The following is a 52,740-nucleotide window of genomic DNA, read 5'->3' on the forward strand; positions in this document are numbered from 1 at the left end:
AAATGAAGAAATTGTTTATTTGGTAAGACGACGCTATTTTGATGAAGAGCCTATGACAATTGAAAATTTATATATCTTAAAGCGCTATCTAGGGGATTGTACAAAAGAACAATTACGCGCTTCTTTGTATCAAGTGATTGAACAACATATCGAAATTGGCTATTCTCATCAAGAAGTCGAAGCGGTAAAAGTCACACCGGATTTAGCAAAATTATTGGAAGTGGCAACAGATGAACCTTTACTGCTCGTTCATTCGATGACATATTCTCCTTCTGCAAAGCCAATCTTGTATGATACTTCTTTTTATCGTGCCGATAAATATACTTTTAAGAATACTTTAGTAAGACAAAAATAGTATTTAAATAATTTTGAAAAAGGAGATTAAAAAGATGGATGAAGTTAATAAACTCATTGAGGAAAACTGGCCTGATTTGTTAAAAGTTTTGCAACAAGTCATGCAAGTTCCCAGTGTTAAAGGAAAACCTGAATTAAATGCACCTTATGGGATTGAACCGCGGCGTGTCGTTGATTTGGTTTTGGATTTAGGCAAATCATATGGGTTTAAAACAGGTATAGTAAATAATGCTGTGGGGTATGTTCAGTGGGGAGAAGATGAAGACTATATCGGAGTGTTAGGACATCTAGATGTCGTTCCAGCTGGAAATGGTTGGGACTTTCCACCTTTTGATTTAAGTGAAAAAGACGGACGCTTTTATGGTCGCGGTATTTTGGATAATAAGGGGCCTATCATGAGTTGTTTTTATGCGCTAAAACTGCTAAAAGATGCCGGTTTTAAACCACAAAAAACGATTCGAATTATGTTTGGAACCGATGAAGAAAGTGGGATGTCTGATATTCCCCAATACTTAGCCAAAGAAAAACCACCTGTTTTTGGTTTTACTCCCGATTGTAAATATCCGGTGGTTTACGGCGAGCGTGGAATTGTAAATATCCAAATAGCAACAAATTTTAAAGCTGAAGAATTAAAGGTATTAGGGGAGTTTAAAGGCGATCAAGCCAGAGATCACGTTCCAGATGAATTGAGCGTTACTGTAAACCAAAATGAAGTGACTGTAAAAGGAAAACGTGCGCCTTCAAATGCGCCTGAATTAGGCGTGAATGCCATTGTTTTATTAGCAGAAAAACTCACAAAAGAAAATGACTTAAGTGTCGCGTTAAAGCAATACTTTACTTGGTTAACCAAGGTATTAAAAGACCAACATTATGGTGAAGGTCTTGGTTTAGCACTGTCCGATGAAGATTCGGGAAAATTAATTTTAACCCCAGTTATTTTACAAAAAAATAGCGAAGGTTTGTCATTGGAAATTGCTTTTCGCTATCCTGTTTCGTCTACTCAAGAAGAAGTCGTAGCCGGTGTGTTAAAACAAGTACCAAAAAATTCCACTGTAAATATTGTTCGCAGTTTACCCGGAATTCGTCACAAAAAAGATTCACCTGAAATTGAAAAGTTATCCGCTATTTATGCGAAAGTAACCGGTAATGATAGCCGTCCTGTAACGACTACCGGGGCTACTTATGCGCGGAAAATGCCTAATATCTTAGCTTTTGGTCCTTCATTTCCCGGGCAAAAAGGAATCGCCCATAATGCCAATGAGTACATGGATGTCAGTGATTTAAAAATGAACTTGGAAATTTATCTTCGCAGTATTCAAGCGCTGTTAAGCAAATAGGTAAAGAAAAGACTAGGGAGGATTTTTTCCTAGTTTTTTTTGGGGAAAAATAAGCAGCAAGAAATTGAAAACGCTTTTAAAAAATGATAAAAGGATAAAAAAATTGAGATAAATTAAAAAACAGTATAGACATACTGGTATATACTATATAGAATATACACAAGTAAGAAAACGCTATACTGATTATATAGGAGGAAAAGAGTATGTGGGGAATTATCGCAACATGGCGAATGGCGCATGATGGAATTGTGGCAGCAAAAGAAATGTTAACAAAAAAAGCCACTGCCGGTGACGCTTTAGAAACAACAATTAAAACCGTAGAAAATTATCCGTTTTATAAATCTGTTGGCTATGGTGGCTTGCCAAACGAACAAGGAATTTTAGAAATGGATGCAGCCTTTATGGACGGCGATACATACAAAATTGGTGCAGTGGCTGGAATTGTAGATGTGGCAAATCCGATTTCCGTTGCTCGTAAATTGAGTGAGGAAAAATTTAACAGTTTTCGAATTGGTCAAGGTGCCACAGAGTATGCCATGTTAAATGGTTTTGAAATCAAGAATATGCTGACACCACGCGCACGAAAAATCTGGGAAAAACGAGTAGAAGAAATTGCCAAGTCAAATTTGAGTCCTTATGATGGTCACGATACAGTGGGGGTTGTGGCTTTAGATGAACACAACAGCATGGCGGCTGGCACATCAAGTTCGGGTTTATTCATGAAAAAAAGAGGTCGTGTTGGCGATTCACCATTATCAGGTTCTGGCTTTTATGTAGATAGTGAAATTGGTGGTGCTGCGGCTACGGGACTAGGGGAAGATTTAATGAAAGGCTGTCTTTCTTATGAAATCGTCCGTTTGATGAAAGAAGGAATGTCCCCGCAAGCTGCTTGTGATTATGCAGTCTATGAATTTAGTGATCGTCTGACAAAACGCTATGGTAAAGCAGGGGCTTTTTCACTTGTCGCTCTTGATAAAAAAGGACGTTGGGGCGTTGCGACAAATGTAGAATTTACCTTCAGTGTTGCAACAAAAGATGAAGAGCCAGCGATTTATATTGCCAACCCTGGCCCAAATCAAACAACGGTAATCGAACCTATCACACAAGAATGGTTAGATGCATACGAAAAACGGATTAAAGCACCGGTATAAACAACGTGTTTTTTTAACAGGTTGCTGTAAATAAAAATAGGTAAAAATTAGGAGGAAATAACATGTCAACAAAGAAAATTTATTTATTCTGTGAAGCAGGAATGTCAACAAGTATTATGGTGAATAAAATGATGACAGTGGCAAAAGAACACAATATGCCAATTGAAATTGAAGCTTTTCCAGCAATTCGAGCAGAAGAAAAAGTGGCTGAAGAAAAACCAATTGCTATTTTATTAGGCCCACAAGTACGCCATTTGGACGACAAAATGAAATCCACTTTTGAACCACAAGGAATCCCTGTGGGCACGATTGCCACTGAAGCTTATGGCATGATGGATGGTGAGCGTGCGCTAAAAGATGCGTTGAAGTTAATCAAAGAAAATAAAAATAAATAAAAACTAAACAGGAGGCGTTAAAATGCAAAAGTTTCTGAACTGGTTGGAAAAAGTTTTGACACCAATGGCAAAAGCAATCGGGGAAAATAAATATTTAATTGCTATTCGAGATGGTTTCTTGCTTTCTACTCCTTTGTTAATTGTTGGTTCACTATTCTTAGTTTTAACTAATTTCCCAATTCCAAACTGGAATGAAATGATGAGTTCTTTCTTGGGGGATAACTGGGCTTCAATGTTAAATATGCCGGCAACTGCCAGCTTTGATATTATGACAATCTTAGCTGTAGCCGGTATTGGGTATAGCTTAGGTAGACAGTTCCATGTGGATGCGATGCAATCAGCTATTATTTCATTGGTTTCTTTTTTCATCGTAACGCCATTTTCCACTCCTTTTACTCCAGAAGGTGCGACAGAAGTTTATGATGTTGCCAGCTTACCTTTACGTTGGATGGGATCAAGTGGTTTGTTCTTAGGCATGGTTGTGGCATTGGTTGCAACGCGGATGTTTGTAGCCCTGTTAAATAAAGGCTGGACGATTAAAATGCCAGATGGCGTGCCGCCAACTGTTGTTAAATCTTTTGAAGCATTAATTCCAAGTTTTGTAATCGTAACAGTTATGATGATTGCTAATTGGATTGCACATGCAACACCTTATGGGAACTTACAAGAAATTCTATTTAAATTTTTACAAACACCATTGTTAAGTTTAGGAAATACATTAGGTGCAATGATTATTGCTTATTTGTTCTTACATTTCTTCTGGTTTTTTGGTATCAACGGTTCTTCTGTTGTGGGTGCAGTTTTTAACCCAGTGTTGCGCGCATTATCTGTAGAAAACATGGATGCCTTTAAAGCTGGAAAAGAAATTCCTAATATCATTACCGGTCAGTTTCAGGATATGTTTGCAACCTTTGGTGGCGGTGGATCGACGTTGTCCTTGATTATCGTAATGATTATCTTTTGTAAGAGTCAACGTATTAAGAAATTATCCCAGTTATCATTAGTACCAAGTATCTTTGGGATTAATGAACCGATCATCTTTGGTTTACCAATTGTGTTAAATCCGATTATTTTAGTACCGTTTGTGTTGGTACCAACGATTAATATCATTATTTCTTATTTTTGTATGGATTTAGGCTTAGTAAATTATACCAATGGGATTCAATTGCCATGGACTACACCACCGATTATTTCCGGATTTTTAGTGAGTGGCTGGCAAGCTGCAATTTTACAGGCTATTTTAATCGTGTTGGGAATGTTCATTTATTACCCGTTTATTAAAGTAATGGATGATCAATATCTAAGAGAAGAAAAAGAAGCTGGCGAGAAAAAAGAAGACGATGACATCAGTTTTGATGATTTTGACTTCGACGACTTATAAGAATCAGGTGATGTAATTGAAAAAAATTATTTTAATTTTAAATCATGTGCAAGCAGGCATGGGTAGTGATGAAAATGCACAATTGGCACCCAGTGGAAAAAAAACTGCTTTAGGTCCGGGACAAACCTTGAATCCACTCTTTAAAGAACATGACGCAGAGATTATTGCGACGCTGTTTTGCGGGGATCAATATTATGAAGGACATCAAGCGGAAGTGCAGAAGAAATTTATTGGATTTGCTAAAAAATTCGGGGCTGATGCTGTTTTATGCGGGCCTGCAATGCACTATCCTTATTTTGGCGAAATGGCAGCCAGCCTTGCAGAAGCTTTGAATAAACATGGTATTCCTGCAGCAGCTGCAATGTCAGAAGAGAATCCAGCAGTTGAAAAGTATGAAAAACGAGTGGCAATTATAAAAATGCCTAAAAAGGGCGGAATTGGGTTAAATGATTCCTTCAAAAATATGGCGGCCTACGTTTCAGCTTTGGCTAATGGAAAAGAGACTCAAGAAATGCAAAAAATGCTGTTTTAAATCACGAATACGAGCGCACCACGACAAGAGCCGTGGTGCGCTTTGTCACGAATTGTGTAAAGGAAAAGTTGGCATGGAAAATGGTTAAGTACGACAAAAGCAAGTGGTAAATAGAGAAACAGTTTCAAGAAAAACGCGATTTTGTGATATTTCCCGCAACTTTAACGTATTTGACAGCATTTGTGCTATAATGTGTTCGTTGAACTACTTTGCTATGGAATTGATAAATAAAAAAAGCAGTGCTTCTTGATTACTGCCTTTTCTATAGTGGGAATTTTTCAAGGAGGAAGCAATATGGAACTGAAAAAGTTAGAGGTGCCGACGACTTCTATTACCGAAGTGAAAAAATCTCCAATGGATGTTTTTAATCAGGCCCGAGAAGCAGGGACAGCTGTTTACGTTTTTAATCGTGAAAAAGTGGCAGGTGTGATGCTGACTCAAGAACAATATGAAAATTTACTAATGGAACTTCATAATCGCCCTGAAGTAGAAGAAGATGCTTTACAAACAGCTGACGGATTAGAAGAATTTCTAGGTAAAATGCGCAGTGCCTTGATTACCGGAGCTACTATTTCAGCTAAAAATTTAGATGAGCGGATGGTAGCATTAGGCTTTATCACGCGTAAAACCGGGTTTGGTGGTGTAGTTGATATGATTTCTGAACTCAAAGAGAGTGGAAAAATTGTCTATCAATTACGGAAAAAACATGAAGGCAAAACAATTGTTGCTGAAGTTATTGGGGAGCAAGATAGTACTTCTAGTTTATTTGACAAATTGATTATAAAAAAAATTCATTTAAAAGAATTATAAAAAACTTCGCGATCTTAAAAAAGATCGCGAAGTTTTTTTATTTGGAAAGATGAATTTGTAAACTCGTAGCCCAAATAATGCCAATCACTTGAGGAATCAAATACAATAAAGATAAAAATAAGACCAAAAATGCAGGATTAAAAGGTTGATAAAAGAAATGCCACTCAGGATGCTGCGCTTGTAAAATAACGGAAATTACTGTAGAAAGAATATTGCCTAATAACCATAAAATTAAATGATCGCACGCTTTGAAATAAAACCCCACAGCCAAAGAAAAAAGTAAGGTAAATAAAAAACCAAACATGGAATGAAAATATGTATCAAGAAGCAAGGATAAATAAACAAAAGGAATTGCAAAAAACATTACGGGGAGTTTTAAAAATGTTTTTGACATCATGTACCTCCTGATTTAATATGAATGAGCAGTCATGCTGGAAGATGACTACTTTAGTCAATCTATAAATTCATTCTAGGCACTAAAAATGATAAAAACAACGTTATTTAATAGGATTGTTCTAAAATTAATAAAATTCTTATTCATTTCTTTTATAAATGAAATACAACGCTTTTTATTTTTTCGATATTTTGGTGCGGATAAGATTAAATTAAGGTTGTTGGGGTAATTAATTATGATCCGATTACATTCGCTATAAAAAAGAGTAGTTGGTATAAAACCTGCAGCCTTTTTGAAATATCTGTTATTTAGAGAGTAAGGAGATAAGTTGATGATTGAAGCAGATCAAATTTTAGATAAAATGAAAAATCAAAAAATTAATTATGATTATGTTTTACGAAAAATGATTACAGTGTGGGAAAAAGAAGAAAAACGCCCTAATATTTTAATTCATAGTTGTTGTGCTCCTTGTAGTACGTATACATTAGAGTTTTTAACGCAATATGCCGATGTGACCATCTATTTTGCTAATTCAAATATTCATCCCAAAAGTGAATATGAGCGTCGTTTAATCGTTCAAAAGAAATTTGTGCAAGATTTTAACGAAAAAACAGGTGCCGCTGTGGGGTTTATTGCAGCAGAATACAAGCCTAATGAATTTTTGGCAATTATTAAAGAAAATCACTTGCAAGATGAACCTGAAGGTGGCAAAAGATGTACTGCTTGTTTCCAGATGCGCTTAGATTTAGTTGCTGAAGAAGCGTTAAAAAGAGGATATGATTATTTTGGCAGTGCATTGACGATTTCACCAAAGAAAAATGCGCAATTAATTAATCAAATTGGCATGGATATTCAAAAAATCTACAGCGTCAATTACTTGCCCAGTGACTTTAAAAAGAACAAAGGCTACGAGCGTTCCATTCAAATGTGCAAAGAATATGATGTTTATCGCCAGTGTTACTGTGGTTGTGTTTTTGCAGCAAAGCAACAAGGGGTAGATTTGAAAGCTGTAAATAAAGAAGCGAAAGCTTTCTTAGCTAAAGAATCAGAATTAACAAAGTAATGTCGCAATCGATTTTTACGTTTATTTTACTTAAAATGAAGAAGTTGTTCTAAAAAGCTAGGCCAAGACCCCGCTTTAAAGGCAACTTTTTTCTTTTTGTGTGACACGCGGGCAGCAGATAAATGAAAATTTCATTGCCGCTTCTTTTTATTTTGTGGTAGGATAAAACATAAAATGTAAAACATCGTCAAAAGCTACTATCTAAAAGGAGTGAAGCAGATGGATTTAACCCAGCGTTTTAATAAACAAGTTTATCAAATTGCAGTATCTTTAATTCGTCAATTTGATGAAAAAGTTTCGGGCATCGAAGATATTTTAAAATTGACTTTGGGAGAACCGGATTTTAATACACCGGATCATGTAAAAAAAGCTGGTAAAGATGCGATTGAGCAAAACTATAGTCACTATACAGGGATGTCTGGTTTAGCAGATGTTAGAGAAGCCGCTGCCCTTTTTTTAAAACAAAAGTATCAACTTTCATATGATTATACTAGCGAAGTTTTAGTCACTATTGGCGCAACTGAAGCCATTTCTGCTTCATTATTGGCTATTTTAAATCCGGGGGATAAAGTTCTATTACCAGCGCCCATTTACCCTGGTTATGAACCTGTAATCACTTTAGCGGATGCGCAACCAATTTATATGGATACTACTGCTGATGATTTTGTCCTTACGCCGACAGTGTTGGAAAAACATTTACGTGAACACAAAGACGCAGTTAAAGCGGTAATTTTAAACTACCCAAGTAATCCAACCGGCGTCACTTATTCCAAAGAGCAAGTCAAAGCATTAGCAACTGTTTTAAAAAAATATCCTGTCTTTGTGATTAGCGATGAAATTTATAGTGAGCTTTCCTATGATGAAGAACATGTCTCCATTGCTGAATTTTTACGGGAGCAAACAATTCTAATTAATGGTTTATCAAAATCACATGCGATGACGGGTTGGCGAGTAGGGTTTATTTTTGCTCCCCAAGAGCTGACACGTGAAATTATTAAAGTCCATCAGTATTTGGTGACAGCAGCATCGACAATTTCACAAAGAGCGGCAGTCCACGCCTTAATTGAAGGTATCGATGATGGCTTGATTATGAAAGAAGAATATCGCGTACGGCGGGATTTCTTATATGAAAAAATGACAGAATTAGGGTTTAAGGTGGCAAAACCAGCGGGAGCCTTTTATCTGTTTGCGAAAATTCCCGAGCAAATGGAACAAGATTCGATGAAGTTTTGTGTAGATTTAGCACAAAAAGCGAAACTGGCAGTTATTCCGGGGATTGCTTTTGGTAAAGAAGCAGAAGGGTATATTCGCTTAAGCTATGCTGCAAGCATGGAACAACTCGAAGAAGCTATGAAACGTCTAACAAAATATTTTTCACAAAAATAATGAAAATGATGGTAGCCCTGTTTTACATTTCAATTTCCAGACTGAGATGTAAAAAGCTACCATCATTTTTTTATTTGCTTATGGAGATAAAAAAGTACGGTATTTAAGCGAAAGTGTCGTTTTATAATTCCACTTTTTTTGCCAGGCGGCGTGTAGCCCAATACTCCAAATCATTTAACAAAGTACTGATTTTCAATAAGATTTCTTCTGTTAATTCTTGCCGGATACTAATGCTTGATAAAAAGCGGCTGTGATAATTTTGATCGCCATTTAAAAAAGAGGTCACAAAAGCATTCAGTTCTTCTTCTAAATCAACACTTGTATCTTCACCAGAATAGTGAAGCCAAAAATCGACGGCATAACCATAATTTGTCAGTTCATAATCAGGACTTAAGTAGCAGACAGGATGATTTTCAACTAATAATACGAGCTGATTATAATAATCTGCAATCTCAAAGTGGTGAACACAAAAGTTCTCAAACTGCGTATTCTTTAATTGCATGAGTTCTCTTAAAATAGGTGAGCTGTGTCTTTTCTTATCTTGGAGGTCGTGGGCTCTTTTTTCAGCCCATAATTCTAAATCCCGCAGTAGTGGTTCTAGTAAAAAGAAACGATACTTTGCGCCCAATTCTATGTCTTTTACCAACGCATCATAATTTTTGGAAAGATGACTATTTTGATCAAAAAAAGCTTTTACGTGGCGTGCGACAAAATCTTCTTTGTCAACGGGTGCAAATTGTTCCCATAATGTACTTGCATAGCCCATGACATAACGTTTACCAATTCCTTCGTTTGTTTCCAAATAAGCAGATTTCGGAGTGGTAGCTAAAACAGAACCATTTTTACGATTTTTAATGTAATAGACGTTAAAATCTACTTCTTCCCCATCAAAATATTCTATTACTTTTTCCTGAAAAGTAATGAAATCCATTTGTTCTAACAGGCGGGTTGTTTGCTCTTTACTTAATTGCATGGCCAGCACCTACTTTTCAACGTAATTGTAGTCTCATTTTAAATTAATTATAATTTAATTATACCGAGAAACCTAAAGGATGTAAACTACGGTAAAATAGAGGAGAAAGAGACTATAGGCTTATTGATAAAGGAGGAGAGAAATCGATGAAATACACAGTGCTGGAAATTTTTCGTCGTTATCGGCAGGGTATCATCTTTTTTGAACAATTACTCTTTATTCCTACTATGGTAATGATCTTGGCAACGAGGTTGCAACATTTTGTGTGCTTTTTTGTGGTGTTTGTTGTTGCAGGCATCTTTTATACCTTCATTCACTTTTTAAGACATAAAGACCAAAGTCGAGAAGAACGCTTGTATGCTTTGATTCATCCTAACCATGATCAGCGAGAAACAGTTTTATTTTTAGGATTAACTGCTTTTTTACTCTATGCTTTTGTGCTTTTTAATTTTAGAGCGTAAAACACGCATGAAACATTTGTTTCATGCGTGTTTTAAACTATTCAAAATGCACAGTTCCTACTTGTTTAAGTAATTGAATAAGCCGCCAATAGTTTTGTCGTCTAACTCAATTTCTTTGCCATCTAACAATACTTTTGTTACTTGATAGTTATCTTGTAAATCCGGTACTTCTTTATATTGAGCGCCGACGAAGTCACTGGCTTTATCATATTTTTTTACTTCTTCTGCACCGGCTACACTGTAATGAATTTCTAACATCATAATCAATTCCTTTCTAATTGGAACACTTTTTTACTGACTTTAGTATAGTCCTTTTTTTCATATTCAGGGTGAGATAAGCTCACGTATTTTTGCATTTACATAATCTTTACATAATTTGATAGAATCTTTACAAGCTCCTTAAGGCAAGTTTACAAAGCTTGTGTAAACTAAAATTGTACTAAAGAAAAGGAGTGACAAATGTGAAAAAAGTTTATTTAGTGGCTACGGCTGCTGTCGCAACGCTTTTGTTAGCGGCGTGTGGAAATGGAAATACAGGAAGTGCAAAGGAAGCAGACAAAGATAGTGGTGCAAAGATAACAGCAGTAGGTTCGACTGCCTTACAACCACTGGTAGATGCCGCTAAAGAAAGTTTTGAAAGTCAAAATCCCACTTATCAAATTACAGTCCAAGGGGGCGGTAGTGGAACTGGTTTAAGCCAAGTATCTGCCGGAGCAGTAACAATTGGAAATTCAGATGTTTTTGCCGAAGAAAAAGAGGGTGTTGATGCCAAAGCATTAGTTGATCATAAAGTCGCAGTCGTTGGAATGGCACCGGTTGTGAATAAAGAAGTTGGCGTAAAAAATATTTCCAAAGAACAGTTAATTGCGATCTTTACTGGTAAAGTAACCAATTGGAAGGAAATTGGCGGAAAAGATGAAAAAATTGCCGTTGTTAATCGCGCTTCTGGTAGTGGTACAAGAGCAACTTTTGAAAAATGGGGGCTGGAGGGTGCAACCGCTATCCAATCTCAAGAACAAGACTCATCTGGTACCGTAAAGAAAATTGTCGCCCAAACACCAGGAGCAATCAGTTATTTGGCACTTTCTTATATTGATGAAAGTTTGCAGGAACTTTCACTTGATAATATTGCACCCACAGCTGAAAATATTGCCACCAACAAATGGCCAATCTGGTCTTATGAACATATGTATACTAAAGGTGAACCGGATAAAGAGGTGAAAAAATTTTTAGATTATCTTTTAACCGCGGATATTCAAGATGGGCCAGTGAAAGAATTAGGTTATTTACCAATTACATCAATGAAAATTGAGCGTTCTGTTGACGGAAAAGTCACACAAAATAAATAGCAATTAAAACTTTCCCCAATGTAGAGTAAAATCCCCGCAGCAAATGAAATTTTGCTGCGGGGATTTTAATTTATCAGTTATTACTCTTGAAAAATATTTTTAGAGGGCGGGTAAGGTAACGGTGAAAGTTGAACCCACACCGGGGTGACTTTGTACTTCAATTTTTCCCCCCAATTTTTCCACCGATTCTTTCACGATAGCAAGTCCTAAACCTGTGCCGCCTGATTGACGATCCCGTGCTTTGTCGACGCGATAAAAACGTTCAAAAATGCGTTGTTGGTCATCACTGTCAATGCCAACACCTTCATCGGAGACGACTAAAGTCAAAACGTCTGTGGCAGCATAATGAATGGTAATTTTTTTACCTTCTGGCGAATATTTGATGGCATTTTCAATTAGATTTTTGGCAATCGGATAAAAGAGAGCCACTTTGGTAGACCAAGTAGAGTCCACATCTCCTATTAGCTCTAACGTTAAATCTTTTGCCTTGGATTGGGCAGCGTAATTTTCTGTAATTTGATTTAAAATTTCGAAAATCGCAACCGGTTGAACAGGATAATCTAATGCTTGTTGGCCTTTTGAAAGTTGGATAATATCTTGAATCAAAGCTTGTAATCGTTTTGCATCTTTTTCCATAATTTGTAAAAAAGCGGTGGTAGTATCAGGATCTTCTTTGGCTCCATCTAGCAGAGTTTCAGTAAAACCAATGAGGGAAGTAACCGGAGTCTTCAACTCATGAGAAACATTGCTGACAAAATCCTGCTGCATTTTTTCTAATTGCCGAACTTGGGTCATGTCATAAGACATAACTAAAATTTGACGTTCGTCATTAAAAAGTCTGGCGTCAATGTCTAAAACACGATCACTTTCTCCATGCAAGCGAATTTCTTCATGCAAAAAAGGATTTTTTAAAGAAATGCGATAAACCAGCTGAATTAATTGGGGTTCTTTAATGACTTCAGCAAAGTTCACATTTGCAGGTAAATGATGAAATAAATTCAATTGACGCTTCATTTCGGGATTTATCATCACCAATTTGTTTTCACTATCTACAATAAAGATACCAATCATTAAATCGTTTAAAAGAGTATGGAGTTGTTGCTCGGTAGCCGAATAGGCGTTATACGTATCTGCCATCTGTTCACTTAATTGATTTAAAGCTTGATACAATTCTTCCCATTGCGGTGTGGTTTGCATAATAATTTCCGTCCGACTAGGATCTGCCACCATTTTTTTTATTGCCGGCAGGAGCGTTTCAAGTGGACGATTTTTTTGACGCAAAAAATAGAAAACTACTACTGCAATCAAGCCACATAAAACGAGATATACAGTTAAAATTGAGTTTCGTACACTTCTTGCTTGGACCATAAAATTATGGGTACTTTCCGCGATTCGTAAGATGCCAACTAAGTGATTTTCGGCTTTAACGGGGATTGCAACATACAGTAATTCTTTTTTTAATGTGGCGCTTTTTCGTAATGCCGTGCCAATTTTACCACCAGCTAAAACTGTTTTTACCTCAGGACGGTTAGAACGTGTGCCAGAAAGGGTATTATCAAAAGTATCAAAAATAATTTCTCCAGTGGGAGATAAAAAAGTGATTCGTTCATCTGCATGCTCAATATAATGCTGACTTAATATCCGTAACTTTTTTTCATCATAGTCATCTTCAGAGGCAATGCGTAAAAGTAAATTTCCTTTTTTTTCTAAATAGGTTTGCTGTTGGCTCAAGACTTGATGCTCAAAAAAGCCGCTAATGAGTTGCCAAGCGCTAAAAAAGACAATCAATAGGAGAAAAAACCAAAGAAAGTATTCCAGTAAACGCTTTTTCTTCATAGTTTCGGTTCCTGAAATTTATAACCAAAGCCACGAACAGTCAGTAAATAACGAGGATTTTTAGGATCTTCTTCAATTTTTTCACGTAAATGGGAAACATGTACGTCGACAATGCGACTTTGACCAGCAAAGTCAAAATTCCAAATACGATCTAATAGTGTATCACGATCAATAACCCGATCCTTTCTTTTCATAAAGTACACCAATAATTCAAATTCTTTGGGGGTTAAAAATATTTTTTCATCATTAACAGTCACTTCATAATTATCAAGGTCAGCTTTAATAGTGCCAATCTGTAAGGTTTCACCTGTTAATTCATCATCGGTATTTTCAATTTCTGAATTTTTCTGTTTTTCTGCCGGACGCATACGTCTGAAAATGGCTTTCATGCGTGCTAAGACTTCTCTTGGACTAAAGGGTTTTGTTAAATAATCATCAGCACCAATTTCCAGTCCTAAGATGCGGTCGATAGTGTCGTCTTTTGCAGTTAATAATAAGATGGGCGTTTCTTTTTTTTCTTGCCGTAATCTTTTGGTAATTTCAATGCCATCAATACCTGGTAACATAATATCTAAAATAATAAAGTCAAAATCTTTGGTTAAGGCTAGCTCTAACCCCGTATTTCCATCTGTTGCGGCGGTCACGACATAACCTTCTTTTTCTAAGTTAAAAGCTAGCAGCGTAACGATAGAAGGTTCATCGTCCACGATTAACACTTTTTTCATAGTAAACTCCTTTATGCTCTGTTTTACCTTTTAAGTAAAATTTTCAGGTAATTTTATTTTAGCATAGAAACGGGGTGGGGACTATTTTAGGGACAGAAATAATGCTATAATAAAGGGCGTTAAATCAACTTTTAGTACAACTCTACTTTCTTTTAAGAATAAGTAAAAAAGAGGAAACGAAAACTAATGACTCGTTTCGGGTTAAAATGATAAATTTTACAAACAAGGAGAAGTGTATGCTGGGGATTAGCGCCTGCTTAGGTGGCATCTTTTGCCGCTACGATGGAAAGACACAAAAAATTGCCGAATTGGCCAAGCTAGTATCAGAAAATAAAGCAGTGCTGGTCTGCCCAGAAGTAATGGGAGGTTTAAGTACGCCTAGAGATCCTGCTGAAATTATCGGTGGCGATGGTTTTGATGTTTGGAATGGAAAAGCACGAGTTGTTTCTTGTCAGCAAGTAGACGTGACGACTGCTTATAAGACAGGAGCGATTGTGGCTTATGAGAAATTAAAAGCTGCTGGAATTAGCCGATTAATCTTAAAAGAGCGTAGCCCATCTTGTGGGAGTAGACAAATTTATGATGGAACTTTTAGCGGCAATCAGCAAAAGGGTGTAGGTGTTGCAACCGCCTATTTTATTAATCAGGGGTTAGAAGTTTATTCAGAAAATAATTATCACCTGCTATCAATTATAGCGGCAGATTAAATTTTTCATGATAGGAGGGATTTCATGGAAATTGAAAAAACGAATCGGATGAATGCACTATTTGAATTTTATTCCACACTTTTGACCGAAAAACAAATGAATTACATGGAGCTATACTATGCAGATGATTTTTCACTAGGGGAAATTGCCGAAGAATTTCAGGTGAGTCGTCAAGCAGTTTATGATAATATAAAACGGACAGAAAAAATTTTGGAAGATTATGAGCGCAAATTACATCTATTTTCCGATTATATTGTGCGCGGCGAAGTTTTGGACCGGGCCGAGAGTTATATTAAAGCCCACTATCCTAAAGATGAAGAGCTGCCGAAATTTTTGCAGGAACTTCAAGAAATCGATGAATAGTTTTTAGTTGAAAGGAACGAAGACAATGGCATTTGAAAATCTAACAGAACGCCTGCAACAAGCCATGAGCAAGTTGCGTAAAAAAGGGAAAATCACAGAGGCTGATGTCACGGAAATGATGCGGGAAATTCGTCTAGCATTATTAGAAGCCGATGTAAATTTAAAAGTAGTAAAAGAGTTTGTTAAAAATGTACGCGAAAGAGCGATTGGAACAGAAGTCTTAGACAGCCTATCGCCAGCCCAACAAATCGTTAAAATTGTTGACGAAGAATTGACCAAAACTTTGGGAAGTGAAACAGCCACTTTAATTAAATCCCCAAAAATCCCAACAGTTATTATGATGGTTGGTTTGCAAGGTGCGGGTAAAACGACCTTCGCCGGTAAACTAGCAAATCATTTAATTAAGACGGAAAAAGCACGTCCATTGATGATTGCCGGAGACGTTTATCGACCAGCGGCGATTGATCAATTAAAAGTCTTAGGCCAACAATTAAGTGTACCTGTATTTGATATGGGGACTGATGTTAGTCCGGTAGAAATTGTGCGTCAAGGGATGGAATTAGCCCGGGAAAAGAAAAATGATTATGTTTTAATCGATACGGCGGGTCGTCTGCATATTGATGAAAAGCTGATGGACGAGTTAAAACAAATCAAAGAAATTGCGCAACCAAATGAAATTCTGTTAGTTGTCGATGCTATGACCGGTCAAGATGCAGTTACGGTAGCAGATAGTTTTAATCAACAACTGGGTATTACTGGGGTCGTAATTACCAAATTAGATGGTGATACTCGTGGTGGTGCGGCGCTATCTATTCGTCAAGTGACAGGAGCACCGATTAAATTTACCGGTACTGGTGAAAAATTAACCGATTTAGAAGTTTTCCATCCAGATCGTATGGCAAGCCGTATTTTAGGTATGGGGGATATGCTGACGTTAATTGAAAAAGCGCAGCAAGATTACGACGAGAAAAAAGCTGAAGAATTAGCGAAAAAAATGAAGGAAAATACCTTTGACTTTAATGATTTTATTGAGCAAATGGATCAAGTCATGGGAATGGGACCACTAGAAGATTTACTAAAAATGATTCCTGGAATGAATCAAGTGCCCGGAATTGAAAATGTCAAAGTTGATCCAAAACAAATAGCACGTCAAAAAGCGATGGTCATGTCGATGACACCGGCAGAACGGGAAAATCCCGATTTGCTAAATCCTAGCCGACGTCGGCGGATTGCAGCGGGTTCTGGCAATTCAGTCGTTGAAGTAAACCGGATGATTAAACAGTTTAAAGAAGCGCGTAAAATGATGCAGCAGATGACAAAAGGTCAAATGCCAGCTGGGATGGATCAAATGTTTGGTTCTGGTATCAAAGGGAAAATGGGTAAAATGGCCATGAATCGGATGATGAAAAAACAAAAGAAAAAGAAAAAGCGTAAATAAGACGAAGCGCTCCGTAAAAAATTAGCATGAAACCCGAATAAATATATACAGTTTTGTTTATCAAAATGATGAGCAACAGAGCAAGGCTTTTGCTGGTATATAGTCTATTCGGATTTTTATTGCTGCTAAATTTTAAAAGAATAGGAGAAAGAAGATGGAAATTGAAACAAAGCGCCTGATTTTACGGCCGTGGCAAGCTGGAGAAGAAGCATTTTTAGCGCAATTTTTGCAAGATGAACGCGTGATGTATGCCTATGAGGGGGCTTTTTCAAATGAAGAGGTAACCAATTGGCTGCAGTGGAACTTGCGTTTATACCAAGAAAAAGGATACGGCCTTTTGGCTATCGTGCGGAAATATGACAATAAAATAATTGGTGAATGTGGTTTAACCGATCAAATGGTACAAGATAAAATGTATCTGGAAATCGGCTATCATTTAATTTATGATGTATGGAAAAAAGGCTATGCCATAGAAGCCGCTAAGGCGGTAAAAGAATATGCCTTTATGCAGTTAGGTGCTAAGGAGGTTGTGTCAACGATACGAGACACTAATTTGGCCTCCATGAATGTGGCCATTCGTAATGGCATGTTCGTAAAAGAACGATTTATAAAAAATTATCGCAATGTGGTGATGCCCCACTACCTATTTTCTACCTGTGCATCCGAAATAAGACAGAAGTAAAAGGTGCTACACCTTTTACTTCTGTCTTATTTTGCTAAGAAAAATTTATAAAAGCAAGAAGATAACAAGTTTGTCGCCTGAGACTTCATTGTATTATTTGCCGCAAGTAACATTTTAAATAAATTATTCTTTTGCTTGCAGTGGGAGTAATTGCTTTATCGTCAATAAAACCCCATTTTCATCATTACTGCCACAAATATATTTGGCAGCCGCTTTTGTTGGTTCAAAAGCATTTCCCATGGCAAAGCTAAAGGAACCGGCTTGCATCAATTCTAAATCGTTATGACCATCACCAAAGACCATGGTTTCTTCTGGTGTGATGTTTAAAATCTGTTGTAATTGGGCCACGGTGTGACGTTTGTGTACGCCAAAATTGGTAATATCAATCCAAGCAGCTTCAGAAGCCACAATGTAGGCTTGTTTTTCAAATTCGGCTAGTTGCGGTGCGACTTCATAACTTCTTAATTTGTCATCATAAACTGTAATTTTTACAAAATCTGCTGTAAGACTTTGATAATCTGCTGTTTTTTCTACAACTTCATAAGACCCCCGCACCATTCTTTCGTTTTGATCAGATGTATCTTCATGAATGATTGCGGCTTGCTGGGTGCAAGCGATAATCGTCATATCATCATGAATACTTTGCAGTTTCGCAATGATTTCTTTGCCCACTTTGTTTGGCAGTAAAGATTCGTAAATATATTGGCCATCATGTTTAATTCGAGTAGCGCTATCGCCTAAAATCCACAAATCTTTTGTTCCAACGTTTTGAAATAAGGCTTCTACGCGTTCACATTGTTTACCAGTGCAAGGAGCAAATACCACATTTTGTTGGTCCATGTGTTGGCGAACTTCTTGATACAATTTTTCATCAAAGGTACTCTGACTGTTCAAAAAGGTACCATCTAAATCGCTGATAATTAGTTTAATCATTGCTTCCTCCTGTAATCGTTTTTTTTAGTATAACAAGAAATTGCGGCAAAAAATAAAACGCCAGGAAAGATTCCATGACGTTTTACAATTTATAATCTAAATTCTTTATTTTTTGTAAATTTTAATGCGAAAAATCATTCATTCTTAAGTCCTGCTTTTTCGTCCGATATATTTCCCACTTCGTTTTGATAGAAGAAAAGAAGACTAAAAGAAAGAGCAGAATTCCTATTATTGCGATCGTAACCAGTGTACTTAAGATTGTTTGGGTAAAAGATACTGCTTCTTGGCTATCTTTTAAGATGAAATAAAGTTGCCAAGTATTTGTAAAAGCATTTAGGATAATAAAACTCATAAATACCCACATCAAGCTCCAAATAGGCCAGCGAGCATTTTGATGTAAGAGATAATCGCCATCATTTTCTAGCGAGAGGGTAAGATATTTGCGGGCAGTCCAGCCCAAAAATAAAAAGATCAGCACAAGAAAAATCGGTATCATCCACCAATAACCACCAGTTTTTCCTAAGGTGTAAATAAATAGATTTTCTGGATTGAAAGAAAATGGGTTAGCATTCTGGCGATTAAAGAGATTTAAAAAACTATTCCACGCAGAAGGTAAAAAGCTGGCAAAAAAGACAAACCCTACCCAAGTCAGCGGACCAAAAACCAAATTACCTACCATTGAGCCAATGAACATGCTGCAAGTAAATAAAAGAACATTTAATGTAAAACTACTTGCCGCTGATTGGAGTAACTGTCCCCACGTAACATTCAAATAAGGAGCGGGAATACCCATTTTTAAATAGCAAATATAAAAAAGTTGGCTCAACAGTAGACTTCCTAAAATGGGGAGTGCCACATAGACTAATTTTTCCGAGAAAAGCTGGCTCCGCTTTTGTGGCAATGAAAATAAGAAACGATTAAAAGCTGTTTTTTCGTCAATGAAAAAGATGAGAAAACCTGATAGCCCCACTAATAATAAGCTCAATAAAGCATAGCCTTGTCCAGTCTGGCCAAAATAAGTGGCGTTGGGATTATAGCTTTGATATCTTTTATTTGAAATTTGTTGGGCTTGATAGTTGTCCCGATAAAAGTAAAGTTGATCAGTAATATAATCTTGTCGTGAAGCGTAAGGAATATCTTGATTTTTCTCACTATTCCAATAAGTAAAACCTTCCGAGTGATTGTCATATTCTGCTTTAAATTCTTTTGAGTGAAGATAATTGTTCTGGGATTGCCAACTTGAAACAGCGCTAAAAGCATTCAAAAAGTGAATACCAAAAATTACTAAAGCAAAGGCAATGAGTGCTTTTCCGTAACGTTTTAAATAGATTTGTTTTAACATAGTAAACTCCTTTCCTAAGCCAGCAACTGCTCATTTTTTAAGTTTGCTTCAAAAAGATCTTCAAGCGATAATGGCAGTTCTTCAAAGACTAAAGGATCATAGCTTTTAATGATAGCTGCTAATTCAGCTGTATAATTTTCAAATACAGCTACAATAACTCGCCCTTGAATGGTAATAAGTTTTGAATTTTCTTTAATAATCGGTGGTACTTGTTTTGCACGAAAGACCAATTGAATTTTACGGGCATTTTCCCGCATGTTTTCTAACGTATAGTCTTTGGTAATCGTTTGTCCCTTTAGTAATAAGGCACGATCAATCAATCCTTCTAATTCCTGTAAATTATGGGATGCAATGAGTGCGCAACGCTTATTTGTCGTTAAATGGGTTAACAAAAGTCCGATAACTTTTTTACGGACGATGATATCCAAGCCGTCAAATGGTTCATCTAATAATAAATATTTTGCATTTGAGGCAATCGCTAAGATCATTTGATATAAACCTTGTATTCCTTTAGAAGCTTTCCGATAAAGCATTTTAGAATTTAATCCATGTTCTTTTAACAATTGTAAATAAAGGTCTTGATCAAATTTAGGATAAGCGGCGCGATAAAATTCATTAATGGCTTGAAATGAATAGTATTTTAAAAAATTGTCTAATTCATCAATATAAAAAATTTCACTTTTTAACTGACTATTTCGCGCAATGTTTTGCCCATTAATGGTAATTTCACCTGCATCTGGTAGATAATTACCCGCAATAGTACGAAATAAAGTGGTCTTACCTGATCCATTGCGACCAATCAAACCAATAATTTCATTTTCATTCAAGCTAAAATCAATATCAGTTAATACTGTTTTCGTTCCAATAATTTTTTTTAATTGCGAGATTTTCATTGTGAATCTTCTCCTTTAAATTGAGGATCTTGAAGCCAGCTAAACAGTTCATCTTTTGAAACTTGTAGTTGCAATGCTTCAATCACGAGTTCTTGGAAATGTTGCTTTAATTGGCTAATGCGCATTTCGTCACGGGGGATATTTTCCTGACTTTTTACAAAAGTTCCTTTACCTTTTACTGTAATTAAAACATTTTCAGTTTCTAAAACTTTATACGCCTTGCTGATAGTATTCGGATTCATTAAAAGGTCTTTGGCCAATTCACGGACAGAAGGTAATCGATCCCCGGGTTGTAATAAACCTGTGACCACCTGATGTTTAATATTTAAAATCAGTTGTTCGTAATAAGGCTTGCTACTATTTTTATCAATCGTAAACATGAGGCACTCCTTTCTGGATAAGAATTTTTATACAGAGCAGCATTATGTCTATGTGTACTAATATACGTAGTACACTTTGAAAATGCAATAGTTTTTCTTAAAAATTTGGTGAAATACCTTTTTTTTGCAAGACAGCTATTAAGAATAAGCACTATCAACTATTTTTAGGAGTATCCTTTCGTTATTGACGCAGCAGGATTTCCTTCGATTTTTTTTATCTGGTAAAATGAAAAGAAAAGATAAACAGGGGAGAAAAAAATGCAGCGATGTGAATGGGCACAACAAGGAAACGCAGCGATGAAAAACTATCACGATACAGTTTGGGGAGTTCCAGAATATCGGGATCAATATTTATTTCGCAAATTAATTTTAGATATTAATCAGGCCGGACTGAGTTGGCAGACAATTTTAAATAAAAGTGAGGCTTTTGATAAAGCCTATGATAATTTTGTGATTGAAAAAGTTGCCGCTTTTGATGATAAAAAAGTGACAGAATTAATGGAAGATGCCGGTATTGTAAGAAATCGCAGGAAAATTGAAGCGGCTATTCACAATGCAAAATGTGTGTTAGCCATTCAACAAGAATGGGGGAGCTTTGCCAATTACTTATGGCATTTTGTGGCGGGAAAACCCATTATTTCAGAATTTCAAAAAGCAAGAGAAGTTCCTGCGACAACAGCGCTCTCTGATGAAATTACAAAAGATTTAAAAAAGCGCGGTTTTAAATTTATTGGCAGCACGATTATTTATGCCTTTTTACAAGCAATAGGAATTGTAAATGATCATCTGACGACTTGTTTTCGTTATCAAGAAATTATAGAAAAAGGTAAGCATAAAAAAAGCTGAACGGACTTCACTCAGCTATCAAGATTATAGTTTATTGCCATAGAGAGTTTTTTTATGAAGCTAGACAGCGACAGCTTTGGTATACCGTCTTTATTTTTTGTGGAAATTTGCCTATAAAAAATACCAAAACGACCGTACGGTCGTTTTGGTATTTTAACTGTCCCATTAAGCAGTTAATTTATTGAAAAATGTTATATATTTGTCAACGATCAATTGGAAGAATTTCGCTGTATCTTCAACAATTGTGCCATCTTCTTTAACTAAGTTATGAATGCCGCCAATATATGCTTCTGGTTGTTGCAAGGTTGGCATATCTAAAAAGACTAATGATTGACGTAGATGATGGTTGGCACCAAAACCGCCAATACCACCAGGAGACGCCGTAACAACAAGTGCTGGTTTACCTCCCCAAACACTTGCCCCCATTGGACGTGAGCCAACATCTAAGGCGTTTTTTAATGCGGCCGGTACAGAGCGATTATATTCTGGGGAGAAGAAGAAGACGCCATCTATGCCTGAAACTTCGGAACGAAATCTTTTCCAAGCTGCTGGCATGTTGTCATTTTCTAAATCTTCGTTGTAAAATGGTAAATCGGCAATCTCGATGAATTTGGCCTCAAAGCCAGCCGGTAATAATTTTGCAAATTCTTTGGCGACAGCTAAGTTGTATGAATCTTTGCGTAAACTTCCTACGATAAAACCAATAGTTTTCATAAGTACAATTCCTCCTAAAATTTTATAAGTTACCAACTTTCGTTACCATAATCATAACAAGAAAAGTATGCAGAAAACAAAAGATATGTCTTGTTAAAAAACGAGCGATATTTTTTACGGGAAATACTGGTTCATGCTCACAAAAATAAGAGCGCAAAAAAATTATTTTGCCTGTAAAGAAAAAACTCTTTACACCAAAGAAAAAACCTGTTAAACTACCTCTTGTGATTAAATTATATGGAGGTGGAATTGTAATGGCAGTAAAAATCCGTTTAAAACGTATGGGTTCTAAAAAGAAACCTTTTTATCGTATCGTAGTAGCAGACTCTCGTTCTCCTCGTGATGGACGTTTCATCGAAACTGTAGGTACTTACAATCCTTTGATTGACCCTGCAGAAGTAACAATCAAAGAAGACTTAGTACTTGATTGGTTGCAAAAAGGTGCACAACCTTCTGATACTGTTCGTAACATCCTTTCAAAACAAGGCGTTATGAAAAAACACCACGAAGCAAAATATACGAAATAAGGTGACTGATGATGACTGATTTAACTGATTTAGTCTTGACGATTGTTCGTCCGTTAGTTACTCAGCCTGATCTTGTGAAACTTGATGTTGAAGAGTCAGCTGACTTTTATGAGTATAATTTGAGCGTGGCACCAGAAGATATCGGTCGTATTATCGGCAAACAAGGTCGGGTTGCAAAAGCAATTCGCACAATTGTTTACGGGGTACGAACTGAAGGTACCAAAAAAATCCGGCTAAATATTTTAGACGGCAAATAGCCAAAGATTAAGACAGTTCCTTTTAAGGAGCTGTCTTTTTTCATACTTCAGACTGAGGAAAAATTTACTGCTATAGGCGATAATAAAAGAAAAAGAGGAGGAAAAAAAGATGACAGAATGGCTCGTAATTTTAGTAATTATCCTTATCTTGTTTATTATTTTTAAACTTGGTTCTTTTTTATGGCGCTTTTTAGGTTTAGCAATGGCAATCTTTTTGATTTGGGTTTTTAAAGACGATATTAGTAATTGGTTTAATCAAACGGTGACACAAATTAATGCTGACGGCGTTGAATCTGTTTTAAATAGCAGCGTCGACTTTGTTAAAGAATCGTTTACCAGCATTAGTACTTGGGTTTCAGATAAGATTGGCTAGCCATATAAGTCGTATTAATTGTCAACTGCCTTCAAATTGAGTACGCTTAATTTTAATCAATAAGTCTTTTTTTATTGATGCAAAAAGATAAAATTTTAGGTCATATATTTGGAGGGTAAAGATGAAAAAGATAATCGTAATGAGCGTGTTGCTTTTAACACTGGTCGGTTGTGGACAAAAAGCAGCAGATACAAAAACGAAAACAACAGACAATCCAAAAACTACAGCGACAACCTCAAATAAGCAGTCTGCTAACACCAGTACAACTACCAAAAGTAGTGCTAAAACAACCCAAACGGACGCATTAGCTGAATTAAAAAAAGAAAATTCTAAGACATTATTACCTACCAATATCCCCCGCGATGAAAATCGTGCTTTAAATATTGCAATGGATAAACAAAGTGACAGTTTAGCGGTGTTGTACTACATCATGGATACACCACTTGTTTTAAATGATCAAAGCTTAAATCATCAAGCAGCTTTTGCTCGCTATAAAATGGAACAATTTGACACAAAAGCAGCCGCTCAAAAAGCGGTCGCTTATCAGTTTGATGATGGCGGCAAAAAAGTTGATTTAGGCCATGATATTTCCGCTTATAGTCAAGGTGCTGCTGGTTCCACTTATTTAAATTGGCAAGAAGGCAACTGGTCAATTTTACTGCGTGCCAGCAATGTGACCGGCCAGGATGGAACGGAGTTGGCAAAAGAAGTCGTAAATTATTTAGAAGAAGCGGCATTGCCGGCACCAAAAGATGTGGGACAAATTACAATTGATATGTCTCAAAGCGGCTATGAAGGCAATCAGGTAGTTTGGCAAGAGGGCACAACAGTTTACACTGTGGCACATGAAGATACCATTCCAGCGTTAGAGATGGCCGTCTCTATGAACAAATAGGCAGAAAATATCCGCCCGAAAATTAAATTGAGTGCTTCACAAACAAATGCCTAACCTTTAATTATCAATTAAAAGGCTAAAGTACAAAATGTTTGTGAAGTTTTTTTTATGGAAACATTAACTTATCATCCATAATCTTGGAAAATGTTATAATAAAAACTACACTAAAAAAGTGAAAAGCAAAATGGTGAGAAAAGTGGTGCTGTCGGTGAAGATTTATCGCAAATTGAATTTACTAGAAGATAAAAAAGTTATTCAAAATTTGAATATTGCTGCTATAGTGGTCATGGTTTTTTGTTATATTTTACTACTTCCATTATTTAACCACGATTCTGTTAAAACGCTGCCTCTTTTAGGAGAATTGGGTGCACTTATTGTCAGTTTAGTAGTGGTAGTGATAATTCATGAAGGTATACATGGCGTCTTTTTCAAAATTTTTAATTTCAAAGGAAAAGTAAAATTTGGCTTTAAAAATGGCATGGCATATGCAACTAGCCCTGGATCCATGTATCGAAAATGGCAGTTTTTTATCATCAGTATCGCACCCTTTATAATTATAACTATACTATTGCTAGTCATAATGAATGGGTGGCCCTATGCTTGGTTGCGGTTACTAATTGCCGCTCATAGTGGCGCTTGTGCGGGGGATTTTTATTGGTGCTATTTACTTTTGACAACGCCTAAAAACTTGTTGGTCGAAGATACTGAGGTTGGCTTAACCTTTCATGAAGTAGACTAGAAAATAGCTGTTTTGCATGATAAAATGAATCAGAAAATTTACATGAGTTTAAGAAAAGAAAGAGGCTATTAAATGGACTATTTAAATGTAGGAAAAATTGTTAATACCCATGGCATTCGTGGAGAAGTTCGGGTTGTTTCACAAACGGATTTTCCGGAAGAACGGTATCAAAAAGGGGCAACCTTAATCTTATTTCGGGAGGGGATGCCTCCTTTAGAATTAACTGTGGCAAGCCACCGTCAGCACAAAAATTTTGATTTATTAACATTTGAAGGGTATCCCAATATCAATGATGTTGAAAAATTTCGTGATGGTATTTTAAAGGTAGCAAAAGACAACTTGGCTGCCTTAGGAGAAGACGAATATTACTATCACCAAATTATTGGTTTAACTGTTTTAGACGAAAACAAACACGAAATTGGTAAGATCAAAGAAATTTTATCGCCTGGTGCAAATGATGTCTGGGTTGTCCAACGAAAAGGCAAAAAGGATGCTTTGATCCCTTATATTGCTTCGGTGGTTAAAGCGATTGATTTAACCGCTGGTGTGGTAGAAGTTGAATTACCAGAAGGGTTGATTGACGATGAGAATTGATGTTTTAACGCTATTTCCCCGTATGTTTGAAGGTCCAATGGGAGAATCGATTATCGGTAAAGCACGGGACAAAGCGTTATTAGAAATTAATGTCTCAAATTTTCGGGACTTTGCCAATAATAAACACAAGACAGTCGATGATTATCCTTATGGTGGCGGCGCAGGGATGCTTTTAAAAGTGCAGCCGATTTACGATAATTTAAAAGCAATTGAAGAGGCAACACCAACAGTAAAAAAGAGAGTCATTTTATTAGATCCAGCTGGGAAAAAATTTGATCAAAAAGTTGCCGAAGAATTTTCTAAAGAAGACCATTTGATTTTTATTTGTGGGCACTATGAAGGCTATGATGAACGAATTCGTACTCTTGTAACCGATGAAGTTTCCTTGGGGGATTATGTTTTAACTGGCGGTGAATTAGGCGCGATGGTGATGATTGACGCAACAGTTCGCCTTTTACCAGACGTTTTAGGCAATGAAACTTCAGCTATGACCGATTCGCATTCCACTGGTTTGCTCGAACACCCCCAATATACCCGTCCAGCAGAGTTTGAGGGGATGAAAGTACCAGAAGTTTTAATGAATGGCAATCATAAATTAATTGAGGCTTGGCAGTTAAAAGAATCTTTACGGCGTACTTATTTACGGCGTCCTGACATGCTTGCTTCTTATCCTTTAACCAAAGAAATGGAAAAAATGTTAATCGAAATTAAAAATGAAGAAAAATCAACAAAATAATTATCTATTTTTTTATAAGTCAAATAAGATCGCGACAATAACTTGTTTTTCTACTTTTATAGTAGTTACAGTTATTGTCGTGTTTTTTTCTATATTCAACGTATTTAAGTTTGAACGGGAAAGAAAGCAGATGATAGGGGGAGATTTAGTCAGTTTAAATTTCATAAAAATCTTTTCTCTTGTTACAATTAAAGGAGACACTTTTACAGGAGGACCTTTTTATGGCTAGTGGGACATTAACAAATGAAGAACTTTATAAAAAAATTTCTGCCAGTATTAATATTAAAAAAGAAAACTTTGTCATTTTAATTTGCGCCATTTTTATTGCCTCAATTGGTTTAAATATGAATTCGCAACCGATTTTAATTGGAGCAATGCTTATCTCACCATTAATGGCACCAGTTCAAGGATTGGGGCTTGGTTTAGGCGTTTTTGATAGTCGCTTAACCATGCGTGCGTTACGTTTATTAGTTTTAGAAGCCCTTTTTGCGGTAGTAAGCGCATTGCTTTATTTTTGGCTATCACCTTTGACATATGCGAGTAGTGAAATTTTAGCTCGGACTGAACCGACAGTTTGGGATGCAATTATTGCAATCTTAGGGGGAACAGCGGGGATGATTGGTGCTAGGCAAAAAGAAGCTAATAATATTGTACCCGGGGTGGCAATTGCCACAGCTTTAATGCCACCGTTGTGTGTGATGGGATACGCTATTTATACCCAGGATTGGGGAATGTTTTTTGGATCTGGGTATTTATTTTTAGTCAATGTTGCCTTTATCACAATTACAACATTTATTGTGGTACGGCTATTACATTTAAACTACCGCATTTCGGTTGATAATAAAATGGAAAAGCGTCGTCACTATCTTATGATTGTCATGGCAGTTTTGATTGCGATTCCCAGTTTTATTTCAGCCGGAAATTTGATTCAAACGGAGATGTCCCAACAAAGAGCAAAAGGGTTTGTAGCCAATGTCATGGCTGATTATTATATTTTAAATCAAAAGATTGATGAAAAACAGCAGACATTGACGCTAGACTTATTAGGAAGAAAACCAGACGAAACGGAGTTGAAAAATTTAGCCCAAAAATTAAATGAATATCATCTTGGGGATTATCAATTAGTCATTAATCAAGTAGCCAATAATGAAACGATGAATATGCAAGATATTGATCACTATATTGATCAAAAAATGCAAAATCAAACGGTACCAAATCTTGTCACCACCAAAACCCAAGCATCTTTATCCGAATCGATGCGTGAAATAAAGCGGCAATTATTCCTTGATCACTCTAATCAAATTAAAAAAGTCAGCAATGATATCCTGACAACAAATGGGGATGAAACTGGAAAGATGACAGTTACCCTGGCTTCAGACGTTACAAAGACACAACAAGAGGAAATAGAAGAATCATTAGAAAAACTAATTTCTAAAGCGGATTACACAATTACAAGTGAACTTAAAAAATAAGTTTGACAAGAATTTCTTCTTTACATCCGGATTTGATGTATGGTAGTATGTTTTAGTGAGTGTTTCACTCAACTATTACGATAATCCGCTAAGGTGATGCATCTTAAGATTGTTTGGAAATAAGGAGAATGATAAAAATGAATCCATTGATTCAAGAACTAACTCAAGAACAATTACGTACTGACATTCCTGCTTTTCGTCCTGGTGACACTGTTCGCGTTCATGCGAAAGTTGTCGAAGGTACAAGAGAACGTATCCAGTTATTTGAAGGTGTTGTAATCAAACGCCGCGGTGCTGGAATCAGCGAAACTTACACTGTTCGTAAAGTATCAAACGGTGTTGGTGTTGAACGTACTTTCCCATTGCACACACCACGTGTTGCGCAAATTGAAGTCGTTCGTTACGGTAAAGTTCGTCGTGCAAAATTGTACTACTTACGCGCTTTACACGGCAAAGCTGCTCGTATCAAAGAAATCCGTCGTTAATAATAGCTTATCGAATGGTAAAAGAACCCTTAACTGTAAAGGGTTCTTTTTTTGCTTGCTGTTATTTATATAGGTGAGATAGGATGAAAAAATATAGCTGATAAAACAGCAAGGGGCAGAAAAGGGGCAGACAATTACAATTTTTCCAAATCTGATTTTAGCTTTTCTTTCGTTTTCTTCGTTACGTGCAGATAAATTTGTTGTGTGATTTTGCTATCTTCGTGACCAACGCGGTCTTGGATAACGTACATCGGCGTCCCTATTTCTGCTAATTTGGAGATGTGCGTGTGGCGGAATATATGAGAGCTGAGTGGTTTATCAGGAGGTAACCCCATCTTAACTTTATGATTGCGAAGATAGGTATTGATTGCATTTAAAGATAATGGCGTGCCATTCGAAGTTTGAAAAAGAAAATCGCCTTTAGGGCTAAGCTTAAGCAATTCCTCAACAATTACTAAAGCTTTTGGAGGGAGATCGATTTCACGCATGCCGGCAGCGGTTTTAGTTCTTTCTGATTTAACCATCTCGCTAACTTTTCGTTCGCGGTAGAGAAGGGTACCGTTTATTGTTACTTTATCGTCGTGAATATCAGATTTTTGTAATGCTAACGCCTCACCAGGTCGCATACCTGTTAGGTATAGCCATTGAAACAGTAACGAATAGCGCTCATTATGCTTCTCTGTATAATCGATAATCTTCTTGTATTCGTCATCTTCAAGAAATTTATCTTTTATCTTTTCAGTTTTAAATTCTCTTTTAAAATTCAGTTCAACTTTATCAACAGGGTTATCTTTAATATATCCCTTTCGAATAGCGTACTTCATAATCAAGTTTATTTTTGTTTTTAAGATCGTGACATATTTGTTTGATAAATTATCTTTATAGATGTATCGATCCAAAATTTCATTTAGGAGCAAGGTGTTGATGTTCGAGACGAGTGTATCTTCCCCAATATCTCTAATCACGCGTTTTAATGCGTTTTTTGTGGGTAGATAAGTACCTTCTGCTACTTGTTTTTGATAAACCTCATACCACTCATCGTATAATTCTTTAAATGTTAAATTTTGATTCTTTACATCACCTTTATTTAATGCATCAGCTATTTTATTATTTAAAATAATTTGTGCTTCTTTTTGTGTTTGTCTAGACTTGTTTGGTAATGTAATAGTCACTTTCTTTAATTTATTAGAGTAGGGATGCTTGTATCTTTCAGAATATTTGTATTTTCCATTCGATAATTGTTCAATCCACATTGTCTATCACTCCTGTTCTTTGTTATAATAGACAAAGTTAAATAAGCCTATTTGGTTTTATTGCTGGCACGCCTGTCTGTGGAGGAGGGGCGTGTTTTTTTACTTGACTTTCGCTATATCCGCAAATAACTCATTTCCGTTTTTTTCAAAGGTGAATTTGAATCCGTTAGATTCGAATGATGTTTTCTTTTTACTATCCAAAGCATTGTTATATGCGTCTGAAACACCTTCATTGTTAGCGTGATAACTTTCTTGGAAAGCGACTATGATAGTAGCCATTTCTTTATCCACGTCGCTCTCACTAGTCATATTAATTCCTAAAATCTTACCATCTTGTACATTGATATTTGTTTTAACACCATTTACGTCTGAAACGGTAGTAATACCATCTTCAACAGTAAAAGGAAATTCCGTCTTAGCTTTGTCGTTCGTTTGAACAATACGGTCATTCATTAGAGCAACAAAGTTTGGATATTCGTCTATTGCTAATCTACCTTTTAATTTGATTTTTTGATTTGATTCATTTCCATTAGAGTATTCGATTTTTAAGTCCAAGCTTTGATCGTTTAAAAGAGCAGGTACAGCAGCTTGAAATTCTTTTCCGGCTACATCTACGTTCAATGTGTTTCCTGCTTGGTCCTCGCCCGAAACACTTTTTATTGTTTCGTCCGATTTCCCATATATATAATCATAAATGCCTTCATCTTGGTTCTTTGTAATATCGATAGAAGCTTCTTTAGAAGTGCAACCTGTTAAAGCTAATAAGAAAGCTATCCCTAAAATCACTTTTTTCATTTTCTTTCCTCCTTAAAATTTTCTTTTCAATTCTTTCAATACTCCAACGATACGAACTTCATCAAGCTGATGCCCAGAAAAAAATTGCGGTGGATAAATTGGATTACTTGCAATTAAACTCATCACGCCATCCTTAAAATGTACGTGTTTTAAAGTCCCTTCATCTCCGTTGACAATAACCACCGCTATTTGACCATCATACTCAACTTCAGGAGAGACTTTGATTAAAGCCTCATCACCATCGTAAATGCCATCGCCCGTCATAGAATCTCCATCGATAGTTAGTACAAAGTAATCCTCGGGATTACATATATCTTCGAAATATTCATACCCCAAAAATTCTTGGTAAGCAATACCGTTCGGACCGGCTTTCACACTACCGAATTTTTTAATAGGAACTCGGTTTTCTGTCGAAGGTGCTTGCGCACCAATTAAGTACCAGTAATCAATATTTAAAATATTTGCAATTTGATTCAAGCGATCTGCCGGAACTGGTCTTGTACCGTTTTCCCAACGTGCAATGTTTGCACGATCAATATGAAGCTGTTTAGCCATTTCTGACTGAGACATACTTTTTTTTAATCTATATTCTTTTATCAATTTTACAATATCATCATTCGATCTCATTTTGATTTCCTCCGTGACTAGAAGTCATCTAAATAATAACATTTTGGACAAATAGTCACAACTTGTACATAAAACCAAAAACATTGTTGACTTAAAGTCACGCACACGTTATTATTTGTCCATAAGCTTTATAAAAACAGAAAGGAGGGAAATATGTGTTGGTTATTAATTTAAATAGATTAAAAGCTGAGAGAATTGCTAATGATATGTCTGAGGCGGATTTAGCAGAAAAACTCGGAATTAGCGCGAGTATAATTTATAAATATGAGAATGGAAGCCGTAGAATTTCAGTAGATACATTTTGCAAAATCGCTGATGTATTAGGCTTTGATGAATCAAATATCAATATTTTTTTTACAACTAAACGTGACTAAAAGGCACGTTTAAAGAGTTTAAGATGATTTTAAGTAACCATATGTCTTTGAGAGCCTGTGACATTTGGTTACACAATATAAGAATTTCATGAGACCACTTTTATTGTGAAACATTACAAGAACTATGAATGAAATATTATTTCATTTTGACTCAATAATTTGGAAAATATCTGTGAAACAATTTTTTAGCCAACATTAAATAACACAAAAAGGAGGCAATTAAAATGGATAACCTACTAACAAAAGCTGAATTTTTAGAAAAAATGGGTTACTCCGAATCAACATACCAAAGACGTATGAAGAAATTTAAGGTTCCGAAATATCGAAATGGATATCTTGCTGTAACTTCGAATGAAGTTTACATCGATGAAAAAATATATGAACAATTTATGCGCGATGAATCAGCTAAGAAGTTTCATTATGAAAGATTTGAGGTGAAAACATGACAAAACATAAATGCTCAATGCTAATGCTGTTCACCGTGATTGTAGCAACCGTTATAGCGCTGTTCGCTTGGATGGGAAGTATCAGTTTAAGCGTAACACTAAGTGTGATTGCAGTTATCGCGGCTTTAATTGTATCTGCATTAATTGGCTATCGCATGCATATTGTTGATGTAGAAAAAGGAATTTATTGAATACGGAGATAAAATATCGTAGCCATTTTTTAATCACATATATCAAATGAGGAGGATGAAAATGAAAGTTTTAGAAAAAACAATTACAAGCATGGAAGTCGCTGAAATGGTCGGGCGACGACATGATCAAGTTTTAAGAGATATTACTAAAATTAAGGAACATCTCACTGACCACAAAAGTGTGGTGAGTGAATTATTTATTGATTCGACTTATGAAGATACTTCTGGTCGAGAATTACCTTGTTATTTGCTAACAAAAAGAGGTTGTGAATTATATTCAACACGAATGACAGGAGCCAAGGGTACACAATTCGCTTTAGCTTACATCGAACGATTTAATGAGATGGAAACGGCTATCAAAGAGCAATCGTTGAAAATTCCACAATCGCCGCAAGAAGCATTGCGCTTAATGTTTCAATATCAAGAAAACACCAGTGAAAAAGTAGAAAAAGTCGAAGAACGAGTAACAGATTTAGAAGAAAATATCGTTTTGAGTGCTGGAGACTACGGATATGTTACCCGTCGGATTAATCAACGTGTCGCAGAAGTTGGACGTAGTTTCGGAAAATTAACTAACAAACAACGTGGGGAGCTTCATAGAGACATTAATAGTGGCGTCAAAAAGATTACTGGGGTTAGCACTCGAACACAACTAAGACAAAAACATTTTCAAACAGTATTAGACTATATCACCGACTGGGAACCATCAACAGCCACTAAAACCGTTGTACGTCAAATGAGTTTAGAACTAGGTGAAGATAATGAATAGAGCCGAAGCTTTAAAAATCGGAAAAATTATCGCAGATCGATGGTGGCGAGCAAACTACTTAACGATTAAAACGCGTCAAAATATCGAGCGCATGAAAAAAGCGACTCCGCCGGGAAGCAATGAGTCGCAAACAAAAATACCTATAAGGAGATTATAGCATGGATGATGTCAAAAACGAAGTAAGTAAAAATAGCGTCACGAAAAATCTAATACAAAAGTTAGCAGAAATTACAAATGAAATTGAAAGAATTCCCAAAAATGGGCATAACGATTTCCATAATTATGACTACGCTTTGGAAAGTGATATTAAGGATGTTGTTCGACCTTTACTAGTTGCGCAGAATCTTTTTATGTTGTCTGATGAAAAATCGCGATCTGTAACAGAAATCAAGACACAAAAAGGTACACAGCAATTAGTAACACTTGAAATCGAATATACGATATTTGATGGTGACACTGGGGAGACAATAAAATTTACTGGATTTGGCGATGGTCAAGATGCTGGCGATAAAGCAGTTTACAAAGCTAAAACTGGTGCACTTAAGTACGCATTGACTTCTCTGTTTCTAATTCCGACGGGAGATGATCCAGAAACCGGAGGAAAGAAACCATTACAACCGCCTAAAACTATTAATGAAGAACAAGTAAAAACATTGGAAGATTTAATTCATACAGTAGCATCAATGTCTAATTCAAATCCAGCGCAAGTTTTAGGTCAATTAAAAACTGAATCTGGATTTAATAAGACTATTAACAAAATGACGGAAGCTGATTTTGGGATAGCATTACAAATTTTACAAAAATGGAAAAAGGCTTATGCCAAACATCTTCAAAATAAAACTCAACCAAAACAAGAAAATATAAACTCAATTCCATGGGGGCAAAAACAATGACAGAAAATCCATTAACGGTACCAGATATGCAATTTGAGGTAAGTTACACACCATCAACTATCAAGATAGAAAATGAAGAACTACTAGAAAGTTTAATTGAACAGACGACAGAACACTATAGCAATCAAGTCTTTAAATTTGATGCAGAAAATGTTGCAGAGGCAAAACAAGCCAAAATAGATTTGAATAAAATTGCCAAAATGATTGATGATCGCAGAAAAGAAATTAAAGCTGATTATTCTCAACCGTTGAATACTTTTGAAGAGAAAATGAAGCGATATGTTGAACGTATCAAGAAGGTATCTGACGATATTAATTCTGGAATTAAGCTTTTTGATGAATCAGAAAAAGCCATTCGTATAGAAAAAATAAAAATTGAGATGGAAAAAATTGCTGAACCTTTAAATATTGAACCGGAAGCTATTGAAATTAGTACTAGTTGGATAAATAAAACGGCTTTTACGACAAAAGGTGAAGTTAAAGGGAAAATACTTGATGAAATTCACGACAAAATGAAAATTGTAGCAATGCAAAAAAGTCAGATAGCGGCTGATAAGGCGACTATTACGGATTATGCAGAAATCGCTGGACTAGATCCATATGCATGGTCAGGTTTAATTGATCAAGGGTGGTCGGTGGCCGATATCCGGGAAAAAATTAAACAGGCAGTGGAAGATAAACGCCGTCGAGAACAGGCAGAAAAAGAAGCGGAGGCTGAACGGCAGCGGAAAAAAGCTGAATATGATGCAGCTATCGCCGAAATGGAAAGAGAAAAAGCAGTTGAGACGAATCAAGGAACTTTGGTTGACCCTGAAACTGGTGAATTAATCCAAGCAGCAAACAATGAACCGTCGGTACCGATAACAGAAGTGGATGATAATCCGACGATGACGGTAACTCTACAATTAACCGCAAGCCGCCAAAAATTGGCAAACTTAAATGAGTACCTCGTAGAAAATGGTATTAGTGTGGTGCCGGTGCAATGATGGGGAAATTGCTATCCACGGATGGCAGAAAAATAACAATTGAACTTGAAGAAGCATTCAATCAAGAATACTTACATCTACTAGCCAACGGAGAGGATAACTATTTGGAAGTAGCTGCATTAGATAATCGAGGAATCTCCGCTAAACAAAATGCGCTATCCCACGCCTTAATCGCTGATGTGGCGCGTTGGCAAGGTGAGTATCCTTATTGGTCGAAGATAGATTTGAAATACTACTATGAGGCATTAAGCGGCGTATGGTTTGAACATCATAAAGCAACTAAATCTGATGCAAAAAAATGGATTGATTTTCTAATCGAGTTTGTTATTTCAAATAACGTTCCACTTCCTAAAGTATATAACTATTTACTGGATGAAAATTCATGGTTTTATCAATGCTTAAAATATCGACGTTGCTGCATTTGTATGGAACAAGCAGATATAGCACATGTTGATGCAGTCGGTATGGGTAGAAACAGGAGAAAAATTAACCATTCTGATTTTAGATTTATGGCGTTATGCCGATTTCATCATACAGAACAGCACACCGTAGGGCTAACTGAATTCTTTAAAAAATATCGAATTATTCTCGTGAAATTGAATGATGAAGAACGAAGAAAACTAAGGATAGGAGGGTAGAAATTGGCAGAACGTAGAATGTTCGCAAAAACAATAATAGATAGTGACGCTTTTCTGGATATGCCACTATCTTCGCAAGCCTTATACTTTCATCTTTCGATGAGAGCTGATGATGAAGGATTTATTAATAATCCCAAAAAAATACAGCGCATGATTGGTTCGTCAGATGACGATTTGCGAATTTTGATGGCAAAAAATTTTATTTTAGCGTTCGAGAGTGGCGTGATTGTGATAAAGCATTGGAAAATACACAACTATATTCGTAATGACAGATTTAAACCAACGATGTATCAAGATGAAAAGGCGCTGTTAAGCGAAAAAGATAACAAATCATATTCACTAGATGATGTTGGTATACCAAGTGACAACCAACTGTCATACCGATTGGATACACAGGTTAGGTTAGGTAAGGATAGGTTAGGTAAGGATAGAGATAGAAAAGATATTACGCCTTCGGAGGAACCTCCGAAAGCTAAACCTGTTCGTCACAAATATGGCGAATATAAAAATGTCCTTTTAACAGATCAAGACATGGAGAAACTGCAAACTGAGTTCCCAAGCGACTGGCAAGACCGTATTGAACGACTGTCGAGTTATATCGCATCAACTGGCAAGACCTATAAAAATCATCTTGCAACAATTAGAAATTGGGCGAGAAAAGATAAGGCGCAGCCTAAGCCGCAGCAAGCCTATGGACAACCAGTCAAACGTGAGGAAATGCCGAATTGGGACGCGCAAACGACCGCAAGTAGTCCATCTCGAAAAGCGGAAATAGAAAAAATGATGGAAGAATTATTCATAGATAACGAGGAGGAAAACAGATGATTAACAACGTAGTTCTAGTCGGGCGTCTAACTAAAGACCCTGACCTCAAATATACAGGAAACGGTCAAGCAGTCGCGACCTTTACTTTAGCAGTAAATCGTAATTTCACGAACCAAAGCGGTGAGCGTGAAGCAGATTTTATCAATTGTGTGATTTGGCGTAAACCAGCAGAAACCTTAGCAAATTATGCCCGTAAAGGCACTCTGCTAGGTGTTACCGGCCGTATTCAAACGCGAAATTATGAAAATCAACAAGGACAGCGAGTGTACGTGACAGAAGTAGTAGTTGAAAATTTTCAACTGCTGGAGAGCAAGAATAGCAATTCTAGCCAAAATACGAGCACTGCAAGCGTTCCGAACGCGCAAACGAATAATTACGCTCCTGACAATCAAAACGCAACACAGACGAATTTAGGCGTGAACCCGATAAATGACTTTGAAGCTACGACAATCGATATTAATGATGACGATTTGCCGTTTTGAGGTGAATGAATATGACAATTAAGGAACAGAAACATCAAATCGTTTTGAGGCAATGTGAAATCTTAGATAGCGATTTATCAGAAGAGGAAAGAAACGAAAAGCTTAAGCCGCTGTTTAAAGAATTTCAACGCTTAAAGCGGTTGGAAATGAAACAGAATAAGCCTAAAACGAAGAAGACAATAGATATGTCTGTACGTCTAACGGATATCGATACAGGAGAAGAACGATTCTTTGAATCAATGATTGCGGCAGCTATGTTTTTGGATAAAAGTGCCAGTGTTTTTAATAAAGAAGTACGAAAAAGTAATGGAATTGTACAAGGATACAAATACGAACGCAGGAACAAGAAATATCGCTACCAAAAAGGCAACCGCAGAATTGAAGGCTCTATACTTGAAATTGCTAGACGTTTAGAAGTCGGAGAAGTGTATATACGTGCTTTGAATACACAACCAACTAAAAATATATCTGTCGTCGAAATTGATAGGTGGAAGGATTAGGGAGGTCGAGTGATGTATTCACGTCAATTGTGGGGCGCGCAAGTTAGATCCAAAATTTTGAACTATGTACGCGAAAACGGAGAAACAACTAGAAAAGAAATAATTCTGCACTGTGGAAAAGAAGCATCAGGTCAGCTTAATAAGCTGGTACAACAAGGGGGACTGGTGCGCGTGGAAAAAGGCGTGTATCGGTGGCAAGAGATTAAAGTGGAGGTATTTTAATGCAACTAAAAGTAAAACGACTAACAGAAACAGCTATATTGCCAATTAGAGCGCATCAATCGGATGCAGGGTTAGATATTTGTGCGGATGAAGACGTCACGATTAACGTTGGAGAAACAGTTACGGTGTCAACTGGATTGTCTATCGCTATCCCAGAAGGCTACTACGGGCGATTGAAAGGAAGAAGTGGACTGACCGCTAAAACCTTGCTAAGAGTACAAGAAGGCACAATAGACGCTAACTATCGTGGTGAGATTAAGGTAATCTGTGATATTAAAACGAAGGTTTTAGATCGAGTGATAGATGGAATGATTTATGCGCATAATATATCACTAAAACGCGGCGAACGCATAGCTCAATTAATTATCCAACCTCTCCCAACTGTGGAAGTGGTAGAGGTAGACGAGCTAGACGATACAGACCGTGGCGAGGGCGGCTTTGGGAGTACGGGGGTATGAGGATGAAAGTCGTGATGGCGTATGACTAAGGAGGAACAAAAATGAAAGTAAGCGAAGCAATCGAGATTTTAGAAAGCAAAGTATTGAGATCAGAAGAAAACTTAAAACATTTCCCCAAAGAAAGCCAAGGTTACGCTGCTAACGAGGCGAGAATTATCGCATACAACATCGCCATCAACACACTACAGCAATTAGACGAACCACAAGCCGAGAAGGTGGAAGTGCCTGATTATGTGGCGGAGTGGTATGAAGTAAACAAAGGTAACTTAGAGTTTAACATTGCATCAGCATTTCATCGCATTGGTCGCAACACACATAACCCACAACATTCAATTTATGAATGGTTGAACGACAGTAATAACGAGCCAATGCAAACATTATTCAAAATGAAAGACGGCTACACCGTCAAGCCTAAGCGGTGGGTGGTAGTTAACAAGAAGGGGCGATATTTTATGCACTTTAATTCTGATGCAGAACATCCATTTGAGAAAGTATTTGGCTTTGATGCATCAGATGGATATCCATTTACCAATCGCGCCAAAGCCGAGGCAGTCGCTACGTTGGTTGATGGGAGTGTGGAGGAAGTATGAGAAAGAAAATTGTAGCAGTAGTAAATGACCAAACAGAAAGTATAGTTGCTGTACTTGAAGGGCATCATTATTATTTTCCTTTTTCGGGAGTACCATCTAAGTACATTGAAGAGACCAACCGCTACGGCGAGATTGGTGAGTGCTCAATGATTAAGATTGACTACTTTGGTTTTGCACGATATATATCAACTGAAAATTATTCATTGGTTTATGAGGAGGTAGCGGAGGCATGATCGAGAAAGCAGATTACGTCATTTGCTCTACTCCAAGCTACATCTCCCTTGATTGTCCAAAATGTGACGATCATATTGAAATTGATTGGAAGAAAGTTGAAGGGGCGTTCGGTGTCAATCTTTACTACGGAAATTGTGGAGCAATAGTGTGCCAGAACTGTGGGCATGATATTGAATTAGGCGATGCGGAATATGATTGAGGAGGTAGCGGAATGAAAACACCACTCGAAATCATCGAATACGAACTGGCAGGCGTGGAGAAAAATATCAAAAAGCTAGGCAAGCCAAGGTTCTACCAGTTTAAAAATAAGTGGTGGTTGAACTATTGGAAGGGCGTTAGATTTGGCATGTTACGAATTAGGGAAATGATACAGATTGAGGAGGTAGCGGAATGAATATAAAAGCGACAGTTTGGTTAAAAGACGGGAACAATGCAGAAATCATGCTTCACAATACAACATTACAGGCAGAATCCAGACAATATTCGGAAGCTATGAAATATCAAGTTATTTCTCACGATGGTCCGACCAGCATACAACTGATTCCAGTTGAGCATATAGCGATGATTAATTTGGAGGAGGTAGCGGAATGAAATATAAAGGGAAATCTATGATGAGCTTGAATCAAATGGCAGAAATTGGAATTAAATACCAAGGTGATGGGTATGTTACTGGGTTTCCAATCATTTCTGACAATGATGCTTATATTTTAAATGGCGTGATTGAAGCCAACGAGGAGTATATCGCTATTGAACAGTGGATACCGGTATTTCCAGAATCATTACAGCCTGTCTCTCCCTCTCTCACCGACGATCAGCAGGTCGTGTTGGAGTGGTTGAAGGAAGAAACGCAGCGGCGCAGAAATATCCATGCAGCATTATATTGGTTTTATGAAACTAATGTTGAATTAGACCTGATTCCATCTAGCTTATCAGATGTGGAATGGTGCCAAGTCCTCGCTGCGTTTGCGGAATGGGGCTTGAACTCTTGCCAAAATGGAAACAGTTGAACTGTTAAGCAATCCTTAACGGTTCCACCGGTTGCAAACTGACAAACGGCATTGCATCAACGTTTAGAGTAACTTAAAATCGTCCGTTCTACCGTTCGATAGGCGGGCGATTCGAGTGAGGGAGGAAGGAAATGGACGAATTGAAAGATTTAGAAAGAGAAAACGAACAACTAAAAAAAGAAACGGTTGACCTAGCGAAAGAAGCCGCCGTTAAATCGTGGGGCTGTCTATGGAGTTTAGCACTTATGGTGTTTTCTATCGCATTAGGCGGATTTGTGGCGATGAAACTGTGGAATGGATTGATTGTACCAACGTTTGGCCTTGCGACGTTGAGTTACTGGCAAGCGTTTGGCTTAGATGTATTCGTTAGCTTTCTGACCGCCAAAATTGGAAATAAGAATGATGGGTACGAGAATAATCAAAAAGCGTATGTATCTATCATAGCCACATTGCTATTTTGGGGAATTGGGTCGATCGCAATGATGTTTATTTAGGAGGCAGAACATGACAGTCCAAGAATTAATTAATGAATTAATGAAAATTGAAGATAAGTCCATGATTGTGGAAGTCACACAAATGATGGTTGGTGAATACTTCACACACGAATCAGAACGAGTAGAAATTGAAGGGAACACAGTCTATATCTGGTAGGAGGAAATTATGATTATCAAAATGATTGTAGGAGCGTTGTTCTTTCTGATGACCTTGTTGTTGGGTTACTCACGCAGGAAAAGACTAGTCTAACTAGTCTTTTTTCCTGCGAAGGTTGCATTATGAGCGCCAATTAAAAAGTTTTGAATAAAAGGCACGCTGTTTTTTGGAGTTAATGCTGTCATCTCGCCAAAAGCTTTTATGTTATACGCGATACAAAGTTTAAAGTAATCTTCTAAGAAGTCATCAAGTGAATCACCTTCCTGCTTTGGACTATCTCTTAATAGTTTTTGAAGATGGATTTTACTGTTTTTGCGATCGCCGCCGGCAGATAGTGCTTTTCCAAATTTGTAACCTGCATCTAAAAATGATTTTAATTTAACACTTTCTTCTTTATCAATCATATGTTCCCCTTCTTTCGTTTGATTTAATTTAGCTAACTCATTTTCAAGTTCGTATTGTGCTAATTTATTACGAATGTCAGACATTGACATTTCAGCAAAGTAAGAAAATTCATCAAGAATTTGGATTGGCAGGGAAGCAACGGGCTTATCACGCTGCTTCCATGTCGACAGGGTTTGCTGACTGATTGAACTTTGTTTTGCGAATGCATAAACCGACATTTTTAAATCAGTTTCAATAAATTCAGTTACAGGGTAAGTCATATTATCGCTCCTTTTCTAAGCAAGATTTTTTAATTCTTCAATAATTTGCGAATCAACAGAAAATTTAATGTTTTTAGATTTTAAGTCATCTATCAGTGCTTTTGTTTCCAAATCATTCATATTTGCATATCCTGTATAGATATCAAACTTGCGACCAGCAGGGGCCCAAAAACCGCCGTTTTCCCACGGATTGTCCCAAGAGTAATATTCTGTAAGAACCACCGCATGATTGTGATACTCGCTAAGTTCAAAACCAACTTGATTTTCTCCCACGTTTTGATAAAAAGAGGATTGCTTAGTGATTAGAATAGTTTCTACTTTTTTTGTTTTCATGATGATCTCTCCTTATTATTAATATTTTTTAACCAATTTTTCTATATGTTTCTTTCAATTGATTCAACTTATCGTTTTCTTTTCTAATGAAAAAATCTGCAATAATAAAAGATTCTGAATCATAATTACTAAATAATTGTTCAGCGCGTTTGATATTTTTTTTAGTTTTTATGAATGTTACATCGTCAACAACAACTGCTTTGTCTTCTTTAACAGAAACAAGTGAATAGAATTCTGTGTTTTCAACATAACCTTCAAATTCGCCAATTTCGTGAGTGTCAATGATTAATTCATAAACATCGTCGTCAGTAAGTTCGTCGTAGCATAATTGTAAGTCGATGTAGTGACTGTTAATTCGTTTTCCTTCTACATAATATTCAGTATCATTTTTTGTAATTTCAAACTGACTATTTTTTTCAGTTGAGTAACGGTCGTGTTTCACAACGTATTTAGCAACAACTGCTTCGATAACTTTTTCGATTTCTTTAACTTCAGTATTTTTGTTGAATTTAATAATTGTTCTCATATTAATCGTCTCCTTTTTTTATATCTCTCTCATCTACATTTATATTATACAACGTATGAGTAGTAATTGTCAACAATAAATGAGTAGTATTTTAAATTTTTTTATATGTTTTATTTATTGGCGTTTTGGCATTTTTACAAATTATATTTTTTTAAAAGCAAAGATATAATTGAATTAGTTACAACGATTTCAAGTTGGGAGGCAGGCAGTTGAAAAAAGGCACATTCAAAATGCTAGAAGGTTTGATTGAAGATTATCCAACAATGGAAAGATATATTAAGCGAGTTGAATTAGAAATAGAATATCCGTGGCAGCAATCAGATGATAATGTTGGAGGTTCTCGCTCTACTTCTGCTACTTCTGCCACGGAGCGTGCAGGGCTAAAGTTAGCGACTGACAAACACTTGCGATTGCTTAGAGAACGCAAGAAAGCTTTAGATAAAACTGTACAGTCAGCTAAGCCAGAGACGATTAAAATCATCCGATTGTGGTATTGGACTAAGCCTCGAACAAAAACGTGGGATGGCATAGCAGAAGAAGTAGGCTATTCAAAACGCATGTGTCATCTATTGCGGAATGAATTCATTGAAAGCCTAGGCAAAGAGCTAGGAGAAATTAATTAATTATTGCACTATCATTGCACTTTTGAGGTCTGTCAAGGTGTTAAACTAGTATTATCAAAAGAAGCGGGAAACAGACAGAACAGCTATGACATGAGATTTCCTCCTGAAATCAAATTTAAAATGATGGTGTCTGGTTTCCCGTTTAAAATTAACTGTTTAGATCACTCATAACGAGTGGTCTTTTTATTTTGAGGTGATTACATGATTGATGTAACTACTAAAGAATCTAGAGCTAGGTTTTATGGTTCTTCTGAATGGCGGAAGCTAAGACGGTTTGTCTTGGAACGCGATCATTACGAGTGTCAATGGTGTAAGGCAGAAGGGCGAGTAACAACAGTCAATGATGCGATACTTGAGGTCGATCATATCAAAGAGTTAGAAACAAATCCAGAGCTGGCGTTTGATTCAGACAATCTAAGGGTTTTGTAAGGACTGCCACAATCGCCGACACGGAAGATTTAATTATCGTCCTAGCAAGAAAGAGAAGAAATGGGACGATGAGTGGTGGTAGAGAATTGGCACGTTAAAGTCCATAAAAAACGACACAATCGCATGAACTATCGGGGAGAGCAAAAGAAAAAGAAGTGGAACGATGAGTGGTGGTAAAAAGCGTAAAGGAGTTGATTGACTTGGAGAAGCTATTAGAAAAACAAGATGTAACCTTTGATTCAAATGGTAAAGTTCCTAGGCTCTATATCAAAGGGCAGGAAGTAAATGTGGTTGCTATGACTAATTATTATGTTACTAGTCATGATCGATCGTCAGGTTTAAGTTCTGTCACCTTTGTGTATTTAGTGAGTAAAGATAATCCAGAAGAGAAAGTATTATCTATTGATAGAATTACCGGAGAGGTGTTGAATCAATGACTAAAGAAGTTAAGGCTTGGCTTCAAGAAACAATTAACAAATTAGAATCATTCAAACAGAAAGTTGAAGATGGCCAAGTGATTGTTAAAGATGGTGATTATTCAGTAACAAGACCAGTGCCAGATAGAGAACAGGCGACGTACGATTACATCTCGTTGTCAATAGATTATGTGGAAATCAAAACTCAAACAAAGGGAAAATAATTTGTCGACCTTGAAAGTACCCCCCCATGAAAAGTTTTCATAAAAATTACAGAAAATCTAACCGGTGGATGGGGTCAACTACGCAGATGTTCTTACTAAAAGTGCGTAACCCCTACCCCTGCCGAAACTAATACAAAGAAGGTGAGATTATTGTGGCGATTAGCGAACGAGATAAATTAGTGAACAAAGAAAAAAATAGATTAACGCAACTATTCAAAGATATTCCTGACGGAAAGAAAAAAGTAGTTGAAGGTTTGATTGTTCAAGCGGCACGCTTGCGGGTATCATTGGATGAATTATGGCAAGATTTGACGAATAATGGTGATTATGAAGAGTTCACCCAATCAGAAAAAACACCGTCATATGAACGAGAGCGTCCAGCAGCTAAATTATACAATGCCCGTGATCTTGCCTATCAGCGTATTATTAAGCAACTATCCGATCTGCTTCCTGAAGGTACTCCAAAACCAAATGATGGGCCTTCTGCTGATGGAAGTGATTTATTGTGATACCTTATTTTTTTGAAGAGTATGTGGATTTATATGAACGCGGAATTATTCCGTTTAATAAAGAACGTATTCAGCTTATTAACTATTTAAAAAATGAAGTCCTTGTTCGAGATGATATCTATTTTGATGAAGACATGATTCAAAACTTTATTAGATATGCCGAGAAGAATTTCTTCCCATTAGCCAAATATCAAAAATTTATCACACCTTTCATATTTCTTTATCGCAAAGAAGATGACGAGGTGTTTTTTGATGAGTTTTTAAACTCGATAGCGCGCGGGGGCGGAAAGAACGGTTTTATGTCTGCTAGAGATTCTTTCTTTATCAGCCCATTGCATGGGATAGAAAATTATGACGTTACCATAACGGCTAATTCTGAAAAACAAGGAAAAGTGAGTTTTAAGGAAGTTTACGAAACAGTTCAACGAAAAAGGTTAGAGCAACAGTTTTACCTAACAAAAATGGCAATCACCAATCGTGTGACAAATTCAATATTTAGTTATCGCACTAATAACCCAAAAACAATGGATAGTGCCCGTGATGGCTGTTTGGAATTTGACGAAATCCACATGTTTGAGAATTCAGATATTGTCGATATTCAGCGGAGTGGGTTAGGCAAGATTAAACACCCCCGCACTTTTTACAACGGGACAAACGGTCATGTAAGGGAAGGTTTTTATGATCGTATTTTGGAAAGAGCACAAAAAATATTTTCTGGCGAAGCGAAGAACGATCGCTTGTTTCCCTTCATCTGTAAATTAGACACCATCGATGAAATGGATAATCCGAAAATGTGGTCTAAAGCTAATCCGATGTTTGAAGAAGATTCACCCTATGCTAAACGATTGTACAGCACAGTGATGAAAGAATACTTGAAATTAGAGGAAGAGCCGTCGGGACGCAAGGAATTTGTTGTAAAACGAATGAATTTTACTGAAGGCGATGCCGAACGTGATGTAGCTACGCATGAACAATTGTTAGCAACCAATCAAATGGTGAAAATTCCTTTGGGTTCGCATTGCGTTGCTGGATTTGACTATGCAAGTATCCGTGATTTTGTCAGCGTTGGATTGTTGTTTAAAGTCGAAGATAAATTCTATTGGTACCAACACAGCTTTGCTCGAAAAAAATTTCTAGATTCCTTTAAATTGAAAGCACCGATTCGAGAATGGGAAGAACAAGGAATTGTAACTATTGTGGATGAACCCTCAATTGACCCACAGCATTTAATCGACTGGTTGAATGAAAAGCGCAATGATTATTTTATTGATTTAGTTTGTGCTGATGGATTTCGAATGGACCTTCTGAAACCTTTACTAGAAAAAGAAGGTTACACATACGAATTTTTAAGAAATCCACGTGGTGTACAAGCCAAAGTTGCACCAATTATCGAGGATGGATTTGCCAATGAACGCTTTATCTTTGGGAATGATCCTATGATGCGCTGGTATGTTAATAATTCGTTCGTTAAGGAAGATTCATTGGGTAACAGAACATTTTTGAAAAAAGAACCTGTCAGAAGAAAAACGGATGGTTTTCACGCTTTTTTAGCAGCTTTGTATAAACGTGAGTCTATTGAGGAAACTGCGAGTTTTGCTGAATTTATGGATTTGATGGATGATTTGGATTTTTAGGAGGTAAGGCAATGTATAAACCACAATATTTGAATGTCGAACGACAAGAAAAAATATTAATGGCAGGCGACAAAGTTTATTTTCGAAAAACTACCGCAGTGCCGTTGGGGTATCGCAAGAAACCTCCAGAAGAAAAAGTGAATAAATCCGGTAGGCGATTTACATCAAGGAGTTAGAACAAAAATAATTGAAAGGGGGTGGAGGTGTGTGGTTATGGGATTTGTTTAAAAGCTCCATAAGAAAAGAAGACCCATCAAATTGGATTCCGGATCTAAACTATGAAGGAGATTCCGCTCAAAGGGCATATCTTAAAACAATGGCAAAGGATACAGTGATAAATTTTGTTGCCCGAACAATGTCGACTTTAGAAGTTGATATACAGAACAAAGATGGAACGGACTGGGAATATATTCTAAATGTACGACCAAATAGCGATCAAACGGCTGCTGATTTTTGGCAAGCCTTTTTTTATCGATTAATTGATGAAAATGAAGTATTGGTTATCAAAACAGATGATGATCAATTACTAATTGCGGATGACTTCAATCGTACTGAATATGCTGTATTTGACGATAGATTCGATAGTGTTACTTATAAAAACTATACATTTAATCGAACGTTTGAAATGTCGGAAGTTATTTATATGAATTACAACAATGAAAAGCTTGATAGATGGACAAAGGGTCTGTTCGCTGATTATGCTGAACTGTTTGGAAGGATTCTTGAAGTTTCAATGAGAAATAATCAGATTCGCGGATCTGTGGCTATCGAAGCGACTGGTACTCTAGCCAATCAAAAAGATGATACTGGAAGGACTAAGGCTCAAAGACTTCAGGAATATATTGACAAAATTTATAATTCTTTCCGAACTAAATCGGTAGCTATTGTTCCAAAAATGAAGGGTTTTGAATACGAGGAATATACAAATAAACAGGGAGTATCAAATCAATCACTAGATGAATTAAATAAATTAAAAGTGACATTGATTGATGATGTAGCAAATATGATTGGTGTTCCTACTGCTTTAATATATGGAGAAAAATCTGAATTGAAAGATAACATGGATGCCATGCGTAAACTTTGTACGAATAGTTTGATAAAAAAAGTTAAAGATGAACTTACCGCAAAATTAATAGAAAAAAAAGACTATCAAAAGGGAGTACGTATTGAAATTCGTGGTGTTATGCGTCGTGATCCTTTAGAGTTAGCAGACAATATTGACAAACTTATTTCATCAACAGTTTTTACTGGAAATATGGTGTTACAAGAATTGGGATATCCGAAATCCGATGATCCTGAAATGGATAAACGTTTGATGACCAAGAATTTAACAAAATTGAAAGGGGGTGGAGCAAGTGACGAAACTTAAAAAAATACCATTTTTAGTAACAGCAGAAGCAGGAACGAAACAAACCGTGTTGACTTTGTCTGGAACGATTCGAAAACGTTACTGGTCAGATGATGACTGTATAGACGCGAAGTTAGTGCGAGATCAACTGGATAATGTCAAAAATGATGTGACGATTCGTCTTAACTCGACTGGCGGTGACGTATTCCAAGGAGTTGAAATTTACAATTACCTAAAAAATCATCCGTCTAAAGTGACGGTCGAAGTGACAGGCACAGCAGCTAGCGCGGCAACATTTATTTGCGCTGGAGCTGATAAAGTCATTATGAATACGGGAACTACTTTCATGATCCACCGAGGAGCTACTTATGCTTGGGGAAATAAAAATGATATTGAAGCGACATTAAAAATGCTGGAAACCATTGATGAGTCAATTATCAATATCTATACAGAATTAACTGGTCAAACTGCTGATCAGATTGAATCCTGGATGGATGAGGAAAAATGGTTTACAGCAAACGAAACTGTGGAATATGGTTTTGCAACTGAAGTGAAAAGCAAAACTGAACATAGTTCAGCCAATGAAGAACTCAAAGCAATGGTCGAAGACGCTGTATCAGCAGCATTCGCAGCAAGCCATACCATAGTAGCACAAGCAACAGAACCAAATTCTTTACCAGAAACAAAAACAAAAAAATCACTCTTAGCTCGGCTAAGTAAAAAGGAGAGTAAATAAATATGATGAAATTAAACACTAAAGCAAAAGATGCTTTGGCCCAATTCAAGGCTGTAACTGGCTCTGAAAATTCTACACCAGATCAAATTTCGGACGCTATGCAAGCAGCCGTGACTGCAATTGCTGAAGATGCAGGTGCAAAGGTTCGTGCAGAATACGAAGAGCTAAAAAATGTGACAGATAATAACGTTTTGCAAGCTCGTGGCATTCAAACTCTGACAGCAGAGGAAACAAAATTTTACAATGAAGTACAAAAAAATGGTGGTTTTGATAATGACTTAGTTTGGCCACAAACAATTTTTGAGCGCATCTTTGAAGATATTCAAAAAGATCATCCAATTTTACGTTTGGTAAAATTTTCGCCCACTGTTGGTCTAACCAAAGTCATCCGTTCTCGTCGAAAAGGCGTGGCTGTTTTTGGCCCATTACACAAAGACATGGAAGGGCAACTAGACGCAGAATTTGGTGCTACTGAATATACTCAACTGGCATTGACTGCGTTCTTTTTAATTTCAAAAGATACTTTAACTTTAGGACCGCGATGGATTAATCGATATGTACGTTTATGTTTATCCGAAGCCGTAAAAGATATTTGGGCGCAAAAGATTATCGTCGGAACTGGTAATAACGAACCAATTGGTTTGTTAAAAGATTTAGACGGTGCTGTAGTTGGTGGTAAATATCCAGATAAAGCTGTTGCTGGGACTTTAACATTTAAAGACGCTGCAACAATGGTCACTGAAATGGCGGGCGTGTTGAAAAAAGTTTCTAAATTCGAGCGTTCTATCGGTGATGATGATGAAAACCCGGAAGAAAAATACCGGAAAGTGCGTGGGAAAATTAGCCTATTGGTCAATCCTGCAAATTACTACGATATCGTTGCTCGTGTGACTACTCAAAACGCAAATGGTGTTTTTGTAACAAATCTACCATTTATTTCCGAAGACAAAATCGTGGAATCAGAAGACGTACCAGTTGATAAGTTGATTGTCTTTGTCGATGGCGAATATGAAGCTACACAATCGCAGCCTGAAAAAGTTTATGAATACAAAGAAACATTCGCTATGAAACGTGCGGTGTTGTATGCGATTGATATGTTGGGTAATGGTCAGCCTGTCGATAATTTTGCAGCACAAGTCTATGATATAAATATTCCTGCTGAAGGCGAAACCGAAACACCCTAAAACTGCCACATTAAAAGTGGCAATACCGGATGAAACGTGGACTATTCCAGAAATCAAGAAATATCTCGATACAAAGGGAATTGATTACAAGTCCTCTGATACGAAACCTGCATTATTAAGTAAAGTAGGTGATTAGATGGATGAACTTTTAAAGGAATTTAAGGCTAGAATGAAAATTTATCACTCTTCCGAAGATGATAATTTGAAAATGATTTTAGCTGCTTCCAAGGAAGAAATCCAATCGCTGGTAGGAATGTTTGATTTAACAGAATATCCGCGAGGAAAAGAATTGATTTTTGAAAGAGGACGTTATGCATATAATGACCAATTGGAATATTTTTACCCAAACTTTCAAGAATCGATTTTAAACATAAGTATAGATTTAATGTCTGCGGGTGAAGATAATGGCAATTAATCAAAATTACAAACGGCCTAAGACTGGTGGTGCAGAACTTCGCACGCCAGTCTTTTTCTATGCTTATGAACCGAACGAAGGACCATTTCCCGGAGAATCGGAAGAAAAGCTTATGCATAAAGCAATGGCTGAGGTTTACAATCCGTCAATGAAAGATTTGGAACTACTTAATAGTAAAAATACAAAACGGGCAGTCACGATTAATATTCGTGATCCATTGGATGAATTTCAACCAACAAACAAACACATTGTTGAACTGCAAGATTATCATTTTTTGGATGAGGCTGAAATTTTGAATGAAAACAAGAAATTTATCCGTTGGAACATTATTGATGTACAACCGAATCCTAAAGATAGCCGCTTTATTAAATTGATTCTTGGGGTGACGTCATGAGTGTTAAAGTAACTGGCACCGAAGAAATCATTCGGAATATTGAAGCAAAGCTTGGTAAAAATAAAGCAAATCGCGTAATTAATAAGGCATTGAGAAAAGCTGGTGAAAAAAACAAGCAAATCGTGAAGCAACAAGTATCAAGTTACATTGATACAGGTAAAACGCATGACTTGGTTATTACTAGTAACGTTAAGAGTAATCCTAAACGTGTGGAAACAGGATGGGCAAGTAAAGAACGAGCTCCGCTTGTTCACTTGAGTGAATTTGGTTACACCCGCAATGGTCGTTATATTCGCCCGCGTGGTTTTGGCAAATTACAGGGTGCTGTAGATAAAATACAAGATTCTGCATTTAATGAAATGCGCGCAGAGTTAGAGGAGTTGGGTCGATGAAATATATGATGATCGAAGTTTACGAAGCTATAAAAAATGATACTACTATAGCAAGTCTAGTGGATAGCGATAGGATTAAATTTTTTGAAGCGCCTGAAACGTTGGATACATCTAAACCGTTTATCATTATTGATTCGACTTTAGGTCCCTCTACTTCTGCTTACTTTGCGGCAAATAAGGAAATGTCGAAGCAATTTAGTTATCAGATAAATGTAGAATCTACTAATTATTTAACGACTAAAAAAATTGCAAAGGCAGTACAAGATGTGATGCGAAAAATGGAATTTGGGCAGCTTACGGGCGGCTTAGATACGTATTTTGCAGAAACAAAACGATACGTTGATGCACGGCGATATCGAAAAAATACAAAAATACACGATACAGATTATTAGGGGGAATAAATAAATGGAAACTTATGGTTTTGATAAACTTTCAATTCGAGTTTTAAAAAATGACTTAACACCGGACACTACGAAAAAAATTCATGTGCTGGACGGAACACCTAAAGAAGGTGGGCCAAAAGCAATGGAATTGACTGGACTTTCGAAAGAAGCTCAAAAAGTCTTTGCCGGTGACCGTGAATATTACATTGTACGAAAAGGTACGGGTAATGTTGCGTCAAACTTCGGCTTACTGGACATTCCGTTTGCAATTGAACAAGAATTGTTAGGATTAGTAACGTTTGGAACGGACGGTGGTATTGATGGATTTGGTAAAAATACTGAAGCGCCTTATTGTGCAGCAGTAGCTGAATCAGAAGACTTATATGGGGAACCTGTCGCATTTGCGTTTTTAGCAGGTTCTTTTAATCGCGATGGGTTTTCGCTTGCGACCAAGAATGATGAAGACTTTAATCCTGAAGCTGGTGAATATGTCTACAATGCGATGTCACGTGATATTACGATTGATACAAAAACCGAATCAATGACAGTAATGCGAGCTTTTGGGAAAGAAAACGTGGAATCGTTAAAAACAGCGGTTTTGGGAACTGAAACACCAAGCGGAGAATAATAAATTAGGAGGCTAATCAGAAATGATTAGTCTCTCTTTTTTTGGAGGAAAGTATATGGATAAAACTATTAAATTGAGACTGCGTATGAAAAACGGTGTCGTTAAAACCTTTATGACAGATTTTGTTCCTTTTTCAAAACGGCAGGAATATATCCGAAAAGAAGCTGAATTAGAGGAGCGAAAAGACGAAGAAGGGAACCCAATCATTCCAACACAAAATGATTATTCGGAACTTCAAGCAGAATTTGTGGCTGGGTTATTTGATGATAAAGAAGTTACTGGAAAAACAATTTTAAATGGAATTGATACTTTGGAAAGCGATCAGATCATGGAAATTATTCGCTATAGAGTTCTTGGCTTCTCAAAAGAAGAGGAAGAAGCCGCAAAAAAAGCACTGGCGGAGGAACTCTTACTTGGCGAGAATTCTACGATCTAAATCTGGAGTTTGTCCGCGAAGTAATTGGAAGTACGAATATGGGAATTCGAGATTTGATGGAAACGGATTGTGTAGATGTGGATGAAATCTTACTTGCATCTTCCAATAAGAATAAAAAGAAGAAAAAAGATATTAAACCGTTAGCGGAACTTGTTAAAGGGGGTGCCTAAATATGTCTGGTGGGACACCGTTAGGAAATATGGTCATTAAATTAGGTTTAGACGATGCCGATTTTGGCAGAGGCGTTGCGAACTCGAAAAAGCAAGTAAGCTACTTTGCAAAAGAAATGCAAGCGAATATGAAGATAGCTGACATGGCTGGAAATTCACTTGGTAAATTGCAATCTAGATTTGGTTCTTTGACCAACATTGTTCAGGCGCAGGAAAAACAAGTTAATGCTTTAAAAACAGCATACGACAAGTCATTTGATGAGAATGGCAAAGCAACAGAAGCGACAAAACGTTACGCAGCACAATTACAAGCCGCGAATGGGAAACTAGCGGATTACAAACAACAGCTAATTCAATCCGCTGGAGCCTTAGCAGAATATAAGGTTAAAAATGAAGGTTTAACTGGGGCGATTTATAAAGGCTCTGAAAAAATGATTTCTGCTGGAAGCAAAATGGCTTCTGTGGGATCTAAGTTAACAGCAGGTTTAACCTTGCCGATTGCTGGCGCAGCAGTAGCCGTTGGAAAAGCTGCTATCTCGTGGGAATCGGCGTTTGCGGGGGTGAATATTTTGCCCTCCCTTATAGCGATATAGGGGTAATTAAATCGAGCAAAAACGGTGAAGACTAAGGGTTTATGGTATAATAAGAAATGTAGGGGTTTTTATTATGCCTAAATCTATGTTAATACCGTGCTAACTTACTAGATTTCGCAAGGCTAGTAAGCAGTGTAGAGCGTAGGAGCTGAATAAATATAATGCTCCCAAGAGTGTTCGAGGACTATTTGATAGTCCAAAATGTACGCCGAGCTTACAGGAAACTGTAAGAAGTGAG

General features: G+C 36.8%; 79 protein-coding genes and 1 pseudogene (1 of these 80 running past the window's edge). 64 read left to right on the forward strand and 16 right to left on the reverse strand.

Annotation, left to right across the window (positions count from 1 at the left end):
• The 7 genes from RK01_RS01430 to RK01_RS01460 all read left to right on the forward strand — a co-directional run.
• On the forward strand, positions 1 to 355 hold the 3' end of the coding sequence (locus tag RK01_RS01430) for a GntR family transcriptional regulator, LSA1692 subfamily (RefSeq protein WP_016171518.1). The gene continues 362 nt to the left of window position 1, outside the view; the window shows 355 of its 717 coding nt (coding positions 363-717); the start codon falls outside the window, past its left edge; the stop codon is at positions 353 to 355.
• Positions 356 to 389: 34 nt separating this feature from the next.
• Positions 390 to 1,691, forward strand: a complete 1,302-nt coding sequence (locus RK01_RS01435; RefSeq protein WP_016171519.1) for a Sapep family Mn(2+)-dependent dipeptidase — start codon at positions 390 to 392, stop codon at positions 1,689 to 1,691.
• 203 nt (positions 1,692 to 1,894) lie between these two features.
• Positions 1,895 to 2,842, forward strand: a complete 948-nt coding sequence (locus tag RK01_RS01440; protein WP_016171520.1) for a glycosylasparaginase — start codon at positions 1,895 to 1,897, stop codon at positions 2,840 to 2,842.
• Positions 2,843 to 2,904: 62 nt separating this feature from the next.
• Positions 2,905 to 3,237, forward strand: a complete 333-nt coding sequence (locus RK01_RS01445; protein ID WP_016171521.1) for a PTS sugar transporter subunit IIB — start codon at positions 2,905 to 2,907, stop codon at positions 3,235 to 3,237.
• 22 nt (positions 3,238 to 3,259) lie between these two features.
• On the forward strand, positions 3,260 to 4,618 hold the full coding sequence (gene celB, locus RK01_RS01450; RefSeq protein ID WP_016171522.1) for a PTS cellobiose transporter subunit IIC: 1,359 nt from the start codon (positions 3,260 to 3,262) through the stop codon (positions 4,616 to 4,618).
• Between the two features lie 16 nt (positions 4,619 to 4,634).
• Positions 4,635 to 5,150 (forward strand): GrdB-related putative oxidoreductase, encoded by a 516-nt coding sequence (locus RK01_RS01455; protein ID WP_016171523.1) that lies wholly within the window; start codon positions 4,635 to 4,637, stop codon positions 5,148 to 5,150.
• 294 nt (positions 5,151 to 5,444) lie between these two features.
• Complete coding sequence (locus tag RK01_RS01460) at positions 5,445 to 5,960, forward strand: hypothetical protein (protein WP_016171524.1); 516 nt, start codon at positions 5,445 to 5,447, stop codon at positions 5,958 to 5,960.
• Positions 5,961 to 5,997: 37 nt separating this feature from the next.
• On the opposite strand, the gene RK01_RS01465 is transcribed toward RK01_RS01460, so the two are convergent.
• Positions 5,998 to 6,354, reverse strand: coding sequence for a hypothetical protein (locus tag RK01_RS01465; protein ID WP_016171525.1), 357 nt, complete (start codon positions 6,352 to 6,354; stop codon positions 5,998 to 6,000).
• Positions 6,355 to 6,685: 331 nt separating this feature from the next.
• Here RK01_RS01465 and RK01_RS01470 point away from each other — a divergent pair, with 331 nt between their 5' ends.
• Entirely contained in the window at positions 6,686 to 7,417 is a 732-nt protein-coding gene (locus RK01_RS01470; protein WP_016171526.1) for an epoxyqueuosine reductase QueH, read from the forward strand.
• A 219-nt stretch (positions 7,418 to 7,636) separates the two neighbouring features.
• On the forward strand, positions 7,637 to 8,803 hold the full coding sequence (locus RK01_RS01475) for a pyridoxal phosphate-dependent aminotransferase (RefSeq protein WP_016171527.1): 1,167 nt from the start codon (positions 7,637 to 7,639) through the stop codon (positions 8,801 to 8,803).
• A gap of 121 nt (positions 8,804 to 8,924) precedes the next feature.
• Here RK01_RS01475 and RK01_RS01480 read toward each other — a convergent pair whose 3' ends face one another.
• Positions 8,925 to 9,776 (reverse strand): hypothetical protein, encoded by an 852-nt coding sequence (locus RK01_RS01480; RefSeq protein WP_016171528.1) that lies wholly within the window; start codon positions 9,774 to 9,776, stop codon positions 8,925 to 8,927.
• Between the two features lie 146 nt (positions 9,777 to 9,922).
• On the opposite strand from RK01_RS01480, the gene RK01_RS01485 reads away from it, so the two are divergent.
• The gene (locus RK01_RS01485) at positions 9,923 to 10,237 is read left to right on the forward strand and encodes a hypothetical protein (RefSeq protein ID WP_016171529.1); all 315 of its coding nucleotides are present in this window, start codon (positions 9,923 to 9,925) and stop codon (positions 10,235 to 10,237) included.
• 57 nt (positions 10,238 to 10,294) lie between these two features.
• Here RK01_RS01485 and RK01_RS01490 read toward each other — a convergent pair whose 3' ends face one another.
• Positions 10,295 to 10,495: a hypothetical protein gene (locus RK01_RS01490; RefSeq protein ID WP_195516269.1), complete on the reverse strand. Its 201-nt coding sequence runs from the start codon at positions 10,493 to 10,495 to the stop codon at positions 10,295 to 10,297.
• 203 nt (positions 10,496 to 10,698) lie between these two features.
• Here RK01_RS01490 and RK01_RS01495 point away from each other — a divergent pair, with 203 nt between their 5' ends.
• On the forward strand, positions 10,699 to 11,586 hold the full coding sequence (locus RK01_RS01495; protein WP_016171531.1) for a phosphate ABC transporter substrate-binding protein: 888 nt from the start codon (positions 10,699 to 10,701) through the stop codon (positions 11,584 to 11,586).
• Positions 11,587 to 11,685: 99 nt separating this feature from the next.
• Here the strand turns inward: RK01_RS01495 and RK01_RS01500 are convergent, their stop codons facing one another.
• Together RK01_RS01500 and RK01_RS01505 are read right to left on the reverse strand one after the other, a co-directional pair.
• On the reverse strand, positions 11,686 to 13,422 hold the full coding sequence (locus RK01_RS01500; protein WP_016171532.1) for a sensor histidine kinase: 1,737 nt from the start codon (positions 13,420 to 13,422) through the stop codon (positions 11,686 to 11,688).
• Entirely contained in the window at positions 13,419 to 14,147 is a 729-nt protein-coding gene (locus tag RK01_RS01505; protein WP_016171533.1) for a response regulator transcription factor, read from the reverse strand. The genes RK01_RS01500 and RK01_RS01505 overlap by 4 nt, the downstream gene beginning before the upstream one ends.
• A gap of 236 nt (positions 14,148 to 14,383) precedes the next feature.
• Here RK01_RS01505 and RK01_RS01510 point away from each other — a divergent pair, with 236 nt between their 5' ends.
• The 4 genes from RK01_RS01510 to RK01_RS01525 all read left to right on the forward strand — a co-directional run bounded on the left by RK01_RS01510 (position 14,384) and on the right by RK01_RS01525 (position 17,337).
• Positions 14,384 to 14,854: a 2-thiouracil desulfurase family protein gene (locus RK01_RS01510; RefSeq protein WP_016171534.1), complete on the forward strand. Its 471-nt coding sequence runs from the start codon at positions 14,384 to 14,386 to the stop codon at positions 14,852 to 14,854.
• Positions 14,855 to 14,878: 24 nt separating this feature from the next.
• Positions 14,879 to 15,217, forward strand: a complete 339-nt coding sequence (locus RK01_RS01515) for a putative DNA-binding protein (RefSeq protein ID WP_016171535.1) — start codon at positions 14,879 to 14,881, stop codon at positions 15,215 to 15,217.
• A gap of 25 nt (positions 15,218 to 15,242) precedes the next feature.
• The gene (ffh, locus tag RK01_RS01520; protein WP_016171536.1) at positions 15,243 to 16,655 is read left to right on the forward strand and encodes a signal recognition particle protein; all 1,413 of its coding nucleotides are present in this window, start codon (positions 15,243 to 15,245) and stop codon (positions 16,653 to 16,655) included.
• A gap of 154 nt (positions 16,656 to 16,809) precedes the next feature.
• Positions 16,810 to 17,337 (forward strand): GNAT family N-acetyltransferase, encoded by a 528-nt coding sequence (locus RK01_RS01525; RefSeq protein WP_016171537.1) that lies wholly within the window; start codon positions 16,810 to 16,812, stop codon positions 17,335 to 17,337.
• Between the two features lie 123 nt (positions 17,338 to 17,460).
• Here RK01_RS01525 and RK01_RS01530 read toward each other — a convergent pair whose 3' ends face one another.
• The 4 genes from RK01_RS01530 to RK01_RS01545 form a co-directional block, all read right to left on the reverse strand.
• Positions 17,461 to 18,270, reverse strand: coding sequence for an HAD family hydrolase (locus RK01_RS01530; protein WP_016171538.1), 810 nt, complete (start codon positions 18,268 to 18,270; stop codon positions 17,461 to 17,463).
• A gap of 121 nt (positions 18,271 to 18,391) precedes the next feature.
• Positions 18,392 to 19,612, reverse strand: a complete 1,221-nt coding sequence (locus RK01_RS01535) for an ABC transporter permease (RefSeq protein ID WP_016171539.1) — start codon at positions 19,610 to 19,612, stop codon at positions 18,392 to 18,394.
• 14 nt (positions 19,613 to 19,626) lie between these two features.
• The gene (locus RK01_RS01540; protein WP_016171540.1) at positions 19,627 to 20,505 is read right to left on the reverse strand and encodes an ATP-binding cassette domain-containing protein; all 879 of its coding nucleotides are present in this window, start codon (positions 20,503 to 20,505) and stop codon (positions 19,627 to 19,629) included.
• A complete protein-coding gene (locus RK01_RS01545) occupies positions 20,502 to 20,885 on the reverse strand; it encodes a GntR family transcriptional regulator (protein ID WP_016171541.1) in 384 nt (127 codons plus the stop codon). The genes RK01_RS01540 and RK01_RS01545 overlap by 4 nt, the downstream gene beginning before the upstream one ends.
• 258 nt (positions 20,886 to 21,143) lie before the next feature.
• Here RK01_RS01545 and RK01_RS01550 point away from each other — a divergent pair, with 258 nt between their 5' ends.
• Positions 21,144 to 21,731 (forward strand): DNA-3-methyladenine glycosylase I, encoded by a 588-nt coding sequence (locus RK01_RS01550; protein ID WP_016171542.1) that lies wholly within the window; start codon positions 21,144 to 21,146, stop codon positions 21,729 to 21,731.
• A gap of 165 nt (positions 21,732 to 21,896) precedes the next feature.
• On the opposite strand, the gene RK01_RS01555 is transcribed toward RK01_RS01550, so the two are convergent.
• Positions 21,897 to 22,445 carry an NADPH-dependent FMN reductase gene (locus RK01_RS01555; protein ID WP_016171543.1) on the reverse strand — a complete coding sequence of 183 codons (549 nt, stop codon included), beginning with the start codon at positions 22,443 to 22,445 and terminating at the stop codon, positions 21,897 to 21,899.
• Positions 22,446 to 22,699: 254 nt separating this feature from the next.
• On the opposite strand from RK01_RS01555, the gene rpsP reads away from it, so the two are divergent.
• The 9 genes from rpsP to rplS all read left to right on the forward strand — a co-directional run bounded on the left by rpsP (position 22,700) and on the right by rplS (position 28,523).
• The gene (gene rpsP / locus RK01_RS01560) at positions 22,700 to 22,972 is read left to right on the forward strand and encodes a 30S ribosomal protein S16 (protein WP_016171544.1); all 273 of its coding nucleotides are present in this window, start codon (positions 22,700 to 22,702) and stop codon (positions 22,970 to 22,972) included.
• Positions 22,973 to 22,983: 11 nt separating this feature from the next.
• Complete coding sequence (locus RK01_RS01565) at positions 22,984 to 23,229, forward strand: KH domain-containing protein (protein WP_034864609.1); 246 nt, start codon at positions 22,984 to 22,986, stop codon at positions 23,227 to 23,229.
• 109 nt (positions 23,230 to 23,338) lie between these two features.
• Positions 23,339 to 23,602: a hypothetical protein gene (locus RK01_RS01570; RefSeq protein WP_016171546.1), complete on the forward strand. Its 264-nt coding sequence runs from the start codon at positions 23,339 to 23,341 to the stop codon at positions 23,600 to 23,602.
• A gap of 121 nt (positions 23,603 to 23,723) precedes the next feature.
• Positions 23,724 to 24,497, forward strand: a complete 774-nt coding sequence (locus RK01_RS01575) for a hypothetical protein (protein ID WP_016171547.1) — start codon at positions 23,724 to 23,726, stop codon at positions 24,495 to 24,497.
• Positions 24,498 to 24,705: 208 nt separating this feature from the next.
• Positions 24,706 to 25,236: a DUF3267 domain-containing protein gene (locus RK01_RS01580; protein ID WP_244874945.1), complete on the forward strand. Its 531-nt coding sequence runs from the start codon at positions 24,706 to 24,708 to the stop codon at positions 25,234 to 25,236.
• A 72-nt stretch (positions 25,237 to 25,308) separates the two neighbouring features.
• Positions 25,309 to 25,830 carry a ribosome maturation factor RimM gene (gene rimM, locus RK01_RS01585; protein WP_016171549.1) on the forward strand — a complete coding sequence of 174 codons (522 nt, stop codon included), beginning with the start codon at positions 25,309 to 25,311 and terminating at the stop codon, positions 25,828 to 25,830.
• Positions 25,820 to 26,566, forward strand: a complete 747-nt coding sequence (trmD, locus tag RK01_RS01590) for a tRNA (guanosine(37)-N1)-methyltransferase TrmD (protein WP_016171550.1) — start codon at positions 25,820 to 25,822, stop codon at positions 26,564 to 26,566. The genes rimM and trmD overlap by 11 nt, the downstream gene beginning before the upstream one ends.
• 221 nt (positions 26,567 to 26,787) lie before the next feature.
• The gene (locus RK01_RS01600) at positions 26,788 to 28,038 is read left to right on the forward strand and encodes a TIGR00341 family protein (protein ID WP_016171551.1); all 1,251 of its coding nucleotides are present in this window, start codon (positions 26,788 to 26,790) and stop codon (positions 28,036 to 28,038) included.
• Positions 28,039 to 28,175: 137 nt separating this feature from the next.
• Positions 28,176 to 28,523: a 50S ribosomal protein L19 gene (rplS, locus tag RK01_RS01605; protein ID WP_002357176.1), complete on the forward strand. Its 348-nt coding sequence runs from the start codon at positions 28,176 to 28,178 to the stop codon at positions 28,521 to 28,523.
• A gap of 134 nt (positions 28,524 to 28,657) precedes the next feature.
• Here rplS and RK01_RS01610 read toward each other — a convergent pair whose 3' ends face one another.
• The 3 genes from RK01_RS01610 to RK01_RS01620 all read right to left on the reverse strand — a co-directional run bounded on the left by RK01_RS01610 (position 28,658) and on the right by RK01_RS01620 (position 31,198).
• The gene (locus tag RK01_RS01610; RefSeq protein WP_016171552.1) at positions 28,658 to 29,776 is read right to left on the reverse strand and encodes a tyrosine-type recombinase/integrase; all 1,119 of its coding nucleotides are present in this window, start codon (positions 29,774 to 29,776) and stop codon (positions 28,658 to 28,660) included.
• A 99-nt stretch (positions 29,777 to 29,875) separates the two neighbouring features.
• Positions 29,876 to 30,571, reverse strand: a complete 696-nt coding sequence (locus tag RK01_RS01615; RefSeq protein ID WP_016171553.1) for a hypothetical protein — start codon at positions 30,569 to 30,571, stop codon at positions 29,876 to 29,878.
• A 12-nt stretch (positions 30,572 to 30,583) separates the two neighbouring features.
• Positions 30,584 to 31,198 carry a LexA family protein gene (locus RK01_RS01620; RefSeq protein ID WP_016171554.1) on the reverse strand — a complete coding sequence of 205 codons (615 nt, stop codon included), beginning with the start codon at positions 31,196 to 31,198 and terminating at the stop codon, positions 30,584 to 30,586.
• Between the two features lie 155 nt (positions 31,199 to 31,353).
• Between RK01_RS01620 and RK01_RS01625 the strand changes: the two genes are divergently transcribed.
• The 21 genes from RK01_RS01625 to RK01_RS13660 all read left to right on the forward strand — a co-directional run bounded on the left by RK01_RS01625 (position 31,354) and on the right by RK01_RS13660 (position 40,464).
• Entirely contained in the window at positions 31,354 to 31,572 is a 219-nt protein-coding gene (locus tag RK01_RS01625; RefSeq protein WP_016171555.1) for a helix-turn-helix domain-containing protein, read from the forward strand.
• A 224-nt stretch (positions 31,573 to 31,796) separates the two neighbouring features.
• Positions 31,797 to 32,018: a hypothetical protein gene (locus RK01_RS01630; protein WP_016171556.1), complete on the forward strand. Its 222-nt coding sequence runs from the start codon at positions 31,797 to 31,799 to the stop codon at positions 32,016 to 32,018.
• Positions 32,015 to 32,209, forward strand: coding sequence for a hypothetical protein (locus RK01_RS01635; RefSeq protein ID WP_016171557.1), 195 nt, complete (start codon positions 32,015 to 32,017; stop codon positions 32,207 to 32,209). The genes RK01_RS01630 and RK01_RS01635 overlap by 4 nt, the downstream gene beginning before the upstream one ends.
• Positions 32,210 to 32,270: 61 nt before the next feature.
• The gene (locus RK01_RS01640; protein WP_016171558.1) at positions 32,271 to 32,978 is read left to right on the forward strand and encodes a Rha family transcriptional regulator; all 708 of its coding nucleotides are present in this window, start codon (positions 32,271 to 32,273) and stop codon (positions 32,976 to 32,978) included.
• Positions 32,971 to 33,135 (forward strand): hypothetical protein, encoded by a 165-nt coding sequence (locus RK01_RS13655; RefSeq protein WP_016171559.1) that lies wholly within the window; start codon positions 32,971 to 32,973, stop codon positions 33,133 to 33,135. Before RK01_RS01640 ends, RK01_RS13655 begins: the two co-directional genes overlap by 8 nt.
• A gap of 1 nt (position 33,136) precedes the next feature.
• Positions 33,137 to 33,871 carry an ERF family protein gene (locus RK01_RS01645; protein WP_016171560.1) on the forward strand — a complete coding sequence of 245 codons (735 nt, stop codon included), beginning with the start codon at positions 33,137 to 33,139 and terminating at the stop codon, positions 33,869 to 33,871.
• Positions 33,868 to 34,857 (forward strand): DUF1351 domain-containing protein, encoded by a 990-nt coding sequence (locus RK01_RS01650; RefSeq protein ID WP_016171561.1) that lies wholly within the window; start codon positions 33,868 to 33,870, stop codon positions 34,855 to 34,857. The genes RK01_RS01645 and RK01_RS01650 overlap by 4 nt, the downstream gene beginning before the upstream one ends.
• Positions 34,854 to 35,495, forward strand: a complete 642-nt coding sequence (locus RK01_RS01655) for a putative HNHc nuclease (protein WP_016171562.1) — start codon at positions 34,854 to 34,856, stop codon at positions 35,493 to 35,495. Before RK01_RS01650 ends, RK01_RS01655 begins: the two co-directional genes overlap by 4 nt.
• 3 nt (positions 35,496 to 35,498) lie before the next feature.
• Entirely contained in the window at positions 35,499 to 36,320 is an 822-nt protein-coding gene (locus tag RK01_RS01660; protein WP_016171563.1) for a hypothetical protein, read from the forward strand.
• Positions 36,317 to 36,802, forward strand: a complete 486-nt coding sequence (gene ssb / locus RK01_RS01665) for a single-stranded DNA-binding protein (RefSeq protein ID WP_016171564.1) — start codon at positions 36,317 to 36,319, stop codon at positions 36,800 to 36,802. The genes RK01_RS01660 and ssb overlap by 4 nt, the downstream gene beginning before the upstream one ends.
• A gap of 11 nt (positions 36,803 to 36,813) precedes the next feature.
• Complete coding sequence (locus RK01_RS01670) at positions 36,814 to 37,302, forward strand: hypothetical protein (RefSeq protein WP_016171565.1); 489 nt, start codon at positions 36,814 to 36,816, stop codon at positions 37,300 to 37,302.
• A gap of 12 nt (positions 37,303 to 37,314) precedes the next feature.
• On the forward strand, positions 37,315 to 37,524 hold the full coding sequence (locus tag RK01_RS01675; RefSeq protein ID WP_016171566.1) for a type IV toxin-antitoxin system AbiEi family antitoxin domain-containing protein: 210 nt from the start codon (positions 37,315 to 37,317) through the stop codon (positions 37,522 to 37,524).
• Positions 37,524 to 37,982: a dUTP diphosphatase gene (gene dut, locus RK01_RS01680; protein ID WP_016171567.1), complete on the forward strand. Its 459-nt coding sequence runs from the start codon at positions 37,524 to 37,526 to the stop codon at positions 37,980 to 37,982. Before RK01_RS01675 ends, dut begins: the two co-directional genes overlap by 1 nt.
• A gap of 41 nt (positions 37,983 to 38,023) precedes the next feature.
• Positions 38,024 to 38,572: a DUF1642 domain-containing protein gene (locus tag RK01_RS01685; protein ID WP_016171568.1), complete on the forward strand. Its 549-nt coding sequence runs from the start codon at positions 38,024 to 38,026 to the stop codon at positions 38,570 to 38,572.
• Positions 38,569 to 38,805 carry a hypothetical protein gene (locus tag RK01_RS01690; RefSeq protein WP_016171569.1) on the forward strand — a complete coding sequence of 79 codons (237 nt, stop codon included), beginning with the start codon at positions 38,569 to 38,571 and terminating at the stop codon, positions 38,803 to 38,805. Before RK01_RS01685 ends, RK01_RS01690 begins: the two co-directional genes overlap by 4 nt.
• Complete coding sequence (locus RK01_RS01695) at positions 38,802 to 39,005, forward strand: hypothetical protein (protein ID WP_016171570.1); 204 nt, start codon at positions 38,802 to 38,804, stop codon at positions 39,003 to 39,005. The genes RK01_RS01690 and RK01_RS01695 overlap by 4 nt, the downstream gene beginning before the upstream one ends.
• Before the next feature lie 12 nt (positions 39,006 to 39,017).
• Positions 39,018 to 39,200: a hypothetical protein gene (locus RK01_RS01700; RefSeq protein WP_016171571.1), complete on the forward strand. Its 183-nt coding sequence runs from the start codon at positions 39,018 to 39,020 to the stop codon at positions 39,198 to 39,200.
• A complete protein-coding gene (locus RK01_RS01705) occupies positions 39,197 to 39,397 on the forward strand; it encodes a hypothetical protein (RefSeq protein ID WP_016171572.1) in 201 nt (66 codons plus the stop codon). Before RK01_RS01700 ends, RK01_RS01705 begins: the two co-directional genes overlap by 4 nt.
• Before the next feature lie 20 nt (positions 39,398 to 39,417).
• Complete coding sequence (locus tag RK01_RS01710; protein WP_244874946.1) at positions 39,418 to 39,813, forward strand: hypothetical protein; 396 nt, start codon at positions 39,418 to 39,420, stop codon at positions 39,811 to 39,813.
• Positions 39,814 to 39,944: 131 nt separating this feature from the next.
• Positions 39,945 to 40,307, forward strand: coding sequence for a hypothetical protein (locus RK01_RS01715; protein ID WP_016171574.1), 363 nt, complete (start codon positions 39,945 to 39,947; stop codon positions 40,305 to 40,307).
• Positions 40,308 to 40,317: 10 nt separating this feature from the next.
• On the forward strand, positions 40,318 to 40,464 hold the full coding sequence (locus tag RK01_RS13660) for a hypothetical protein (protein ID WP_016171575.1): 147 nt from the start codon (positions 40,318 to 40,320) through the stop codon (positions 40,462 to 40,464).
• Between the two features lie 89 nt (positions 40,465 to 40,553).
• Here RK01_RS13660 and RK01_RS01720 read toward each other — a convergent pair whose 3' ends face one another.
• From RK01_RS01720 to RK01_RS01730, 3 genes are read right to left on the reverse strand one after another with little or no spacing between them, the layout of a single operon-like run.
• Positions 40,554 to 41,129: a hypothetical protein gene (locus tag RK01_RS01720; protein ID WP_016171576.1), complete on the reverse strand. Its 576-nt coding sequence runs from the start codon at positions 41,127 to 41,129 to the stop codon at positions 40,554 to 40,556.
• 15 nt (positions 41,130 to 41,144) lie between these two features.
• Positions 41,145 to 41,462: a hypothetical protein gene (locus RK01_RS01725; protein WP_016171577.1), complete on the reverse strand. Its 318-nt coding sequence runs from the start codon at positions 41,460 to 41,462 to the stop codon at positions 41,145 to 41,147.
• A 28-nt stretch (positions 41,463 to 41,490) separates the two neighbouring features.
• Positions 41,491 to 41,988, reverse strand: coding sequence for a hypothetical protein (locus RK01_RS01730; protein ID WP_016171578.1), 498 nt, complete (start codon positions 41,986 to 41,988; stop codon positions 41,491 to 41,493).
• A 209-nt stretch (positions 41,989 to 42,197) separates the two neighbouring features.
• Between RK01_RS01730 and RK01_RS01735 the strand changes: the two genes are divergently transcribed.
• The 18 genes and pseudogenes from RK01_RS01735 to RK01_RS01810 all read left to right on the forward strand — a co-directional run bounded on the left by RK01_RS01735 (position 42,198) and on the right by RK01_RS01810 (position 52,502).
• Positions 42,198 to 42,611 carry a hypothetical protein gene (locus tag RK01_RS01735; protein WP_016171579.1) on the forward strand — a complete coding sequence of 138 codons (414 nt, stop codon included), beginning with the start codon at positions 42,198 to 42,200 and terminating at the stop codon, positions 42,609 to 42,611.
• Between the two features lie 201 nt (positions 42,612 to 42,812).
• A pseudogene (locus RK01_RS01740) lies at positions 42,813 to 43,122 on the forward strand (HNH endonuclease).
• 118 nt (positions 43,123 to 43,240) lie between these two features.
• The gene (locus tag RK01_RS01745; RefSeq protein ID WP_016171581.1) at positions 43,241 to 43,477 is read left to right on the forward strand and encodes a hypothetical protein; all 237 of its coding nucleotides are present in this window, start codon (positions 43,241 to 43,243) and stop codon (positions 43,475 to 43,477) included.
• Positions 43,474 to 43,680: a hypothetical protein gene (locus RK01_RS01750; protein ID WP_016171582.1), complete on the forward strand. Its 207-nt coding sequence runs from the start codon at positions 43,474 to 43,476 to the stop codon at positions 43,678 to 43,680. The genes RK01_RS01745 and RK01_RS01750 overlap by 4 nt, the downstream gene beginning before the upstream one ends.
• 149 nt (positions 43,681 to 43,829) lie before the next feature.
• Positions 43,830 to 44,189 carry a hypothetical protein gene (locus tag RK01_RS01755; RefSeq protein ID WP_420864518.1) on the forward strand — a complete coding sequence of 120 codons (360 nt, stop codon included), beginning with the start codon at positions 43,830 to 43,832 and terminating at the stop codon, positions 44,187 to 44,189.
• A complete protein-coding gene (locus RK01_RS01760) occupies positions 44,183 to 45,823 on the forward strand; it encodes a terminase TerL endonuclease subunit (RefSeq protein WP_420864519.1) in 1,641 nt (546 codons plus the stop codon). Before RK01_RS01755 ends, RK01_RS01760 begins: the two co-directional genes overlap by 7 nt.
• Before the next feature lie 11 nt (positions 45,824 to 45,834).
• Complete coding sequence (locus RK01_RS13665) at positions 45,835 to 45,999, forward strand: hypothetical protein (protein WP_016171585.1); 165 nt, start codon at positions 45,835 to 45,837, stop codon at positions 45,997 to 45,999.
• A 29-nt stretch (positions 46,000 to 46,028) separates the two neighbouring features.
• Positions 46,029 to 47,192 (forward strand): phage portal protein, encoded by a 1,164-nt coding sequence (locus RK01_RS01765; RefSeq protein ID WP_016171586.1) that lies wholly within the window; start codon positions 46,029 to 46,031, stop codon positions 47,190 to 47,192.
• Positions 47,179 to 47,907, forward strand: coding sequence for a head maturation protease, ClpP-related (locus tag RK01_RS01770; RefSeq protein ID WP_016171587.1), 729 nt, complete (start codon positions 47,179 to 47,181; stop codon positions 47,905 to 47,907). Before RK01_RS01765 ends, RK01_RS01770 begins: the two co-directional genes overlap by 14 nt.
• A 2-nt stretch (positions 47,908 to 47,909) precedes the next feature.
• Entirely contained in the window at positions 47,910 to 49,091 is a 1,182-nt protein-coding gene (locus tag RK01_RS01775; protein ID WP_016171588.1) for a phage major capsid protein, read from the forward strand.
• A 136-nt stretch (positions 49,092 to 49,227) separates the two neighbouring features.
• The gene (locus tag RK01_RS01780; protein WP_016171589.1) at positions 49,228 to 49,506 is read left to right on the forward strand and encodes a phage head-tail connector protein; all 279 of its coding nucleotides are present in this window, start codon (positions 49,228 to 49,230) and stop codon (positions 49,504 to 49,506) included.
• Positions 49,496 to 49,900, forward strand: coding sequence for a hypothetical protein (locus tag RK01_RS01785; protein ID WP_016171590.1), 405 nt, complete (start codon positions 49,496 to 49,498; stop codon positions 49,898 to 49,900). The genes RK01_RS01780 and RK01_RS01785 overlap by 11 nt, the downstream gene beginning before the upstream one ends.
• Positions 49,897 to 50,292 (forward strand): HK97-gp10 family putative phage morphogenesis protein, encoded by a 396-nt coding sequence (locus tag RK01_RS01790; protein ID WP_016171591.1) that lies wholly within the window; start codon positions 49,897 to 49,899, stop codon positions 50,290 to 50,292. The genes RK01_RS01785 and RK01_RS01790 overlap by 4 nt, the downstream gene beginning before the upstream one ends.
• Entirely contained in the window at positions 50,289 to 50,684 is a 396-nt protein-coding gene (locus tag RK01_RS01795) for a hypothetical protein (protein ID WP_016171592.1), read from the forward strand. Before RK01_RS01790 ends, RK01_RS01795 begins: the two co-directional genes overlap by 4 nt.
• 13 nt (positions 50,685 to 50,697) lie before the next feature.
• A complete protein-coding gene (locus RK01_RS01800) occupies positions 50,698 to 51,303 on the forward strand; it encodes a phage tail protein (protein ID WP_016171593.1) in 606 nt (201 codons plus the stop codon).
• A gap of 55 nt (positions 51,304 to 51,358) precedes the next feature.
• Complete coding sequence (gene gpG, locus RK01_RS01805; RefSeq protein ID WP_211212121.1) at positions 51,359 to 51,739, forward strand: phage tail assembly chaperone G; 381 nt, start codon at positions 51,359 to 51,361, stop codon at positions 51,737 to 51,739.
• Positions 51,740 to 51,777: 38 nt separating this feature from the next.
• A complete protein-coding gene (locus RK01_RS13985) occupies positions 51,778 to 51,909 on the forward strand; it encodes a hypothetical protein (protein ID WP_016171595.1) in 132 nt (43 codons plus the stop codon).
• Positions 51,910 to 51,911: 2 nt separating this feature from the next.
• Entirely contained in the window at positions 51,912 to 52,502 is a 591-nt protein-coding gene (locus RK01_RS01810) for a hypothetical protein (protein ID WP_016171596.1), read from the forward strand.
• Positions 52,503 to 52,740 lie beyond the last annotated feature (238 nt).

This window comes from Enterococcus dispar ATCC 51266 (genome assembly GCF_000406945.1).
GTDB lineage: Bacteria > Bacillota > Bacilli > Lactobacillales > Enterococcaceae > Enterococcus_C > Enterococcus_C dispar.

What these genes read in the sequence shown, in the direction of transcription:
- RK01_RS01690 (WP_016171569.1), top strand. Translation starts at nt 38,569, where the DNA reads ATGAGAAAGAAAATTGTAGCAGTAGTAAATGACCAAACAGAAAGTATA.
- RK01_RS01685 (WP_016171568.1), top strand. Translation starts at nt 38,024, where the DNA reads ATGAAAGTAAGCGAAGCAATCGAGATTTTAGAAAGCAAAGTATTGAGA.
- RK01_RS01505 (WP_016171533.1), bottom strand. Translation starts at nt 14,147, where the DNA reads ATGAAAAAAGTGTTAATCGTGGACGATGAACCTTCTATCGTTACGCTG.
- RK01_RS01775 (WP_016171588.1), top strand. Translation starts at nt 47,910, where the DNA reads ATGATGAAATTAAACACTAAAGCAAAAGATGCTTTGGCCCAATTCAAG.
- RK01_RS13665 (WP_016171585.1), top strand. Translation starts at nt 45,835, where the DNA reads ATGTATAAACCACAATATTTGAATGTCGAACGACAAGAAAAAATATTA.
- rimM (WP_016171549.1), top strand. Translation starts at nt 25,309, where the DNA reads ATGGACTATTTAAATGTAGGAAAAATTGTTAATACCCATGGCATTCGT.
- RK01_RS01640 (WP_016171558.1), top strand. Translation starts at nt 32,271, where the DNA reads ATGAAAGTTTTAGAAAAAACAATTACAAGCATGGAAGTCGCTGAAATG.
- rplS (WP_002357176.1), top strand. Translation starts at nt 28,176, where the DNA reads ATGAATCCATTGATTCAAGAACTAACTCAAGAACAATTACGTACTGAC.
- RK01_RS01795 (WP_016171592.1), top strand. Translation starts at nt 50,289, where the DNA reads ATGAAATATATGATGATCGAAGTTTACGAAGCTATAAAAAATGATACT.
- RK01_RS01620 (WP_016171554.1), bottom strand. Translation starts at nt 31,198, where the DNA reads ATGAGATCGAATGATGATATTGTAAAATTGATAAAAGAATATAGATTA.
- RK01_RS13985 (WP_016171595.1), top strand. Translation starts at nt 51,778, where the DNA reads ATGGGAATTCGAGATTTGATGGAAACGGATTGTGTAGATGTGGATGAA.
- RK01_RS01490 (WP_195516269.1), bottom strand. Translation starts at nt 10,495, where the DNA reads ATGTTAGAAATTCATTACAGTGTAGCCGGTGCAGAAGAAGTAAAAAAA.
- RK01_RS13660 (WP_016171575.1), top strand. Translation starts at nt 40,318, where the DNA reads ATGACAGTCCAAGAATTAATTAATGAATTAATGAAAATTGAAGATAAG.
- celB (WP_016171522.1), top strand. Translation starts at nt 3,260, where the DNA reads ATGCAAAAGTTTCTGAACTGGTTGGAAAAAGTTTTGACACCAATGGCA.
- RK01_RS01635 (WP_016171557.1), top strand. Translation starts at nt 32,015, where the DNA reads ATGACAAAACATAAATGCTCAATGCTAATGCTGTTCACCGTGATTGTA.
- RK01_RS01440 (WP_016171520.1), top strand. Translation starts at nt 1,895, where the DNA reads ATGTGGGGAATTATCGCAACATGGCGAATGGCGCATGATGGAATTGTG.
- RK01_RS01535 (WP_016171539.1), bottom strand. Translation starts at nt 19,612, where the DNA reads ATGTTAAAACAAATCTATTTAAAACGTTACGGAAAAGCACTCATTGCC.
- RK01_RS01460 (WP_016171524.1), top strand. Translation starts at nt 5,445, where the DNA reads ATGGAACTGAAAAAGTTAGAGGTGCCGACGACTTCTATTACCGAAGTG.
- RK01_RS01525 (WP_016171537.1), top strand. Translation starts at nt 16,810, where the DNA reads ATGGAAATTGAAACAAAGCGCCTGATTTTACGGCCGTGGCAAGCTGGA.
- RK01_RS01530 (WP_016171538.1), bottom strand. Translation starts at nt 18,270, where the DNA reads ATGATTAAACTAATTATCAGCGATTTAGATGGTACCTTTTTGAACAGT.
- RK01_RS01655 (WP_016171562.1), top strand. Translation starts at nt 34,854, where the DNA reads ATGATGGGGAAATTGCTATCCACGGATGGCAGAAAAATAACAATTGAA.
- RK01_RS01790 (WP_016171591.1), top strand. Translation starts at nt 49,897, where the DNA reads ATGAGTGTTAAAGTAACTGGCACCGAAGAAATCATTCGGAATATTGAA.
- RK01_RS01550 (WP_016171542.1), top strand. Translation starts at nt 21,144, where the DNA reads ATGCAGCGATGTGAATGGGCACAACAAGGAAACGCAGCGATGAAAAAC.
- RK01_RS01465 (WP_016171525.1), bottom strand. Translation starts at nt 6,354, where the DNA reads ATGTCAAAAACATTTTTAAAACTCCCCGTAATGTTTTTTGCAATTCCT.
- RK01_RS01675 (WP_016171566.1), top strand. Translation starts at nt 37,315, where the DNA reads ATGTATTCACGTCAATTGTGGGGCGCGCAAGTTAGATCCAAAATTTTG.
- RK01_RS01555 (WP_016171543.1), bottom strand. Translation starts at nt 22,445, where the DNA reads ATGAAAACTATTGGTTTTATCGTAGGAAGTTTACGCAAAGATTCATAC.
- RK01_RS01575 (WP_016171547.1), top strand. Translation starts at nt 23,724, where the DNA reads ATGAAAAAGATAATCGTAATGAGCGTGTTGCTTTTAACACTGGTCGGT.
- RK01_RS01730 (WP_016171578.1), bottom strand. Translation starts at nt 41,988, where the DNA reads ATGAGAACAATTATTAAATTCAACAAAAATACTGAAGTTAAAGAAATC.
- RK01_RS01715 (WP_016171574.1), top strand. Translation starts at nt 39,945, where the DNA reads ATGGACGAATTGAAAGATTTAGAAAGAGAAAACGAACAACTAAAAAAA.
- RK01_RS01475 (WP_016171527.1), top strand. Translation starts at nt 7,637, where the DNA reads ATGGATTTAACCCAGCGTTTTAATAAACAAGTTTATCAAATTGCAGTA.
- trmD (WP_016171550.1), top strand. Translation starts at nt 25,820, where the DNA reads ATGAGAATTGATGTTTTAACGCTATTTCCCCGTATGTTTGAAGGTCCA.
- gpG (WP_211212121.1), top strand. Translation starts at nt 51,359, where the DNA reads ATGGATAAAACTATTAAATTGAGACTGCGTATGAAAAACGGTGTCGTT.
- dut (WP_016171567.1), top strand. Translation starts at nt 37,524, where the DNA reads ATGCAACTAAAAGTAAAACGACTAACAGAAACAGCTATATTGCCAATT.
- RK01_RS01630 (WP_016171556.1), top strand. Translation starts at nt 31,797, where the DNA reads ATGGATAACCTACTAACAAAAGCTGAATTTTTAGAAAAAATGGGTTAC.
- RK01_RS01470 (WP_016171526.1), top strand. Translation starts at nt 6,686, where the DNA reads ATGATTGAAGCAGATCAAATTTTAGATAAAATGAAAAATCAAAAAATT.
- RK01_RS01700 (WP_016171571.1), top strand. Translation starts at nt 39,018, where the DNA reads ATGAAAACACCACTCGAAATCATCGAATACGAACTGGCAGGCGTGGAG.
- RK01_RS01485 (WP_016171529.1), top strand. Translation starts at nt 9,923, where the DNA reads ATGAAATACACAGTGCTGGAAATTTTTCGTCGTTATCGGCAGGGTATC.
- RK01_RS01540 (WP_016171540.1), bottom strand. Translation starts at nt 20,505, where the DNA reads ATGAAAATCTCGCAATTAAAAAAAATTATTGGAACGAAAACAGTATTA.
- ssb (WP_016171564.1), top strand. Translation starts at nt 36,317, where the DNA reads ATGATTAACAACGTAGTTCTAGTCGGGCGTCTAACTAAAGACCCTGAC.
- RK01_RS01615 (WP_016171553.1), bottom strand. Translation starts at nt 30,571, where the DNA reads ATGAAAAAAGTGATTTTAGGGATAGCTTTCTTATTAGCTTTAACAGGT.
- RK01_RS01705 (WP_016171572.1), top strand. Translation starts at nt 39,197, where the DNA reads ATGAATATAAAAGCGACAGTTTGGTTAAAAGACGGGAACAATGCAGAA.
- RK01_RS01510 (WP_016171534.1), top strand. Translation starts at nt 14,384, where the DNA reads ATGCTGGGGATTAGCGCCTGCTTAGGTGGCATCTTTTGCCGCTACGAT.
- RK01_RS01785 (WP_016171590.1), top strand. Translation starts at nt 49,496, where the DNA reads ATGGCAATTAATCAAAATTACAAACGGCCTAAGACTGGTGGTGCAGAA.
- RK01_RS01670 (WP_016171565.1), top strand. Translation starts at nt 36,814, where the DNA reads ATGACAATTAAGGAACAGAAACATCAAATCGTTTTGAGGCAATGTGAA.
- RK01_RS01565 (WP_034864609.1), top strand. Translation starts at nt 22,984, where the DNA reads ATGACTGATTTAACTGATTTAGTCTTGACGATTGTTCGTCCGTTAGTT.
- ffh (WP_016171536.1), top strand. Translation starts at nt 15,243, where the DNA reads ATGGCATTTGAAAATCTAACAGAACGCCTGCAACAAGCCATGAGCAAG.
- RK01_RS01720 (WP_016171576.1), bottom strand. Translation starts at nt 41,129, where the DNA reads ATGACTTACCCTGTAACTGAATTTATTGAAACTGATTTAAAAATGTCG.
- RK01_RS01710 (WP_244874946.1), top strand. Translation starts at nt 39,418, where the DNA reads ATGAGCTTGAATCAAATGGCAGAAATTGGAATTAAATACCAAGGTGAT.
- RK01_RS01800 (WP_016171593.1), top strand. Translation starts at nt 50,698, where the DNA reads ATGGAAACTTATGGTTTTGATAAACTTTCAATTCGAGTTTTAAAAAAT.
- RK01_RS01610 (WP_016171552.1), bottom strand. Translation starts at nt 29,776, where the DNA reads ATGTGGATTGAACAATTATCGAATGGAAAATACAAATATTCTGAAAGA.
- RK01_RS01750 (WP_016171582.1), top strand. Translation starts at nt 43,474, where the DNA reads ATGACTAAAGAAGTTAAGGCTTGGCTTCAAGAAACAATTAACAAATTA.
- RK01_RS01645 (WP_016171560.1), top strand. Translation starts at nt 33,137, where the DNA reads ATGGATGATGTCAAAAACGAAGTAAGTAAAAATAGCGTCACGAAAAAT.
- RK01_RS01780 (WP_016171589.1), top strand. Translation starts at nt 49,228, where the DNA reads ATGGATGAACTTTTAAAGGAATTTAAGGCTAGAATGAAAATTTATCAC.
- RK01_RS01445 (WP_016171521.1), top strand. Translation starts at nt 2,905, where the DNA reads ATGTCAACAAAGAAAATTTATTTATTCTGTGAAGCAGGAATGTCAACA.
- rpsP (WP_016171544.1), top strand. Translation starts at nt 22,700, where the DNA reads ATGGCAGTAAAAATCCGTTTAAAACGTATGGGTTCTAAAAAGAAACCT.
- RK01_RS01515 (WP_016171535.1), top strand. Translation starts at nt 14,879, where the DNA reads ATGGAAATTGAAAAAACGAATCGGATGAATGCACTATTTGAATTTTAT.
- RK01_RS01545 (WP_016171541.1), bottom strand. Translation starts at nt 20,885, where the DNA reads ATGTTTACGATTGATAAAAATAGTAGCAAGCCTTATTACGAACAACTG.
- RK01_RS01695 (WP_016171570.1), top strand. Translation starts at nt 38,802, where the DNA reads ATGATCGAGAAAGCAGATTACGTCATTTGCTCTACTCCAAGCTACATC.
- RK01_RS01600 (WP_016171551.1), top strand. Translation starts at nt 26,788, where the DNA reads ATGGCTAGTGGGACATTAACAAATGAAGAACTTTATAAAAAAATTTCT.
- RK01_RS01810 (WP_016171596.1), top strand. Translation starts at nt 51,912, where the DNA reads ATGTCTGGTGGGACACCGTTAGGAAATATGGTCATTAAATTAGGTTTA.
- RK01_RS01570 (WP_016171546.1), top strand. Translation starts at nt 23,339, where the DNA reads ATGACAGAATGGCTCGTAATTTTAGTAATTATCCTTATCTTGTTTATT.
- RK01_RS01480 (WP_016171528.1), bottom strand. Translation starts at nt 9,776, where the DNA reads ATGCAATTAAGTAAAGAGCAAACAACCCGCCTGTTAGAACAAATGGAT.
- RK01_RS01435 (WP_016171519.1), top strand. Translation starts at nt 390, where the DNA reads ATGGATGAAGTTAATAAACTCATTGAGGAAAACTGGCCTGATTTGTTA.
- RK01_RS01650 (WP_016171561.1), top strand. Translation starts at nt 33,868, where the DNA reads ATGACAGAAAATCCATTAACGGTACCAGATATGCAATTTGAGGTAAGT.
- RK01_RS01725 (WP_016171577.1), bottom strand. Translation starts at nt 41,462, where the DNA reads ATGAAAACAAAAAAAGTAGAAACTATTCTAATCACTAAGCAATCCTCT.
- RK01_RS01500 (WP_016171532.1), bottom strand. Translation starts at nt 13,422, where the DNA reads ATGAAGAAAAAGCGTTTACTGGAATACTTTCTTTGGTTTTTTCTCCTA.
- RK01_RS13655 (WP_016171559.1), top strand. Translation starts at nt 32,971, where the DNA reads ATGAATAGAGCCGAAGCTTTAAAAATCGGAAAAATTATCGCAGATCGA.